Annotated in this window: 58 protein-coding genes, 2 tRNA genes and 1 pseudogene (1 of these 61 running past the window's edge); 16 read left to right on the top strand and 45 right to left on the bottom strand. The window is 35.2% G+C overall.

The annotated features are described in order from the left end of the window. Positions 1 to 484: pseudogene (locus tag A2290_04245) on the bottom strand (type I glyceraldehyde-3-phosphate dehydrogenase). Positions 485 to 625: 141 nt separating this feature from the next. On the opposite strand from A2290_04245, the gene A2290_04250 reads away from it, so the two are divergent. Beyond that, positions 626 to 1,834, top strand: coding sequence for a hypothetical protein (locus tag A2290_04250; GenBank protein ID OGC16295.1), 1,209 nt, complete (start codon positions 626 to 628; stop codon positions 1,832 to 1,834). 21 nt (positions 1,835 to 1,855) lie between these two features. Here A2290_04250 and A2290_04255 read toward each other — a convergent pair whose 3' ends face one another. Together A2290_04255 and A2290_04260 are read right to left on the bottom strand one after the other, a co-directional pair. Further along, positions 1,856 to 3,118 (bottom strand): phosphomethylpyrimidine synthase, encoded by a 1,263-nt coding sequence (locus A2290_04255; protein ID OGC16296.1) that lies wholly within the window; start codon positions 3,116 to 3,118, stop codon positions 1,856 to 1,858. 81 nt (positions 3,119 to 3,199) lie between these two features. Further along, the gene (locus A2290_04260) at positions 3,200 to 4,273 is read right to left on the bottom strand and encodes a hypothetical protein (protein ID OGC16297.1); all 1,074 of its coding nucleotides are present in this window, start codon (positions 4,271 to 4,273) and stop codon (positions 3,200 to 3,202) included. Between the two features lie 173 nt (positions 4,274 to 4,446). Between A2290_04260 and A2290_04265 the strand changes: the two genes are divergently transcribed. Further along, a complete protein-coding gene (locus tag A2290_04265) occupies positions 4,447 to 5,013 on the top strand; it encodes an anthranilate/aminodeoxychorismate synthase component II (protein ID OGC16360.1) in 567 nt (188 codons plus the stop codon). Here the strand turns inward: A2290_04265 and A2290_04270 are convergent, their stop codons facing one another. The 3 genes from A2290_04270 to A2290_04280 all read right to left on the bottom strand — a co-directional run bounded on the left by A2290_04270 (position 5,014) and on the right by A2290_04280 (position 7,224). Continuing rightward, on the bottom strand, positions 5,014 to 5,784 hold the full coding sequence (locus A2290_04270; protein OGC16298.1) for a hypothetical protein: 771 nt from the start codon (positions 5,782 to 5,784) through the stop codon (positions 5,014 to 5,016). A 322-nt stretch (positions 5,785 to 6,106) separates the two neighbouring features. Next, positions 6,107 to 6,985: a 4-(cytidine 5'-diphospho)-2-C-methyl-D-erythritol kinase gene (locus tag A2290_04275; GenBank protein ID OGC16361.1), complete on the bottom strand. Its 879-nt coding sequence runs from the start codon at positions 6,983 to 6,985 to the stop codon at positions 6,107 to 6,109. Further along, positions 6,985 to 7,224 (bottom strand): hypothetical protein, encoded by a 240-nt coding sequence (locus A2290_04280; protein ID OGC16299.1) that lies wholly within the window; start codon positions 7,222 to 7,224, stop codon positions 6,985 to 6,987. Before A2290_04280 ends, A2290_04275 begins: the two co-directional genes overlap by 1 nt. A 153-nt stretch (positions 7,225 to 7,377) precedes the next feature. On the opposite strand from A2290_04280, the gene A2290_04285 reads away from it, so the two are divergent. From A2290_04285 to A2290_04305, 5 genes are all read left to right on the top strand, one after another. After that, positions 7,378 to 8,238, top strand: coding sequence for an acetyl-CoA carboxylase subunit beta (locus tag A2290_04285; GenBank protein OGC16300.1), 861 nt, complete (start codon positions 7,378 to 7,380; stop codon positions 8,236 to 8,238). A 16-nt stretch (positions 8,239 to 8,254) separates the two neighbouring features. After that, positions 8,255 to 9,229: an acetyl-CoA carboxylase carboxyltransferase subunit alpha gene (locus A2290_04290; GenBank protein OGC16301.1), complete on the top strand. Its 975-nt coding sequence runs from the start codon at positions 8,255 to 8,257 to the stop codon at positions 9,227 to 9,229. Between the two features lie 26 nt (positions 9,230 to 9,255). Continuing rightward, positions 9,256 to 9,340, top strand: a tRNA-Leu gene (locus tag A2290_04295). A gap of 20 nt (positions 9,341 to 9,360) precedes the next feature. Next, positions 9,361 to 9,447 (top strand) — tRNA-Leu (locus A2290_04300). A 27-nt stretch (positions 9,448 to 9,474) separates the two neighbouring features. Then, entirely contained in the window at positions 9,475 to 10,722 is a 1,248-nt protein-coding gene (locus tag A2290_04305; GenBank protein OGC16302.1) for a transcription termination factor Rho, read from the top strand. Positions 10,723 to 10,752: 30 nt separating this feature from the next. Here A2290_04305 and A2290_04310 read toward each other — a convergent pair whose 3' ends face one another. After that, the gene (locus A2290_04310) at positions 10,753 to 10,989 is read right to left on the bottom strand and encodes a hypothetical protein (GenBank protein ID OGC16303.1); all 237 of its coding nucleotides are present in this window, start codon (positions 10,987 to 10,989) and stop codon (positions 10,753 to 10,755) included. Positions 10,990 to 11,086: 97 nt separating this feature from the next. On the opposite strand from A2290_04310, the gene A2290_04315 reads away from it, so the two are divergent. The 5 genes from A2290_04315 (at position 11,087) to A2290_04335 (ending at position 14,328) form a co-directional block, all read left to right on the top strand. After that, positions 11,087 to 11,455 (top strand): hypothetical protein, encoded by a 369-nt coding sequence (locus tag A2290_04315; protein OGC16304.1) that lies wholly within the window; start codon positions 11,087 to 11,089, stop codon positions 11,453 to 11,455. Between the two features lie 73 nt (positions 11,456 to 11,528). Then, positions 11,529 to 11,822, top strand: a complete 294-nt coding sequence (locus A2290_04320) for a 50S ribosomal protein L31 (GenBank protein OGC16305.1) — start codon at positions 11,529 to 11,531, stop codon at positions 11,820 to 11,822. Positions 11,823 to 11,843: 21 nt separating this feature from the next. After that, positions 11,844 to 12,902: a peptide chain release factor 1 gene (locus tag A2290_04325; protein OGC16362.1), complete on the top strand. Its 1,059-nt coding sequence runs from the start codon at positions 11,844 to 11,846 to the stop codon at positions 12,900 to 12,902. A 44-nt stretch (positions 12,903 to 12,946) separates the two neighbouring features. Next, positions 12,947 to 13,732, top strand: coding sequence for a protein-(glutamine-N5) methyltransferase, release factor-specific (locus A2290_04330; GenBank protein OGC16306.1), 786 nt, complete (start codon positions 12,947 to 12,949; stop codon positions 13,730 to 13,732). Positions 13,733 to 13,755: 23 nt separating this feature from the next. Beyond that, a complete protein-coding gene (locus A2290_04335; GenBank protein ID OGC16307.1) occupies positions 13,756 to 14,328 on the top strand; it encodes a threonylcarbamoyl-AMP synthase in 573 nt (190 codons plus the stop codon). Positions 14,329 to 14,362: 34 nt separating this feature from the next. On the opposite strand, the gene A2290_04340 is transcribed toward A2290_04335, so the two are convergent. The 21 genes from A2290_04340 to A2290_04440 form a co-directional block, all read right to left on the bottom strand. Further along, positions 14,363 to 15,763: a hypothetical protein gene (locus tag A2290_04340; GenBank protein OGC16308.1), complete on the bottom strand. Its 1,401-nt coding sequence runs from the start codon at positions 15,761 to 15,763 to the stop codon at positions 14,363 to 14,365. 5 nt (positions 15,764 to 15,768) lie between these two features. Then, positions 15,769 to 16,659 carry a hypothetical protein gene (locus tag A2290_04345; protein OGC16309.1) on the bottom strand — a complete coding sequence of 297 codons (891 nt, stop codon included), beginning with the start codon at positions 16,657 to 16,659 and terminating at the stop codon, positions 15,769 to 15,771. Beyond that, on the bottom strand, positions 16,659 to 17,339 hold the full coding sequence (locus A2290_04350; GenBank protein OGC16310.1) for a cell division ATP-binding protein FtsE: 681 nt from the start codon (positions 17,337 to 17,339) through the stop codon (positions 16,659 to 16,661). The genes A2290_04345 and A2290_04350 overlap by 1 nt, the downstream gene beginning before the upstream one ends. Positions 17,340 to 17,396: 57 nt before the next feature. Continuing rightward, complete coding sequence (locus tag A2290_04355; protein ID OGC16311.1) at positions 17,397 to 18,644, bottom strand: serine hydroxymethyltransferase; 1,248 nt, start codon at positions 18,642 to 18,644, stop codon at positions 17,397 to 17,399. Between the two features lie 192 nt (positions 18,645 to 18,836). Beyond that, complete coding sequence (locus A2290_04360; GenBank protein OGC16312.1) at positions 18,837 to 19,508, bottom strand: hypothetical protein; 672 nt, start codon at positions 19,506 to 19,508, stop codon at positions 18,837 to 18,839. Positions 19,509 to 19,591: 83 nt separating this feature from the next. Beyond that, positions 19,592 to 20,170, bottom strand: coding sequence for a hypothetical protein (locus tag A2290_04365; protein ID OGC16313.1), 579 nt, complete (start codon positions 20,168 to 20,170; stop codon positions 19,592 to 19,594). Positions 20,171 to 20,343: 173 nt separating this feature from the next. Next, complete coding sequence (locus A2290_04370) at positions 20,344 to 20,823, bottom strand: hypothetical protein (protein OGC16314.1); 480 nt, start codon at positions 20,821 to 20,823, stop codon at positions 20,344 to 20,346. 16 nt (positions 20,824 to 20,839) lie between these two features. Then, positions 20,840 to 22,150, bottom strand: a complete 1,311-nt coding sequence (locus A2290_04375) for an EscN/YscN/HrcN family type III secretion system ATPase (protein OGC16315.1) — start codon at positions 22,148 to 22,150, stop codon at positions 20,840 to 20,842. Then, positions 22,151 to 22,903, bottom strand: a complete 753-nt coding sequence (locus A2290_04380; GenBank protein ID OGC16316.1) for a hypothetical protein — start codon at positions 22,901 to 22,903, stop codon at positions 22,151 to 22,153. Beyond that, the gene (locus A2290_04385) at positions 22,903 to 23,487 is read right to left on the bottom strand and encodes a hypothetical protein (protein OGC16317.1); all 585 of its coding nucleotides are present in this window, start codon (positions 23,485 to 23,487) and stop codon (positions 22,903 to 22,905) included. The genes A2290_04380 and A2290_04385 overlap by 1 nt, the downstream gene beginning before the upstream one ends. Further along, positions 23,484 to 25,115: a flagellar M-ring protein FliF gene (locus tag A2290_04390; protein ID OGC16318.1), complete on the bottom strand. Its 1,632-nt coding sequence runs from the start codon at positions 25,113 to 25,115 to the stop codon at positions 23,484 to 23,486. The genes A2290_04385 and A2290_04390 overlap by 4 nt, the downstream gene beginning before the upstream one ends. Before the next feature lie 68 nt (positions 25,116 to 25,183). Continuing rightward, on the bottom strand, positions 25,184 to 25,537 hold the full coding sequence (locus A2290_04395) for a hypothetical protein (GenBank protein ID OGC16319.1): 354 nt from the start codon (positions 25,535 to 25,537) through the stop codon (positions 25,184 to 25,186). A gap of 35 nt (positions 25,538 to 25,572) precedes the next feature. Continuing rightward, complete coding sequence (locus A2290_04400) at positions 25,573 to 25,977, bottom strand: flagellar basal body rod protein FlgC (protein ID OGC16320.1); 405 nt, start codon at positions 25,975 to 25,977, stop codon at positions 25,573 to 25,575. Positions 25,978 to 25,998: 21 nt separating this feature from the next. Then, positions 25,999 to 26,283, bottom strand: a complete 285-nt coding sequence (locus tag A2290_04405) for a hypothetical protein (protein ID OGC16321.1) — start codon at positions 26,281 to 26,283, stop codon at positions 25,999 to 26,001. Then, the gene (locus A2290_04410; GenBank protein OGC16322.1) at positions 26,276 to 27,004 is read right to left on the bottom strand and encodes a hypothetical protein; all 729 of its coding nucleotides are present in this window, start codon (positions 27,002 to 27,004) and stop codon (positions 26,276 to 26,278) included. The genes A2290_04405 and A2290_04410 overlap by 8 nt, the downstream gene beginning before the upstream one ends. 21 nt (positions 27,005 to 27,025) lie before the next feature. Further along, positions 27,026 to 27,298 (bottom strand): hypothetical protein, encoded by a 273-nt coding sequence (locus A2290_04415; GenBank protein ID OGC16323.1) that lies wholly within the window; start codon positions 27,296 to 27,298, stop codon positions 27,026 to 27,028. A 4-nt stretch (positions 27,299 to 27,302) separates the two neighbouring features. Continuing rightward, complete coding sequence (locus A2290_04420) at positions 27,303 to 28,427, bottom strand: hypothetical protein (GenBank protein OGC16363.1); 1,125 nt, start codon at positions 28,425 to 28,427, stop codon at positions 27,303 to 27,305. A gap of 31 nt (positions 28,428 to 28,458) precedes the next feature. After that, positions 28,459 to 29,076 carry a hypothetical protein gene (locus tag A2290_04425; GenBank protein OGC16324.1) on the bottom strand — a complete coding sequence of 206 codons (618 nt, stop codon included), beginning with the start codon at positions 29,074 to 29,076 and terminating at the stop codon, positions 28,459 to 28,461. 16 nt (positions 29,077 to 29,092) lie between these two features. Then, a complete protein-coding gene (locus A2290_04430) occupies positions 29,093 to 29,815 on the bottom strand; it encodes a flagella basal body P-ring formation protein FlgA (protein OGC16325.1) in 723 nt (240 codons plus the stop codon). Positions 29,816 to 29,838: 23 nt separating this feature from the next. After that, a complete protein-coding gene (locus tag A2290_04435; GenBank protein ID OGC16326.1) occupies positions 29,839 to 30,639 on the bottom strand; it encodes a flagellar basal-body rod protein FlgG in 801 nt (266 codons plus the stop codon). An 18-nt stretch (positions 30,640 to 30,657) separates the two neighbouring features. Beyond that, entirely contained in the window at positions 30,658 to 31,395 is a 738-nt protein-coding gene (locus A2290_04440) for a hypothetical protein (protein OGC16327.1), read from the bottom strand. Positions 31,396 to 31,670: 275 nt separating this feature from the next. Between A2290_04440 and A2290_04445 the strand changes: the two genes are divergently transcribed. Further along, a complete protein-coding gene (locus tag A2290_04445; protein OGC16328.1) occupies positions 31,671 to 33,434 on the top strand; it encodes a hypothetical protein in 1,764 nt (587 codons plus the stop codon). 42 nt (positions 33,435 to 33,476) lie between these two features. Here the strand turns inward: A2290_04445 and A2290_04450 are convergent, their stop codons facing one another. From A2290_04450 to A2290_04470, 5 genes are read right to left on the bottom strand one after another with little or no spacing between them, the layout of a single operon-like run. After that, on the bottom strand, positions 33,477 to 33,812 hold the full coding sequence (locus tag A2290_04450) for a hypothetical protein (protein OGC16329.1): 336 nt from the start codon (positions 33,810 to 33,812) through the stop codon (positions 33,477 to 33,479). Beyond that, positions 33,812 to 35,083: a hypothetical protein gene (locus A2290_04455; protein OGC16330.1), complete on the bottom strand. Its 1,272-nt coding sequence runs from the start codon at positions 35,081 to 35,083 to the stop codon at positions 33,812 to 33,814. Before A2290_04455 ends, A2290_04450 begins: the two co-directional genes overlap by 1 nt. Positions 35,084 to 35,140: 57 nt before the next feature. Beyond that, on the bottom strand, positions 35,141 to 35,842 hold the full coding sequence (locus A2290_04460; GenBank protein OGC16331.1) for a hypothetical protein: 702 nt from the start codon (positions 35,840 to 35,842) through the stop codon (positions 35,141 to 35,143). Between the two features lie 48 nt (positions 35,843 to 35,890). Next, a complete protein-coding gene (locus tag A2290_04465; GenBank protein OGC16332.1) occupies positions 35,891 to 37,846 on the bottom strand; it encodes a phenylalanine--tRNA ligase subunit beta in 1,956 nt (651 codons plus the stop codon). Positions 37,847 to 37,885: 39 nt separating this feature from the next. After that, positions 37,886 to 38,905, bottom strand: coding sequence for a phenylalanine--tRNA ligase subunit alpha (locus A2290_04470; GenBank protein OGC16333.1), 1,020 nt, complete (start codon positions 38,903 to 38,905; stop codon positions 37,886 to 37,888). A gap of 143 nt (positions 38,906 to 39,048) precedes the next feature. Here A2290_04470 and A2290_04475 point away from each other — a divergent pair, with 143 nt between their 5' ends. After that, complete coding sequence (locus tag A2290_04475; protein ID OGC16334.1) at positions 39,049 to 42,201, top strand: hypothetical protein; 3,153 nt, start codon at positions 39,049 to 39,051, stop codon at positions 42,199 to 42,201. Here A2290_04475 and A2290_04480 read toward each other — a convergent pair. After that, a complete protein-coding gene (locus tag A2290_04480) occupies positions 42,198 to 42,977 on the bottom strand; it encodes a hypothetical protein (GenBank protein ID OGC16335.1) in 780 nt (259 codons plus the stop codon). The genes A2290_04475 and A2290_04480 overlap by 4 nt on opposite strands. Further along, positions 42,971 to 43,852, bottom strand: coding sequence for a hypothetical protein (locus A2290_04485; protein OGC16336.1), 882 nt, complete (start codon positions 43,850 to 43,852; stop codon positions 42,971 to 42,973). The genes A2290_04480 and A2290_04485 overlap by 7 nt, the downstream gene beginning before the upstream one ends. A gap of 131 nt (positions 43,853 to 43,983) precedes the next feature. Between A2290_04485 and A2290_04490 the strand changes: the two genes are divergently transcribed. Both A2290_04490 and A2290_04495 read left to right on the top strand, forming a co-directional pair. Continuing rightward, positions 43,984 to 46,452, top strand: coding sequence for a hypothetical protein (locus A2290_04490; GenBank protein ID OGC16337.1), 2,469 nt, complete (start codon positions 43,984 to 43,986; stop codon positions 46,450 to 46,452). Between the two features lie 267 nt (positions 46,453 to 46,719). Continuing rightward, positions 46,720 to 47,343, top strand: coding sequence for a hypothetical protein (locus tag A2290_04495; GenBank protein ID OGC16338.1), 624 nt, complete (start codon positions 46,720 to 46,722; stop codon positions 47,341 to 47,343). Between the two features lie 175 nt (positions 47,344 to 47,518). On the opposite strand, the gene A2290_04500 is transcribed toward A2290_04495, so the two are convergent. The 10 genes from A2290_04500 to A2290_04545 all read right to left on the bottom strand — a co-directional run. Next, the gene (locus A2290_04500) at positions 47,519 to 48,904 is read right to left on the bottom strand and encodes a hypothetical protein (protein OGC16339.1); all 1,386 of its coding nucleotides are present in this window, start codon (positions 48,902 to 48,904) and stop codon (positions 47,519 to 47,521) included. Continuing rightward, on the bottom strand, positions 48,904 to 51,261 hold the full coding sequence (locus A2290_04505) for a hypothetical protein (GenBank protein OGC16340.1): 2,358 nt from the start codon (positions 51,259 to 51,261) through the stop codon (positions 48,904 to 48,906). Before A2290_04505 ends, A2290_04500 begins: the two co-directional genes overlap by 1 nt. Then, a complete protein-coding gene (locus A2290_04510) occupies positions 51,242 to 52,327 on the bottom strand; it encodes a glycosyl transferase (GenBank protein OGC16341.1) in 1,086 nt (361 codons plus the stop codon). Before A2290_04510 ends, A2290_04505 begins: the two co-directional genes overlap by 20 nt. Then, positions 52,327 to 53,199, bottom strand: coding sequence for a dTDP-4-dehydrorhamnose reductase (locus A2290_04515; GenBank protein ID OGC16364.1), 873 nt, complete (start codon positions 53,197 to 53,199; stop codon positions 52,327 to 52,329). The genes A2290_04510 and A2290_04515 overlap by 1 nt, the downstream gene beginning before the upstream one ends. A 55-nt stretch (positions 53,200 to 53,254) precedes the next feature. Beyond that, positions 53,255 to 54,280, bottom strand: a complete 1,026-nt coding sequence (locus A2290_04520; GenBank protein OGC16342.1) for a hypothetical protein — start codon at positions 54,278 to 54,280, stop codon at positions 53,255 to 53,257. 57 nt (positions 54,281 to 54,337) lie between these two features. Beyond that, entirely contained in the window at positions 54,338 to 54,934 is a 597-nt protein-coding gene (locus A2290_04525) for a hypothetical protein (protein OGC16343.1), read from the bottom strand. Beyond that, on the bottom strand, positions 54,927 to 55,220 hold the full coding sequence (locus tag A2290_04530) for a hypothetical protein (protein OGC16365.1): 294 nt from the start codon (positions 55,218 to 55,220) through the stop codon (positions 54,927 to 54,929). Before A2290_04530 ends, A2290_04525 begins: the two co-directional genes overlap by 8 nt. Positions 55,221 to 55,339: 119 nt before the next feature. After that, the gene (locus A2290_04535) at positions 55,340 to 56,269 is read right to left on the bottom strand and encodes a dolichol monophosphate mannose synthase (protein OGC16344.1); all 930 of its coding nucleotides are present in this window, start codon (positions 56,267 to 56,269) and stop codon (positions 55,340 to 55,342) included. 17 nt (positions 56,270 to 56,286) lie between these two features. Next, positions 56,287 to 57,336, bottom strand: a complete 1,050-nt coding sequence (locus tag A2290_04540; protein ID OGC16345.1) for a CDP-glucose 4,6-dehydratase — start codon at positions 57,334 to 57,336, stop codon at positions 56,287 to 56,289. After that, positions 57,326 to 57,671 carry the 3' end of a 1-deoxy-D-xylulose-5-phosphate synthase gene (locus A2290_04545; protein OGC16346.1) on the bottom strand. The gene runs 1,544 nt beyond the window's last position, so only the last 346 of its 1,890 coding nucleotides appear in the window; its start codon lies beyond the right edge, outside the window; it ends in the stop codon at positions 57,326 to 57,328. The genes A2290_04540 and A2290_04545 overlap by 11 nt, the downstream gene beginning before the upstream one ends.

The following is a 57,671-nucleotide window of genomic DNA, read 5'->3' on the forward strand; positions in this document are numbered from 1 at the left end:
CTATATTATGCTTTGCAGGATCATATTCGTTATCGTTAACACCCATAACGATAGTCTTTACATCCCCTTTCCCCGGCGCTGAAATAATAACTTTTTTTGCTCCCGCGGCTAAATGACCTTTTGCTTTTTCAGAATCTGTAAAAAGACCGGTAGATTCGATAACATATTCAACACCAAGATCCTTCCATGGAAGAGCGCTTGGCTCTTTTGTCGCCATAATGCATTTTATTTTGTTACCATTAACAACAAGGACATCATCTTCTGCTGCTGATGGACTACTCTTTTCTGTTGAAAGCGTTCCGTCAAACCTGCCATGGACGGAATCGTATTTCATCTGATAAGCAAAATATTTTGCATCAGTACTTACATCAACCACCGCAACGACTTCTATTTCGCTCCCCAACGCCCCCTTGTCAACCATTGCACTCAAAACCTGCCTACCAATCCGCCCAAACCCATTTATACCAACTTTTACTTTTGCCATTTTTTACCCCTCTCTCTCCTAAGAAGTGTACAGTTTACTGTTAACAGTGTACAGTATGAAAAAGAAGCTTATTTCTGTTAACTGTACACTCGTATTGTACCTTGTTTGCCAAAAAGCGTCAACTCACCTATAATTTGCAATATGGAAAATTCTCCATGGCGAATCATTTTTATATGTGCCGGGGCATCCCTGTTTTTACTTTTGATCGCTTATTTTTTTATACTGCCTAAAAAAATTATAAGCATAGATAAAATCGACAAAATAACCAGTTTAAAAAACGCCTATATGTCCGGCTATAATGAAGGGAAAAAATCCTGGGAATTTTACGCAACTGAAGGATGGTCAGATAAATATCAACAAATTACTTATTTAAAAGATGTCAGCAAAGGCAATCTATATGAAGACGGAGAATTAATAACAAGTAACCTTTCAGCTTCAACAGTTAAAGTGTTCAAAAGATCTAAAATAGTAGAAGCAGCAGGACTAGAAAAAAAACAACTGTCCGCGAACATCGCTTTTACATCTAAAAAGAACAAAGAGAAAAGAAAATTTGCCGGCATAAAGTCCAACTTTTTAAAATATATCCCTAACGATAAAAGGACAGAACTCGCAGGAAATATAAATATTAAAGAAAAAAATATAAAAATTTCCGGAGAGAAAATGGCAATAGATCACAACGAAGAAACAGCAAAAATTGAAAACAATGTTAAGGTCATTCGTTCCGATATTTCTATTAACTGCAATATTTTAGCGTACGATTCAAAACAAGAAAAATTAAACCTTTTTGAAAACATAACAGCAAAAATAAAGGGGAAGCAAAAAACCAAAGTTAAGGCCGACAACATATCATTTTTTTTAGATGATGAAAAAGATATCAATATAAATGGAAATATAGAGTTAACACAAGAGAAAAAAAACATAGTTGGGAACAAAGCCTTTTACAATAAAAAAGAAAACAATATCTTTTTTCAGGACGGAACCAAAGCAGTAATAGAAAAAGGGGGCGCGCTTTTAAAAGAAGAAACAACTAAAAAACTCAAAAGTCCGGATGCAAAGAATCTTCTTAAAGAAAAAACAATTATCGAAGCTAACGCACTGAATCTTTCCACAAAAAACGGAGACGTGCGGGCGGAAGGGAATGTTTTTGTTTCACAAAAAGGGAAAGAAGCAAAATCAGATTACGCGGATTATTCTGATTTATTAGAAATAATCACCCTTACAAAAAATGTTTATTTAAAAAAAGATACCGATTGGATAAAATGCGAAAAAATCACAGTCTTTGTAAAAGATGAAATATTTGAAGCTACAGGATCTATTGAGGCTGAATTTAAATTAAAAATAAAAGATTAACCCCGATAAAGATAATCGGGATTAAGTTTCTAATGCCTCTTTTGATATTTTCATGGCGCAAAATTGCCCGCACATTGAACAAACATCTTCCGATTTAGATTTACGCCGCTCATGGATTAATCTTGCTTTATCAGGATCAATAGACAAACTGATCTGTTTTCCCCAATTTAAATCTTTCCGAGCTTTCGACATTTCAATATCCCACTCCCGCGCTCCTTTAATTCCTTTTGCAATATCAGCGCAATGAGCAGCTATACGAGAGACTATTATCCCCTCTTTAACATCTTGAGGCTCTGGAAGTCCCAAATGTTCGGTCGGCGTTACATAACATAAGAAATCAGCCCCTGCAACCGCAGCCAAAGTTCCACCTATAGCAGAAACAACATGATCATAACCTGGGGCAACATCTGTAGGCAACGGACCTAAAACATAAAAGGGGGCCCCACTGCAAAGTTCTTTTTCCATCTTCATTTGTGAAACTATCTGATCAAAAGGAACATGCCCCGGTCCTTCTATAATTACCTGAACACCCTCAGCCCATGCTCGTTTTGTCAATTCACCTAAAATTCTCAATTCTGTAAACTGAGCTTCATCTCCGGCATCAACAATTGAACCGGGCCGCATCCCATCGCCTAAAGAAAGCGTTACATCATATTTTGAGGCAATTTCAACAAGCCTGTCAAAATACCGGTAAAAAGGATTCTCTTTCTCATTTTTAATAATCCATTTTACAAGCATGGCTCCACCCCTGCTTACAACCCCCATAAGCCTCGGATTTTTTTTCAGCTGATGAACAGATTCTATTGTTACCCCGCAATGAACAGTCATAAAATCAACACCTTGTTTAGCCTGATCCTCAACAATATCAAACATTGCATCAACATCATCTAATTTATTTTCCACCGCCATTTGATATATAGGAACAGTGCCGAGAGAGAGAGGAGAAGCGACCAAGATGGTTTTTCTTATTTTGTTTAAGTCTCCGCCGGTTGAAAGATCCATGACAGCATCTGCTTTGGCGTCTATGCAAACCTGAAGTTTTTTAAGCTCATCCTCAATATTAGGATAATCAACAGAAGTTCCTATATTAGCATTAACTTTTGTTTTTAATCCCTTGCCAATACCGATCGGTTTACAGTTTTTGTGAAGAGGATTAAAAGGGATGGCAATTGTTCCATTAGCAAGACCACTTAAAATATCTTCCGGAGATAAAGTTTCCTCCTCCGCTACAAACTTCATAGCAGAAGTAATATTCCCTTTCAAAGCTTCTTTTCTTTGTGTCACTTTCGATTGATATTCCTTTTGTTAATATTATAAGTCAGAAAGAGAGATAAATCAAAAAAGCCTTCTAACAACAAAAAAATATTATTCTGACAAAGAATCAGAAATTTTCCCTTTACGAATTAAGCTTACAAGAGATTTATAAAAAGTAATACCTATATTTATCACTTTATACAAAAGAGGATTATAAACCAGATCGTAAACACCAATATATTTTACAAGCTCCCCGTTAAATCCTTTTTTAAATCGATATACTCCCCATAATGGATGATCTTTTGTGGGATTTGATGGTATACCAAACAAATCGTAACTTTTAAAATCTCTCTTTTTTGCCCACTGAATAATATGCCAGTGCAGAGCATGGTTTGGCATAACATTTCGATGTTTTGAAAGTGATGCGCCATACATATACCAAAGTCGCGACCCAAAATTAAAAGTATATACGGCAGCAATCGGTGCTTCGTTTAAATAAGCTATAAAGATATTTGCAAGCGCGTGATCGACAAGAAGTTTTTTTATGTTTTGATAATATTTTAACGGGTGGATCAAAAAATTATCTCGTTTGCAGGTCTCCTGATATATTTTATAGAAAACTTCAACCCCATCATCGGTGGAAAGCTCTTTTACGACAACCCCTTTTTTGGCAGCCAGTCGGATATTATAGCGGGTCTTCTCCTCAAAACTTTTCAACAAATCTTCGGATGATAAAGTCAAATCCACAATAAAAGTTGAACGCGGCTGGATCTGCTTCTTACAAACCACAAATCCCTTTTCCTTTAAAACATTCTGTACACTGTTCACTGTACACTTTTCACTTTCTTTAACCTGCGGATCGATTTTCAACAAGATAGCATTATGCTTTTTTGCAACTTTTTTCATTTCTGCCAATATAAAATCTAAAGCTTGAGTATTTTGAAAGTCAACGATAGGCCCTCTGGGAGCATAAAATAAATTCAGTTTTATATAAGGGAGTTTGCGTTTTAAAATTGAAATTGCGGCAACAATTTTATCCCCATCTAAAACAGCCAATCTAATTGGAGTCCAACCATGAAGAGCTTTTAGTTCTCCCCATTCCCATGATTGTAAAATTGCCGGTTCGTCTTGTTTTGCAACAAAATCATTCCAAGATTCTTTTGATATGTTAGTTAGAAGTTGCATAATAAACTTATTTTATAACAAAATAGACTTTTTGGGCAGTATAATTATGTTATAATATTTTTTATATTCCCTACTCAGAAGAAGAAAAGGAAAAAAGATAAATAAACCTTAGGATTTTTGCCTAGCACTCTTCAGACCTCGAAACCTTATTGTCCATATGCTATACTTTTGAAATGATCCTGATGATCGACAACTACGATTCTTTTACTTACAACCTGGTCCAATATCTTATGGAGCTTGGGGCAGATATACAAACTTTTCGCAATGATAAGATTACAATAGAAGAAATAGAAAAATTAAATCCAGAAAAGATTGTAATATCTCCCGGCCCTAAAACTCCAAAAGAAGCAGGAGTTTCTGTTGATGCAATAAAATATTTTGCAGGTAAAATCCCTATTTTAGGAGTTTGTTTAGGGCTTCAATCCATAGGATATGCTTTTGGGGGAAATATTGTGCAAGCAAAAAATCTTATGCACGGTAAAACCTCACAAATTTATCATGACGGCAAAACAATTTTCAAAGGGCTTAAAAATCCTTTCACTGCTACAAGATATCATTCTTTAGTTGTTGAAAAAGCAAGTCTCCCTGACATATTAGAAATATCAGCTTACACAAAAGAAGATGATGAAATTATGGGGTTGCGTCATAAAGAGCTAAAAATTGAAGGGGTACAATTCCATCCTGAATCTATTTTAACAAATTACGGTAAAGACCTGCTTAAAAACTTTATAAATCTTTAATTATGAGGTAAATGTACGAAGACTGTTCCACTTCGATTCATCACAATCAAAAGGAGAAAATTTCATAACATTTATTGTATTTTCTCTAAGAATATTATATGCTTCGCGATCTGTCTCTTTCAATAAATCTGCTAGTATTCTAAACGCTGACCATGCCATTTCAAACGAAGAGTTATAAGGGATAGATAAAACAGCGCAGGCTTTCGCTTTTACCAGCATAAGATAAACTTTTTCCTTCTCACTTTCTGTTAAAAAATACAATTTTCTTTCGCTGATAAACTCAGCATGTGAAAAAAAAACTTTAAACTTAGGAAGTATACGTCCATTAACGCCAACATTTTCTCCCCTGCCAAGACGAATCCCCTCTATCCACTCTCCCGCAATTAAAGCATTCCATATCCCAAAGGGAAATAGATCAGAAGATATAGTCCCCAAAGGAGTTTCATTGTTTGCAAACTGTCTTTTTATTAAAATTGCAATAGATTCAACACCGAATCCTTCATAAGGCATTTGGAGTTTACCACTTTCAAGCAATTTTGCTTCCTCCAATAAACGCCTTAGAACAAATTCAACTCCTCCGGTTTTAATAGCTTGAAGAAGTCGACTATTTACCACGGGCAAACCTATCCCTTTAAGCGTAGCTTTAAGCTCATCTGTAAAAAGCTCAATATTCCCTTCTCTGACATATCGTAGAGTACCCATAAGTTCTATAGAAACTTTGCGTTCTACTGTGTTTAAAAATTCAAATGAAATGGTTTTTCTATTTAACATTATATCTTCACCCTGATTATGATAACCGGGGGATTCATCCCTTCACTTTTATTTTTTCTCGGGATTCCAATAAAATTTCAGGCCAAAAAGGATCGTGTCAATTCTATTTAGACTCTCGAGATTTATTTCATCTTCATTTATCTTAAGCATTGATTTTTCTATAGTTTATTATCGATTCTCAAAAAAATAAATTTCACCCCGATTAGGAAATCGGGGTTCAGGGGAAAAAAGAGAGTGTTGCAAAATGCTTATTTTTGAAAAAGATAAATTTACCAACAGTCCCAAGAAGGGAAAAAGAAAGAAAGTAAAAAAAACATTGAGCTTATTCTTTTATTCCAACATTCATGCCCTCTACAACAAAACTTTGAGAATATTTCTTTTTTATCTCCTCACAAATTTCATAAGCTTTTTTCTTATCACAAACAAGTCCGAAAACCGAAGAACCAGAGCCAGACATAAGAGATTGCAAACAACCTAAACTTAAAAGCCTGTTTTTGATCTCTCCTATCTCATGGTGTTTTGGTAAAACAACTTTTTCAAGATCATTTTTTAATACTAATTCCCCATGCTGTAAAAATCCATCAATATAGTTTTCTTTTTCGATAAAAGACTTCTCAAAACTATCATAAACTGATTTTGTTAAGATCGATAGCTTGGGTTTAACTAAAACGTAATATTTTGTTTCTCCATCATAAGATTCTGTCTCATCAGCACAAAATTTTGTGCCACTATTATCTATTTTTTCTACAAGCTCACCCCTCCCTCTGCACCGGCAAAAACCTCCCGTCAAACAAAAAGAGACATCCGACCCTATTTGGGCTCCTAGCTCTAAAAGTTCTTTTTCTGACAAATTGGCGTCAAACAACCTATTTAACCCGATTAAAACAGCCGCAGCATCGGAAGAGGCGCCTCCAAGTCCGGCTTCAGTCGGAATATTTTTTCTGATATCAATCTTAACGCTAGGCTCTAATTTAGTTTTATAAAAAAACAGCTCTGCAGCTTTGTAAGCAGTATTTCTCTTGTCATTAGGAATGTTTGGATCATTTAAAAAAAGTTCAATGCCGGATTTTTTTTTATCAACTAAAATTTCATCATATAATGAAACGGACTGCATTAAAGAATCTATTTCATGATAACCATCCGCCCGTTTACCTAAAATTTGAAGTATGAAATTTATCTTTGCAAAAGCTTTTAATTTTATCACTTAGAAGAAGTCAGTTTCATTAACTTAGATTTTTTACGGGATGCCAGATTTTTAGAAATGACTTTTTTACTTGCGGCTTTATCAAGAGCTTTTATGGCTTTGCGAATATCTTCGGTTGATTTTGTCTTTAACGCAGCCTTTAATCCCTTTCTTATCGCATCCTTGTAAACCAAATTTCTTTTTCTGTTTCTTGCCGTAATTTTTATTCTTTTAATCGCAGACTTAATATTAGCCATCTATTCCTCCTATTTAACCTCTTTCAAAAACCTTCTTGACAAATTAAACATCAAAACTGTATAATTTTAACATATGTAAAAAAATCTCGCAACCAATTTGGCTTTCAGATCCACGCTTTTCGTTATTTCCAAAGAAAAAAATAAAGAGGTAAAATGTCAATCCACGAATGGTTTCTAAGAAAAAAAACAGAAAAACAACAAAAAAATGGCGCATCAGAAAGACTAAATATTCCCGAAAATCTATGGCTTAAATGCCCTTCCTGCAAATCAACAATATACATAAAAGAGTTAAATGAAAACTTAAAAGTTTGCCCGAAATGCGATTTTCATTTTAGGCTTTCAGCATCAGAAAGAATAAACCTGATTATAGACTCCGGAACATTTAAAGAGATGTCTATAACTCTCAAGTCTACTGATTTTTTAGGCTTTGTAGACTCCAAAGCCTATAACAAAAGAATAGATGAAGCCATACTAAAGTCAGGCTTAAACGAAGCGATTGTTATCGGAGAAGGCTTAATAGAAAATATTAAAACTGTTTTTGGAGTGATGGATTTTTCTTTTATGGGTGGAAGTATGGGTTCTGGAGTCGGAGAAAAATTCACAAGAATGATAGAGCATTCAATAGAAAATAAAATCCCGGCAATAATTGCAACCTCTTCCGGAGGAGCTAGAATGCAAGAAGGTATTTTGTCTTTAATGCAAATGGCAAAAGTATCCGCAGCCCTTGGTCGTTTGAGAGAAAATGGGCTTCCTTATATAGTGTTATTAACCGATCCGACAACAGGAGGAACAACAGCAAGCTTTGCAATGCTCGGAGATATTCAAATAGCCGAACCTAAAGCATTAATCGGGTTCGCGGGGCCTAGAGTCATAGAACAAACGATTCGGCAAAAACTGCCAAAAGGATTTCAACGTTCCGAATTTTTACTGGAACATGGAATGATCGATTTAATCTGTGAAAGAAAAGACATAAAAAGCACATTAGCAAAAATTCTCAGGTTTTTTGAAGAGTAGGCGAAAAGAATTAATTATGAAAGAAATAAATAACGAAACAAAAAACTTACTCTACTTTGAAAAAGATTTAAAAGACCTTTATCAAAAGATTACTGAACTACAAAAACTTTCAGAAAAAGAAGATTTAAATCTGGAAGAAGAAATACGCATGGTAAAAAAACGTATAGACACCATGCGTCAGGAAATTTTCAATAAATTGGAGCCGCAGCAAATTGTTCAAGTGGCACGTCATATAATGAGACCTTCCACCCTAGATTACATAAATTTTATTTTTGAAGATTTTATAGAACTTCACGGCGACAGAAATTTCGGGGACGACAAAGCCATTGTCTGCGGAATAGCCAAGCTAAACGGACAATCAATTGTAATTATAGGACATCAAAAAGGCCATACAACAAAAGAACTTATAAACAGGAATTTCGGAATGGCTCATCCGGAAGGATATCGTAAAGCTTTGAGAATTATGAGAATGGCCGTACGCGCAAACAAGCCCATCATAAGTTTTATAGATACCCCAGGCGCTTATCCGGGAATCGGAGCGGAAGAAAGAGGTCAATCAGAAGCTATCGCAAAAAATTTAAGAGAAATGTCTATTTTTACTGTTCCTTTTATAAGTATAATCACCGGCGAAGGCGGAAGTGGCGGAGCTTTGGGTATATCTATGGGGAACAGAGTTTTAATGATGGAATATTCAATATATGCTGTAATATCACCGGAAGGATGCGCGTCAATTCTTTTTAGAGATTCGAGCAGGGCAAATGAAGCGGCAAAAGTTTCAAAAATAACAGCAAAAGATCTGCTTGGATTTGGTATAATAGATGAAATAATCAAAGAACCGATTGGCGGCGCCCATAATGACTATGAGGCAACTGCTAAAAACATTAAAACAGCTATACTAAAAAACCTTAATGAACTTTCAAAATTTTCTCCCAGAGAATTGGTTGCGGACCGTTATAATAAATACAGAAAAATGGGAATTTTTACAGAATAAGTTTTTGATTTATGTTTATTAAAATTGCCGAAGTGGCGGAACTGGCAGACGCGCACGACTCAAAATCGTGAGCTCCTTGCGGGCGTGAGGGTTCGACTCCCTCCTTCGGCATTTCATTTGTGCCAAAAATTGCCGAGATGGCGGAACTGGCAGACGCGCTACATTCAGGATGTAGTAGGAGCAATCCTGTCGGAGTTCAAATCTCCGTCTCGGCACTATTTAAAAATCTTAGTAGGAGGTAAAAAATGGATATTGTAGAACTGGAAAGACAAACACTGCAGGAATTATACGGGGTGGCAAAACAACTAAATATTCAAGGTTTCAGGGTATTAAAAAAACATGATTTAATTTTTAAAATATTGGAAACGCAAACCCAAAAAAACGGCAATCAATTTATCCCAAAAGGAATTCTAGAAATACTGCCTGAAGGATACGGGTTTTTAAGAACCGGAGGGTATCTTCCTTCAAGAGAAGATATCTACGTATCACAAACACAAATCAGAAGATTTGATATGCAAAATGGAGATCTTGTGTCAGGACAAGTCAGACCCCCAAAGGATGGAGAAAAATATTATTCATTGCTTAAAATTGAAGCTATAAACGGGATGAATCCGGATGAAGCCAGGGAAAGGACCCCATTTGAAAATTTAACTCCGATTTTTCCTTTAGAGCGCTTTACACTAGAACATGCCAAATGTTCTATGGCGTCAAGACTGATAGATCTTTTATCTCCTGTAGGAAAAGGACAAAGAGCGATGATTGTATCTCCACCAAAAGCAGGGAAAACCACCATTCTCAAAAATATTGCAAATAGTATTGCTGTTAATTTCCCTGAAACGGTCATTAAAGTTCTACTAATTGATGAACGACCGGAAGAAGTAACTGACATGGAAAGAAGTGTAAAAGGAGAAGTAATAGGATCTACATTTGATGAACCTCCGGAAGAACACATCAAAATTGCCGAACTGGTTTTAGAATCAGCAAAAAGACAAGTTGAATGTAAAAAAGACGTTATCATATTACTTGATTCAATTACCCGATTGGCACGTGCCTACAATTTGGTCACACCCCCTTCAGGAAGAACGCTTTCTGGAGGTTTAGACCCAACATGTTTGCACCGGCCAAAAAGATTTTTTGGCGCAGCACGCAACATTGAAGAAGGAGGAAGTTTAACTATCGTAGCAACCGCTCTTGTGGAAACAGGAAGCCGTATGGATGATGTTATATATGAAGAATTTAAAGGAACAGGAAATATGGAACTCCATTTGGCAAGAAAACTCGCAGATAGAAGGATTTACCCGGCAATAGACATAAAAATGTCAGGAACAAGAAGAGAAGAACTTCTATTATCAGAAAAAGAGATACAAAAAATGTGGTTGCTTAGAAAAATTATGGGGGATTATGATGAAATAGAAGCCACAGGACAACTTATAGACAGATTAAAAGAATTTAAAACAAATAAAGCATTTCTTGAATCTGCAGATGTAAAATGAAATGCCCAAAATTATAAAGGAATTATGCCCTCAAAACCATGTATGCCCATGCATTAACATCTGTCCTGTTAACGCAATAAAACAAAAAGGTTTTGAGCTTCCAGAAATAAACAAAGAAATATGTATTAATTGCAATAAATGTATAATCTTTTGTCCTAGAAACGCTATACAAAAAGATTCATAGGGAGATATAAAAATGCAAAAAAAACTTAAAATAATATTACTAATAATGCTTCTCATGATAGGATTCTTTGTCATAAAAAGCATTTCACCCCGATTATTCACCTCGATTAGAAAATCGGGTCTCATAGTAGAAAGAATTTCAAGCCCCGATTATCAATCGAGGTTAGTTTCTGATTCTATCGTGAACAATCGGGGTTCATACACCCCTCAAGTAAAAGAAAATATAGCACAGCAATTGTCTGTCGCGCTCAAAAAAAACCTTCCTGTAATTGCAAAATTGGGCGCTGATTGGTGCCCCCCATGTCGTGAAATGAAACCCATTTTACAAGAACTGAAAATAGAACTTAATGGAAAGGCTATTGTTTTAGATTTAGATATTGACCAAAACAAAGATTTGGCAAAAAAGCATAAAATCAACGCAATCCCAACAACTTTATTTTATAATTCCAAAGGGGAATTCAAGAAAAAAATTATCGGATTTATTGATAAAAAACAGATCTTACGGGAACTGGATAACTTACAATCAAAAGATCCTTTATTGAACAACTGACAAGTTACCACCAACACAACTACTTATTTCTTGTAAAAAATCCCATCTTTTGATATAATTATTTATACAACAAATGAAAAAAGATATTCATCCTAAATATTATAAGACAATCGCAAAGTGCGCTTGCGGCGCAGAATATGAAATCGGTTCAACAAAAGAAAAAGTTCATGTTGATATATGTTCCGCCTGTCACCCATTGTTTACAGGCAAACAAAAAATATTAGATACAGAAGGAAGAGTCCAAAAATTTAAAAAGAAATATGCAGGAGTGGAAACAGAAGAGCGTAAACCGCAAAAAAAACGTATTATAAAATCTAAAAGCAAAAAAGCTGTTATCAAAAAAACATCCTCAAAAGTTAAAAAGTAGCTTATTTAAAAATTCTCTATGCTGTTAGACAAATTATCTTCCATAGAATCCAGATATGAGGAACTTTTAAACCTTCTTTCACAAAAAGAGATTATCGATAATCGTGAAAAATTTCAACAATTCAGCAAAGAATTATCAGAACTTGAAGAACTGGTTCAAACCTTTAGAAAATTCAAAGAGGCCGAAAAACATATTTTAGAAATTGAACCTATGTTATCTGATATTGAGATGAAAGAACTAGCAATTAAAGAAATCGAAGAGTTAAAAGAAACTCAGGAAAAACTCAAAAATCACCTCGAAGTCCTTCTTTTGCCAAAAGATCCATCCGATGAAAAAAGCATAATAATGGAAATTCGGGCGGGAACAGGAGGAGAAGAAGCAGCACTTTTTGCAGGGGAACTGCTAAGAATGTATCTCCGCTATGCGGAAAGAAGAGGATGGAAGGTTGAATGGATAGAATCAAACGACACAGGGCTTGGCGGTTATAAAGAGGCAATAATATCCATTCAGGGAAAAGGTGTTTATAGCAAACTCAAGTTTGAAGGCGGAACACACAGAGTTCAACGTGTACCGAAAACAGAATCAGGAGGAAGAATACATACATCAGCCGCAACCGTTGCCGTACTTCCCGAAGTTGAAGATGTAGACATTAATATCGACGAAAAAGATTTAAGAATTGACACCTATAGAGCAGGCGGTGCGGGAGGACAAAATGTAAACAAAGTTTCATCCGCAATCAGAATAACCCACATCCCCTCCGGTATAGTCGTTGCCTGCCAACAAGAGAGATCACAACACCAAAACAGAGATAAAGCTATGAAACTGCTTCGCGCAAAATTATATGAAATGGAAACTGAAAAAAACCGTAAAGGCCGTGAAGAGGCTCGCAAAATTATGGTAGGGACCGGCGACAGATCTGAAAAAATAAGAACATATAATTATCCTCAAGGGAGAATAACTGATCATAGAATAGGGTTTACAATATACAGATTGCAAGAAGTATTAGATGGAGATATTGATGAAATAATAGAAGCGCTGCAAACCGCAGATAGGGTCGCAAAACTGGAGAAAATGAAATAAGCTCTTATATCACACCCACCGCCAAAACAATCCCCAAATAAAAAATGGATAAACTTGAAGAAAAAATATTAATATGTGAAGCCTTGGGAATAGATAAGATAAAATTAGCCGCACACCCCGAACTTGAAAATTCAAACAACCCAAAACTTGCCGAGTTTAAAAAGAGATGCTCAGAGAATGAACCTCTGGCCTATATCGTCGGACATCAACCTTTTATGGATTTAGATTTTTTAGTAGACAGATCCGTTCTTATTCCAAGACCAGAGACAGAGGAAATGGTTAATTACATACTAAAATCCCAAATTTCAGATACCACATCCCAATACGGCATAAAAATATTAGATATCGGAACAGGGTCTGGATGTATTGCAATCACACTTGCAAAATATTTACCCCAAGCAAAAGTCTGGGCAACTGACACGTCAAATGAGGCATTGAATATCGCAAAGAAGAATGCAAAAAAGCATGAGGTTGTAGATAAAATAAAGTTTATCGAAGGGGATTTATTTGCTGATATTAAAGAAAAATTTGACATTATTATTTCCAACCCGCCCTACATTCCAACAAGTGACATCAAAACGCTTGATGCAAATGTAAAAGATTTTGAGCCAAGAGACGCACTGGACGGCGGCAAGGATGGTTTGGATATTATTAGAAAAATAATTGAAAATGCTTATTCTTATTTAAAAAAAGACGGCATTATCATGCTGGAGCTGGAATTTAGACAATCAGAAAAAGTTAAAAATTTACTTAAAAACAAAGGTTATAAAAACATAGAAATAATTAAAGATTCCGCGGAGATAAACAGAATGGCAAAAGCATATTTCTAAATTTCTGCTAAAATAATAGAAAAATGAAAACAATAACCTTTAATCAAAAAAACTTCAAAGAAATCATTCAAACCTTAAAGCTTGGAGGCGTAATAATTTTCCCCACAGATACGGTATATGGCATTGGCACACTCATATCTAATGAGAAAGGGATTAAAAAACTTTTTGAAATTAAAAATCGACCAGTCGATAAGCCCTTTCAAGTTTTAATATCTGATCTAAAACAGATTCAACTTTTCGCAAAAGAGACAAATCAAACAGCAAAAGAGCTTATTAAAAACCATTGGCCTGGGCCATTAACTCTTATTTTTAAAAAGAAGGCTGAAGTTTTAAATGTGATCACAGCAAATAAAGATACCATAGGATTAAGAATGCCCGACCATCCCCTACTCCTTAAATTAATGAAAAAGACAGGTCCATTAGTTGTCTCTTCCGCAAATTTGTCAGGAAATAAACCTCCAACAAATCCTGAAGAGGTAAAAATAGAAGCAGACCTGTTATTAAACGGTGGAAAATGCAAAATCGGACAATCATCAACAATAATAGATGTTTCAAACAACAAGCCAATCATTTTAAGAAATCAACCCCGATTATGATACTCGGGGTTGATTTCACTGCGAATAATCGGGGTTAATCTGTTACAATTTTATCAGAAACTTTCCCTGAGTTCTTTCTTAATGAGTCCTCAAAAAGCTCTCTTTTTTCAATACGAACAATTTCCTGTTTTTCCGCCAAAGCAAGTGGTTTTAAGCCTAAATCTAAAAATTCTTTTTCCAAATCTTTGTGCATCAGCTTATCATCACCTGCAATAAGAGAAGCCCTTTTAAATTGACTTACAGCCAAATCTTTCTGGCTGTTTTTTAAATACGCTTTACCCAAAACAAGGTATATAGTAGGATCGGCTGTTTCCAGTCGAATGGCTTCTTTATATTGAGATATCGCCTGTTTTAAATTTTTTGTATCTTCATATAAAAGCCCCAAAAAAAGCCTGTAATAAGCATTATTTGGGTTATCCGCAATAGCTTTGTTGTATTCGGCAATCGCATCAGCAATTTGGCCTTTAAACCGTAAATCCAACGCTTTTAGACTAGGATCTAAAATTTCGACTTTAGCATTCTTTTTTATTTCATAAAACCAATCCTGAAAAGCTTTATTCTGCTTCTCTTTTAAAACTGCCGCCTCTATGTTTTTTTCTCCAGGAATTTTCTTCAATCTGGCATCCACAACTTTTATGATATGATAACCATATTCAGTCTTTACAGGCCCGCCTATCTCGGATACTTTAAGAGAAAAGGCCAAATCTTCAAAGGGCTTAACCATTGTCCCGGTTGAAAAAAAGCCTAAATCTCCTCCTTTATCCTTAGATCCAGGATCCTCAGAATATTTTTTGGCTAACACAGAAAAGTTTTCTCCTTTTTGAATTGCTGTTTTAATTTTTTCTATAAGTTCTTTTGCTTTTTGATCCCCGTCTTTCTCGTTTTTTACTTTCACCAGAATATGACTTACCTTAATCTCCCTTAAATCATTCGGATTAATTTCAACAGATCCATAAATTTTTTCATTTATTTTTTTTACTAGTAAATCATCTTTAATCATTTCTTTAAATCTATCCCAAGAAATATGGGAAGACTCTATCGCCTTTTTTAATTCCGATATATTTTTTAACTTTTCCTGTTCAGCTATTTGTTTTAGAGCTTCATTAAGTTCGTCCCTGGAAACTCGCACTTTTTTTTGCGCCTCATCCAACATAATGGAAAAATCAATTGTCTGGGAAAGCGCCATATTTTGAAGAAATAAAATATCAGAAGGTTTAATTCTCTCAGGAAAGTTTTGCCTTAACCTTGAAAAAATATTGTTAAAAGTTATAATGTCAACTCTCTTTCCATTTACCTTCAAAAGCGCTTTGTCTTTTTCAGTAGTAGAAAACTTACTAAAACCTGAATATCCCAAACCATAAAAAATAGAAAAACTAAAAACAAAGGCAACAACAATCATTATTATTTTCATTTTTTTTCTAAAAAAACTAAGCATATAATCTACTCCTTATCTTTTAAAATTCTGGAAATTGAAATATATCCGCCAAACATACCCAAAAGAATACCCGCAACAACAACAGTTGAATATATCAAAGTAAGCATTGGGCCAGAACTAATCACAGGTAAAAAAGGCAATGCTGTCTGTACCCGTTCAAGTATAACTTCATATAAAGTTTTAAGAGCAACAAGTCCTATACTCCCACCTAAAACACCAATAATAATACCTTCTATAACAAAAGGCCATCTAAGAAAAGAACTTGTAGCCCCAACCAATTTCATTATATATATATCTGTAGATCTCGCCAAAACAGTAAGCCTAATAGTATTAACAACTATCAATAAAGTAGCTGTAAATAATAATATAACAAGACCGGCGCCGCCAATACGAACTGCCTCAATAAAACTTTCCATCTGTTTTATCAGTTTACCGCTATAGCGAACTTCATCAATTGCAGAAAACCCTGCAACTTGTTTAGCAATGTCAGGCAACAATTCAGGAGACCGCACACGTATGGCAAAAAAGTTAGGAAGAGGATTTGCGTCTACAACATCATCTAAATTGAGCCTTCCCCCAAAATCTTCTTTAAAATTTCTCCACGCTTCTTGTTTAGAAACATACCTAACCTCATCAACGCCATTAATTCGAGCAATAGATAGTTGAAGACGCGAAGATGAATCAGAGGACAAATCCCTGTCAACATAAGCAACCATATCCAATCTTGTGCCAATGTTTGATGCTATATGGCCCAGATTAGAGATAAATATAAGAAAGAACCCAAAAATAAAAAGAGAAACAGTAACAATGGCAATTGCGACTAAGCTCATAAGACCAGAACGCTTAATCCCACGAAAAGCCTCCACTATAAAAAACTCAATATCTCCTAAAGTCATCAGTGACTATACACTCCTAACTGTTGATCTCTTATTGCTCTTCCAGCATCTAACGCTATAACTCTGCGTTTCATGTTGTCAACAATATTTTTGTTATGAGTTGACACAAGAACTGTTGTATTTCTACAATTAATTTTATCTAAAAGCTCCATAATTTCCCATGATGTAGAAGGATCAAGATTTCCCGTAGGTTCATCTGCTATTAAAATTGTAGGATTATTAACAATTGCACGAGCTATGCAAACTCGCTGTTTTTCCCCTCCGGATAGTTGTTCCGGAAAAGAACTCACTCTTTTAAACATACCTACAAGTTCAAGGGCCTGCATGGTGCGACGCCTAATTTGAGAACGCTTTGCAGATGTCACCTGAAGAGCAAATGCCACATTTTCATAAACGGTACGCTTAGGCAAAAGTTTAAAATCCTGAAAAACAATTCCTATATTTCTTCGCAAAAAAGGGACTTGCTCAGGATTTAAAGTAGTAACATTCACCTTATCTACAATAACTCTGCCTGAAGACGGCAATTCTTCCCTGTAGATCATCTTCATCAACGTAGTCTTGCCGGCGCCGGATGGACCAACAATAAAAACAAATTCTTCCTTGCCTATGTGAAGATTTATATCAAAAAGAGCTTCCACACCGTTTGAATATATTTTTGATACATTTTTAAATTCAATCATTGTTTATTTTTCGTTTGGACTGTTATGTCGGTCTGCCACTTAATCCCATTTTTTATTCTAAATGTACAAAGGGAACCTAAGACAAAGGCTCTTAACTTCTTCACGAATCTCTTTTTTCTTTAAATCACTATCTTTATTTTCTATTGTCCTTGATATAAAGTCCGCAATATATTTCATTTCCGCCTCTTTCATTCCACGGGTTGTCATGGCGGGAGTCCCTATTCTGACGCCGGAAGTAACAAACGGAGATTCCGGATCAAAAGGGATTGTATTTTTATTTAACGTAATCCCAACTTCATCTAAAACCCTCTCCGCTTCCTTCCCAGTTATTTTTTTAGGTCGTAAATCAACAAGCATCAAATGGTTATCCGTGCCTCCTGAAACAAGCCTAAAGCCATTATCTATCAAAGCTTGCGAAAGAGCTTGCGCATTTTTAATAATCTGCTCCTGATATTTTTTAAAATCAGAGGTTCCCGCTTCTTTAAAAGCAACCGCCTTTGCTGCAATTATATGCATTAAAGGCCCTCCCTGATTCCCAGGAAAAACAGCTTTATCAATTTTTTTCGCATAATCTTCGCGGCATAAAATCATTCCCCCTCGCGGCCCTCTTAATGTTTTATGGGTAGTTGTTGTAACAACTTCCGAATAAGGAACAGGAGAAGGATGGAGGCCGGCAACAACAAGTCCTGCAATATGGGCAATATCAACCAATAAAATAGCCCCTACTTCATCGGCAACTTTTCTAAACTTTTCAAAATCTATTATTCTGGGATAAGCCGTCGCCCCTGTCACGATCATCTTTGGCTTATATTCTTTCGCAAGTTTTAAGAGTTCATCATAATCAATCAATTCTGTCTCCTTATTTACACCATAAGGGATAAACTTAAAATATGTTCCAGAAATATTAACGGGGCTACCATGAGTCAAATGCCCTCCATGAGAAAGGTTCAAACCTAAAACGGTATCACCGTGATTTAAACATGCAAAATAAGAGGCCATGTTGGCCTGGGAACCTGAATGAGGCTGTACATTCGCATGATCTGCGCCAAATAATTTTTTTGCGCGATCACGAGCCAAATCTTCCGCTATATCAACACAACCGCATCCTCCGTAATAACGCTTTCCGGGATAACCTTCCGCGTATTTATTTGTCATGACAGCGCCGCAAGCTTCCATAACCGCACGCGATGTAAAATTTTCGGATGCTATAAGTTCAATATGTGTTTGCTGGCGTTCAAATTCAAGGTCAAGCGATTTTGCTGTTTCAGGATCCACTTTACGAAGATGTTCCAAATCAAAATGCATTTTAAAACCCATCTCCTTTAAGAAAATATAAACCTTTTTGAAATTTTAACATAAATATAAAGAGGCAGCAAGGAAATAGAAAAGAATTCATCACGTCTCGGCTTCCATTTTATGGACCCCGATTAGGATAATCGGGGTCCATTTATTAACAAATCTTAGAAAACCACGACAAATTTTATGCTATTCGTGTAATCATTCTAAAGACCGCGAATCCATAGTACTCACAGACATAGCTACTTGATCAATAAAGGCTTCAAAGCTTAAAACGGTTCCAACTTGTGGTTGAGCCTTAAGCACATCCCCTAATTTCCCCCAAGAAAGGCGAGGAAATTCTCTAACTAATCTTCCACTATCTACTATCTTTTCAGATTTATCAGGAAACAGAAAAAAAGGAATAGCAGATACTGAGAAAGCAAAATCACCAGGTCTTAACTTTAAAAAAAGATTATCCGCCGCCACCTCAAAATTGGGAGTACTTCGAATTTCTTGTAAAAGATCAAAATACTTTCCACTAGTCGGATATTTTTCTAAAACTTGAGAAAGAGCTGTAGTTACCGTACTCCTTTCTTCTCTTGAAAAGACGGAAAGGAGGTCGCCTCTAAAATCGCTAGGAAGATCATATATTCTGTTTAACAAATCTATTCTTCCAAGGAAATCCATACTTAACCCGGCTCTTTGAATCGCCTCACACACATTGTCCAATCGAGCATTTTCGGCTATTTTTACTGGATCACAAAACTCACCTTCAGAAGTAAACTCATTCCTACCAGTATTTCGAACAATAATACTTTCAGCCCTGTAAACCATTTTTTGTCCCATTCTAATATAACTCTGACCTCTTATAACTCCAGCAGCTCCAATCATAAATATGCCTCCTTATTATTTATAACAAATTATCTTCGTATCTTTGATAAAGAAAATTTCAGTAAAAAACATGGCGCGATATTTTATCTTACAACCTTGGATTCTCCAGATATACGCATACCTAATAATTTAACCCGCTTAAGGCCAAAACCATTAGCTTCAATATCTTTTGTTATAAACTCTACAGAAATAAAAGAAAGGTTTGCCTTTTCCAGAAATTCCTCAAGAAGAGTTAAAACATTATCTTTCTCAAGAAACCTAATTAAAGATGAAGTCTCCTTAAAATCTATGCTAATAATAGGAGAAGTTGAACTTCGTTCAACCCTAGCAACGGCTTTTGCAATTCTTAGTTTTGTTGCAGAAGTAAAAGGATGAAATTCCCCCCTATAGTAAATTTTAACAAGCGCGGGAAAAGTCCCTTCTTCAAACGACCTCCTGACCAGAACTTCTTCACAAAAAGAATTACTTCTAGAAAGTTGACTGACAGAAGAGTAAACAAAAATATCCTCTTTTATTTCCACAGAAAGATTAGATTTTTTTTCCCATGGTGGAACAGCAAGAGGCCCCTGAAATTTCAATGATTCGTGGGGGAGAGCAGAGAATCTTCTTAATCCTTTAAATGATGCCGTGCCTATATCTATAGTAGGAATAAACAGTGTCATATAAAACAATTCGAATAAAAAATAAAAAAATTTCAGTTTATTTGCAAAAAATCCGGATATAATTTAACCCTGATTATTAGGAGGAATTTCAAACAGTCTTAACCCCGATTATTCATACCGTAAGTAATGTTTGACAATTTGTTAGTTATTGATTCTGGGGTGAATAATCGGGGTTAAGATTTTTCTCTCTGATCCCGTTGAAATCTTTGTGTGGCAATTTCATCTAAAAATTTAAGTTCTAAATCTTGCATTAATTTTGTATGTTTTTTCTTTGTATTATCTTTATCTTTCTCCATAATTTTTTTATCTTTCATCGACTTAACGAGCTGTTCCCTCTGTTTTTCCAGTTTTTTGCTTGCATCTATAACTTTTTCAACCTGTTTTTCTATATCTTCTTTTAATATGCCCAAATGAGAATGGCGGCGCATCACTTCCCCAAAATCAGAGATCGGCCCTGACTTAAAAACTTTTCTTAAGGTGTTTTCCTGGTCTTTCTTTTCATCCCTTAATTCATCTTCTTTTTTCTTTTCTTTTATATATTCCCTGTTTTTTTCAGCAAATTTTTCCTGTTCTTTTTTTTCTCTAATTCCTCTCACCTTTAAAACAGTTTCTAAAGTGTATTTGAATTTGCCCGCTTTTATTTTTCTTGCCATTTATTTTCTAACCCGATTATTTAAAGATTTTTACCAGCCTTTTAGCCGTTTCATTAAAATCAATCTGTTCAAAAGTCCCTTGTTGCAAAAACTTATTCACCTCGTCTATTTTAGATAAAGCATAATCAATTTTTGGATTACTCCCCTTCACATAAGCTCCGATATTAATAAGATCTTCCGCCTCATTATATCGAGCTAGAACTTCCCTTAATTTTGCGGCTGCCCCCTTATGGTCATCTTTCACAAGATTTGTCATAAGACGAGAAACACTGTGGGAAACATCAATCGCAGGATAATGGTTTCTGGCTGCAAGATCACGGGATAACATAATATGACCATCTAAAATAGAACGACACTGATCAGCAATAGGTTCATTAAAATCATCACCTTCAACTAAAATAGTGTAGAAAGCAGTAATAGAGCCTACAACAGATGTGCCTGATCGTTCCATCAGTTTTGGCAATAATGCAAAGACAGAGGGTGTATAACCTCGGGTTGTCGGAGGTTCGCCGGCCGCAAGCCCCACTTCACGCTGAGCCATTGCAAACCTTGTAACAGAATCCATCATTAAAATAACCTTATTACCCAAATCTCTAAAATACTCGGCAATCGCAGTCGCGACAAAAGCCGCTTTCAACCTAATAAGTGGAGGCTGATCGGAGGTTGCAACAACTACCACAGATTTTTTCAACCCTTCTTCGCCTAAAGATTCTTCTATAAAATCTCTTACTTCTCTTCCACGCTCTCCAACTAAAGCAATAACGTTTACTTCTGCTTCCGCATTACGTGCAATCATACCCATAAGTGTAGATTTGCCAACGCCAGACCCTGCGAAGATACCCATGCGTTGGCCTCGCCCAATAGTCAATAACCCATCTATAGCGCGAACCCCTACTTTTAATATTTCTGTTACTCTGGGACGTTTTACAGGGTCCGGAGGTTCTGCAAAAAGGGATCTGTCTTTTTCTCCGACAATTTGCCCTTTTCCATCAATGGGTTCCCCCAGTCCGCTTAAAACTCTACCTAATACATGTTTACCGACTTGAACCATAAGAGGCCTTCCTGCAGCCAGGACCTGAGAACCTGGAGATATACCGTAAGTTGAACCAAGGGGCATTAATAAAACTCTCTTTTCCCTAAAACCGACAACCTCAGCATAAGATTCACGATCCTCTTTTTCTACCCGTATAACACATAAGTCTCCAACAGAAACACCCTGAACCTGAGCCTCTATTATAAGCCCCACAACCTGAACTACTTTGCCTATAACTTTTATAAGATCTGTCTTTTCGATAGCACGGTAATACTTTTCAATATCAATTACCATTTAAACAGCTTCAACCTCTTCTGATGCCCTTTTTAAAGCTTCCCCCAAAACCTCTATCTTCGTAGAAATTCTAGCATCAACATACCCAAGATTAGTCTCAATAATACAACCACCAGGTTCTATCTGGCTATCTTCCAGAATCGACAAACTTTTTACTCCATCAACAAGTCCAGATAATCTATCCTTATAACGCTTTATATAGTCAGCATCTTCCCTGTTTACTTTTATAATTATCTGTTCCCTGTCCGACACCCGGTTTATAGCATCAGAAACCACATTTAAACAAACATCACGATGCAAAGAGACTTCAGAATGTATAATTTGCTCGGCCGCTTTCAACGCAAGCCTCAATATTTCAGATTCAGCATCTTTAATTATCTCTTTGCGCTCTTTTACCGCTTGGTTAAGGGTTGAAAGCGCATCTTTTATTTTTTCAGTAGCCTCTTTTTTTCCCTCCTCCCTCCCTCTCTTTTGTGAATCTTCTCTTATCTTTTTGGCTTCCAGCTTAGCCTCCTCTATAATCCCCCTGGCCTGTTTATCAGCTTCTGATAGTTTCTCTTCATCCGAAATCACATCAGGAAAAGATTGTTCTTCAGATATTTCTTCCTCTTCCTTAAAAGTTGTATTTTCTTCTTGTCGCAAATCCTGTCCCCAGCCAAAATCGAGGGGTAAATCTTTGGATATTCTTATAGGTTTCTTCTCAAGTAAAATCTCCCCTGTTTGCGTAATATTTAACCGCTTTATAAGCCCCACTAAACCCTCTCCGCAAAATAAGAAGTGAGTTTCTCTTGAAGATCTAAAGTAAACGGCGTTTGTTTTAAATTAGGAATTAATTCATCAACCTGATCCCTATTTACAGTCATCTCCATAAGTATCTCCTCTTTTTTCATAAAAGGAAACATCCCTAAAACAAAAGCAGCAACCTGAGGTTTTTCTTCCGAAAGAATGTTTGCAATTTTTTTGGCATCCGCAGATAGAAGTTTCTCTTTCGGGGGTAAATTGTCCAAAGGGACAGTTTCAGTCTCTTTTAAATCTTTACCGTAAATAAACTCTTCATCAAAGTTAGAAACAAGATTATTTGAAGGCTGAGCCATCTTAGATAGTTCAGGTATTTTTACATCTTTATACTTTTTATTAGAAGAAGGAAGCGCAAAATAACTCTGGAAATCCTCAAAAATCTCACCTAAAGCCTCAGGTGTAGGTGTAGGTAAATGACTTATGGATGAAGCAATAAGATCAGCTAAATCAGGCGGCAAATAACGCAATATTGCCGAAGATGTATCTGATCCTAAAATCGAAAGAAATATAGTTGCTTTTTCTTTTCCTGTTAATTTCACCCTTCCGCCTCCGTAAGCCATTTTTTCAAAAGACTGGCTATTTTTTCCGGATCATTTTTTGCCAAATCTTTAATTTTTCTTACAGTAGCTGTAGCTTCCCCTTCAGTAGGAGCCTCTTTTTCAAACACTACATCTTCTTTCTCTCTTCTCCCCGAAAGTCTTCTACGCCTTACAACAAGAATAATAAATACAAAAACAAGAATAAAAATCCCACTCAATAAAACGTAAGAAAGATTAAGTTTTATTCCAGGAATAACAAAACCAAATAATTTAGATTCCTCTTTTTGTTCCGGAAACTCAGCATAATGAAAAGGGACTCTCTTTAAAATTATTTTATCGCCTCTGGCCCTATCGTAATCTACGGCTCTTGCTATGGTTTGATATGTAGATTTTCTAACTCTCAGAGTAAGATCCAAATTTTCATCAACCAAGGTCATTACTACTATATCTTTAATTGGAACATAAATAAATCCTGATCCCGCATTTATTTTAAGCTTGGACTCCTTCTTTCCTTTTGGAGGCTGACCAAAATTAACATTTACTCTAACAATTATAGTATCTTCGGGATAAAACTGATTTAAAAGATCTTGAGCTTTAGCCGTCAGTTGTCTTTCATATTCTTCTTTTGCCTTCATTTTCAAAACATTCTTATCAGAATCCGTTAAATCCGCAATCTTTTTTTCAACTTTAGGAAATTGTTCTATAACTTCTATATTTTTTTCTTCGTTTTTTACGATCTCATTTTTAACTTCACTTGTATTTATACTGCTTTCAGGCTTCTCTTCTTCCCCTTTTACTATAATGTTTTCACTCCCTGCCGCTTTTTCTGATTTTTGAACTTCGTTATTAGGTATTGTCTCTTCCAATCCCTCTTTTTTAATAATTTCTTGTTCTATAGGAGCTTGAACCGTCTTTTTTATAAGTTCGCTTGCCGTCGGAATTTTTTCCATATAAGTTGAATCAGAAGTCAAAATATTTCCTGCATTGTCAACGATTGTCACATTTTCAGATAAAAGCCCTTCAACGCTGTGAGAAACAAGCTTAACTATCCCCCCAACCTGTTCAGGAGTTAAACGTTCTCCAGGGGTAATCTTTAACAACACAGCGGCTGTCACGGGAGATTTTGTAACCTCAAACAATTTAGTTTCAGGAAGAACTATTTGAACGTGTGCGTCTTCCACCCCTCTTATTCTTTTAATTGTTCTTGAAAGCTCACCTGAAATTGCGCGTATTAGTTGAATTCTTCTGTCAAAATCGGTAGCTCCCATACGCGTTTCATTAAAAAGTTCCCATCCAACAGAACCACCAATAGGAAGATTCTTTTCGGCCAAACCCAATTTAGCTTCATCAGATTTATCTTTAGGAACAGCTATCGCAGATCCCTCTTCTTTTACTTCATAAGGTATTTTTAATTCTTTCAGGCGTGAAACAACATTAGCAGTATCTTTTAAATCCAAACCGGTATAAATAGTTAAATATCCGCTGTTTTGATTTTTTATTCCGGAAACACAACCACGCAATGACCACAAAAACACAATCAAAACAACAGCAATAACAACGCCAATTATTACAAGTAATCTTCTATTACTTATTAAAGTCAGTCCCCTAGTACTTCCCGTCTCTGCCATTTAATCCCCCTTTTCGATTAAAGAGATAAACTATTTGCTGTTTTCTGTCTTCTATTTCCTATCTCCCTTTATACCTGCATCTGAGTAATTTCTTTAAACGTTCCTACCACTGAAGTTATTATCGTTGTAGCCAATTGAACCATTACTCCCATCTCAGACGCAGCAAACATCACTTCTTGCAAATTGGCTTCACCTCTAGCGTATTTTTCCATAAGTTGATTAGCATGCGCCTCTGTCTGAGAAACTCCTTGTAGTGCATCTATGGCTTTTGCCAATACATCATCAAAAATATTTTTGCTTGTGGTACTATTTAAAGCTACTCCGTCGTAAGGAGCTGAATCTGGCAAAACCTGAGCGACATTAAAATCATCATCTAAAAGTTTATTTAATCTGATTTCCAAAGGATTGATCTGCTCAACCATGTTAATCCCCTCCTACACACTTTAAACTTATAAAACTAAGGCAACTGTATCAAATCCTGAATCATTTTTTTTGTTGCATTGTATGCTGTTATCTGAGCTTCATATCCTCTCGACGCTTCAGTTAAATCCACCATTTCCGACGCAAGATCAACATTAGGCGTTTCAACAAATCCATCTTTATCCGCATCAGGATGAGAAGGCTTATAAACTTTTTTAAAAGGGGTTGTATCTTCCACTATTTTAGCTCCAACACCATTTAATCTTTTTTCGGCAAGGTTTAAAGCGTCAGAGAAAGAGATGTTTTTTTCATACAAACTAACAGAAAGCCTCCTGTATGGCCCACCGTTTAAACTGCGAGTGGTATTTATATTTGCAATGTTAGAAGATATTACTTCCATCCTCAAGCGTTCGGCCTCTATAGCCGACACACTCACATCCATAGCATGCTTAAGGCTCACAGATTATCTCCTCCCTTGTGAAGCAATTGTCTTTAATGTGTTTATTTTATAACTTAACAATTTTACTAAAGAAGAATACCTTAACACATTCTGCGAGATCTCATCCATTTCTTGTTCTACAGTAATCTTTTTGTCTTCTCTTTTTATAACTTTTTGTAAAACTTCATCAAAGGTATTAGGTTCGAACCCGGGGGTATTTATATTTGCTAAGTTATGGGCAGCAACCTCCTGCTTTATGATAGTCTCTCCCAATGCCCCCTTTAAACTGATATAAGCAGGATCAAACATGCTTAAGCTCCTTTTGCAAAAATCTTATCCCTTTATCAATTAACCTGCAAACTTTTGGCCGTGATAAACCAAGTTTACTTGCAATTGTTTTTTGATTAAATCCTTTTCTGTAAAAGAGTTCCATAACTTGCTTATGTTGAATTGGCAGCTTTTCAAGACACACATTAAGTTTATCCTGAAGCTCATTAAATTCCAAATCCTCAACAGGACCCTTTTCCGAAGAAACCTGAACTTCTTTAAAACTGACAATTTCTTCCAAAGAGAGCAAATACATAAGAGCTGAAGCAGAAACAATTTTCTTAATCTTTTTAACGGCCACTTTAAAATCCTTTTCAGAAAGATTTTTCTTTTCTATGTCTTCCTCTCGCTCCTTCATTTTTTCAACAACAGCAGCTTTATATCCTTTTTTAGCCAAATCACGAATCATAACCTGTATTCTATAAGGAACCGGACTATAATTTCTCAATCCATCAAGAATCTCACCACGAATTCTGTAGGACGCATATGTTTCAAACTTAACACCCCGTGACGGATCAAAATTTTCCCACGCTTTCATTAATCCAACAGTCCCATCAGAAACTAAATCATTATAATCAACAGAAGGGGGCAATCCTTTACCTGAAACCATTGATGCTATAGAATGTACAAGCGGCATGTATGCTTCAACAGACCTAGGCATTTTTCTTCTCAATGAATTCTTATTTTTTTTATCTATAGTCAATTCTAATATCCTTTCTTTATGTTATTTTGTATCGGATATAAACTCCGAATTTTTTTCCGCTAGCTCCCGCGCCAAAGTATTTATAAAAAAATCTTTTGCCATAGAGGAATAATGTCCTTCACCAAACCCGCCAAAATCACCTTTAAAACTTTCTTTTAACATTTCTTTATAAAATATTGTAGCAAACTCCAATGATACTTCATTTGAACCAATTTGATTAGTATGCCCAAATTTTTGAGGAATCTGATTATTCTGTCCGTATATTTTATTACTAATAGATTCACCAGTTATCATTTTATTATATTATCTCCAATTCCGCTTTTAGTGAACCGACCTTCTTCATCGCCTGCAATATAGCAATAAGCTCCTGAGGCTTAGCTTTAATAGCATTTAATGCTTTAACTAAAGTAGATAAGCGCGATGAAGAAGGGACAAGAAGAATTGAACTGTCAGAACGCGAAAGATTGACATTTGTTTGTATTCTCATAGTATCGGAAGCAGAATTATACGCATCTGCATGACCTTCGGAATATAAGTTTACAGGACCCACTGTAACATTTATCCCTCCATAGCTTACCGCAACTTCTGATATTTTAACATTTTCTCCCATTACAATTGTTCCTGTCCGTTCACTTATCACAACTTTTGCAATACTATCCGGCACAACAGTAATATTTTCAATATCGGCAATAGTTCTCAACGCGTCCTCAGTTCCTAAAACCGTAACATTAATAGTCCCGGCATCAATTGCACGTGCAGCATACCCACCTTCTTCTATGGCTATTGCAACCCTATCAGCTGTCGTAAAATCAGGCTCATCTAATACAATAGAAACAAACCCTTGCTCGGCAATAGTAACAGGAACTTCTCTTTCTACCAACGCCCCACCCGGAATTCTTCCTGTCGTTGCATGGTTCTTTCTTACCGTAGACAAATTTGGCATAATTGTATCATAGTCAATGGAAATATTCCCTTGTGCAGTAGCATAAACATTACCATCAGGCCCTTGCAAGGGAGTTAAAAGCAACGTCCCCCCACCCAAACTAGTGGCATCCCCAACAGAAGATACGGTAACATCCATCTTTTGTCCTGATCTAATAAACGGGGGCAAGTTACAAGTCACCATAACGGCTGCAACATTTCTACTTTTAAAATCTATTTGGGGAGCCATCCCCATTTTTGACAAAAGATTGTTCATTGCTTGTTGAGTAAAACCTGTAGAAACAGAATCTCCCGTATTTTTCAAACCAACAATCAAACCAAATCCCATAATTTGATTCTCTCTTGCTCCAAGAACACTGGCCATATCTTTAATACGAACGGGAGGAGCAGCAATACAGGATTCAAATTCCAAATTCCAAATCCCAAATCCCAAAATAAAAACAATAAACAAAATTATACCCCTAAGACCGCTTAACTTAATATTTATATAATGTTTTTTATTGTTTTTCATGTTAAAACAACCAATTTAAAACTCTGGTCAACCATCCAGGATCTTCCGCTTCTTGCACAACTCCCACTCCCGTGACAGATACGTTAGCATTGGCAATTTGATAAGAATATACAACATTGTTAGCTGTAATATCTTTTGCGCGAACAATACCTGAAATAACAACTTCTTGCATTTCATCATTGATGCTTATTTTATGGCTTCCTTCTATGCTTATATTTCCGTTGGGTAAAACCTCCATAACAATAGCTGCAACCTTTGCCGTAACGCTAGACGCTCTTTGAGTTGACCCGCTGCCTGAATACTTGTTGCCATTATTAAATGCCGCGGAATTATTTTGATCTATAAGAGGAATTAAACTATTAATTGTATGTGTAAATTTAAAACTCATATCATCCTTAACATCAGTATCTGTTCCTGCTTTATGTTTAGCATTGGTATTTTCAACTATAAGAACGGTTATAATATCTCCAATTTTATAGGTCTTTTCAGATGAATAAGGCGAAGGAGAATTTTGATTCCATAAAGAATCCGCAAAAACAGGAAGAAACAAAATAAAATTGACAAGAAACAACGAAAATATAAACATCAAAAATATATTTAAAAGTTTTTTTATGCGCAAAATTCATCTCCTATTATCATAAGCTGACCTTTACAACCCCATTATTTAATACAACAGCATTAAATGTCTCTTTTGAATTATCACGCTTCACTTTAATAATATCCCCCGTTTGCCCATCTTCTAAAGCAATTCCAAACGCCTCCACCAAAAGAGTTTCAACCGGAACCAAGATTGTAACTTTTTCACCTTTCGCAATAACAGGTTTTAATTTTAACATCCAACTGTATAATATTGCCCCTTCACTAATATTTCCTTTTGCCACTTTAGTTAAAACATCTTTCATACTAGCATAGTAATTTTGTTGTAAAGAAGACACATTCTTGTTTTCCAGGCCTATATCTTCAGCAGATACAATAGAACCTTTCATGATTTTCTTTTTTGCCACTACAATATTTTTAAAGATTCCAATATCTACCTGTAGATATTCCTTTCCAAGATCAACCTTATTTGAAGATACAACAAAGGGAATAATCATATGAGTCATTATTTTTGACAGCTTATAATCTTCCGGGATCGTAATCTCAATATTTTCTCTTCCATCACAAATGTCCATTAATGCCTGAGTTTTGATAAAGTTTACGCTAATTTGTTCTTTTGCCCATTCAGGTTTTTTTGAAAAGACAAATTTTTTTATCGATGATTCTATTTTGCTGTCAATTAAATCTTTTGAATCACCAGAACAATAACCGGTGAAAAAAAAGAGAGACAAAAAAATTAAAATAATTATATTTTTCAACATAAAGTCAAACCTTTTACTATAAATTACGCTTTCATCCTTGTTAGATTAGTCAACATCCCTTCATACCCTGAAACAGCTTTGGTTATGGTCTCAAAAACCCTTTGAACCATAACCATCCTCATCATTTCAGAAATAACATCAACATTTGAAGCTTCTACGGAATATTGAGTTATTGTTCCAAAACCTTCATCTCCAGGATAACCGTTAATCGGATCTCCGGATGATGGGGTCTGCGCATAAAGATTTTGACCAAGGCTCCTTAATCCTCCGGGATTTGAAAATTTAACAAGAGAGAGCTGACCTATTTCTGTCTGGGAAATTGCATTATCTATAGAAACAAAGACAACTCCATCCTGCCGAATTACAATAGATGTTGTTCCCTGGGGTATAACTATAGAAGGTTCAAGAAAATGTCCATCAGCATTTACCAAATTCCCTTCATTGTCAACCCTAAGATGCCCTGCTCGTGTATAACCTATGGACCCATCCGGCATTTTAACCTGAAGAAAACCTTCTCCATAAATAGCAACATCCAAAGGATTGGTTGTATGCTCAAGAGTCCCCTGCGAAAAATCTTTCGGTGTTGCAGCCACACGAACCCCTGTGCCAAATTCAGGAATAACATTCGAAGAATTATCATATGCAGCCATTTGAACAGCTAACATATCTTTAAAAGATTTTTGCACATATGGAAGACTTTCCATTTCAGTCCGTCCTGCCTTAAACCCGGGAGTTTTAGCATTAGCTAGATTATTGGTTATCTCTAATAATTCATCTTCTGAAGCAGAAAGGCCTGTCGCAGCAACATATAAAGGTTGAAACATGTTAATACCCCTCCTTAATTATTGAACTCTTCCCATTCCGATGGCTTGAGATAAATTACCGTCACGAGTTTGAATTATTTTCGTATTTGTATCATAAATACGGTTTATATAAATCATTTCCACCATCTGATCGACAACACTTGCATTGGAAGATTCTACGTATCCCTGAAGAATTTTAGGATTATCAACCTCTTTTAATGCCAAATTCCCTGTCGGATCTTTAAAAATAACCCCATTTAAAGACTCAAGAGACTGGTTATCTTCAAAGTCAACAACTCTTATTTTATCAACAACTTCCGAATCGACCAAAAGTTCACCAGTTTCTGAAATATCTATCCTGCTTCCTGGAGAGACAAGTATAGGCCCATTTTGTCCCATGAGCTTATAACCGCCAACAACAGTTACAACTTCTCCCTCCGGATTAACCATAAACCTACCATCCCGAGAATACCCTTCTCCCCACGGACAAAACAGAACAAAAAAACCAGGCGTTCCTATGGCAAAATCAGTATTTTTACCCGTGCGAACAAATGTCCCCTGAGCATAATTATAAAAAGTCCCATCAACTTTTGGAGACTGGGTTGAAAGCTTTTTTTCCGCGGCTTCTAATTCAAGAGGAAAAGATCGTATTGTTACATCTGAACTTCTAAAACCAGGAGTCTCAGCATTAACAATGCGGTTAATAAGGCTTTGCATTTTTTCATCTGTAGACGCTAAGCCTTCCGCCCCAATTTGTAAAATTGGATCGCGCTGCATTATTCCTCCTGTTTTCTTCTATTCGGGTCAAACGATCATCATTGCATTAAGAATGAGAAAGATCAGCAGATTACTCAATAAAACTGGAATTATTATACCACTTGAAAAGACAAAATCAATTAAAATTTTGTATGTTTTTTTTGAAATTAAACTCTTCTTTTGCTGATAATAAACTATAGGGGAATCAAAGCTTAACCCCGATTATCTTTATTGGGGAAAATAATCGGGATTAATTAAGAATAACTAATGTATTGTGTTTAAGGAGATAAATCAGAATGAAAGTACTAAGAGGGAGTGGATGGGACACCAGCCGAACAATAAATTTTATTCTAGGAAGAACAACCTATATCGAAACTTTTTTGGGATCATTTAAGAGCGGAAGAGTAAAAGTACATATATCTCCATCATTGAGCAGACATGCAGTTGATGTTAAAGTTAAAAAAGAAAATGAAGTAGTTGGCAGAGTAAAAAGAGATGAAGTAGCTTTTCTTTCAATAGGGACAATTCAAATTTTCTTAACTCAATACAATGAAATAACAATTGGGAAAAAAATCCCATCAAATGAACATGGCGCCGCAGATATAATGATTGAAGATAGTTTTCTTCCTAAGCAATTTTTTTCTATATATTTTGATAGAGACAATCAATGTTTTGCTCTCAAAGTGTTTTCCAATCATAGCCGCCTCACTATATACGACAACTACAAAGGAAGACAAGAGCAGGTATTACTTGACTGCGATACGGAACCTTTTTTGCTTTCCCCTTACAATATTATTGAATTCGAACTATCCGGAATTAATAGTTTTGGGGAACAAGAAAGAGCAACAATATCATTTAGACATGTTATACGAAATGGTACGCCCCAAACAAAAAAAGAACCAGAACTAATGTTGCCCCCGCCATTTTTTAATATAACCCAAACAGAACCAAGGACAAATGGTATTCCCCCAACAAGCCTTACAGAAGATTCTCCTTGCAAAAGCATAGTCCTAAGACAACCAATGCCAATTATAACAAACGGTCATTTTCTTAAAAGATGGCAAATTAAAAATTTAATGGATATCGATACTCCCCAAGCATGGGAAATTCTTCTGACCAAAACAAAGAGAAGATTTCTACTTTCATTATTAAAAACAAAAAACCGCGATAAATTACTTAGAATATCTGATTTGGCAAAAACCGGCAATTTAGCAGCCAGCAATTTTTTATGCTCTTACCTGCCACAAATGGGAAAAAAAGATTTTACACAATTAGCATCTTCTCACGGAGACCTAAAACACATAACAAGTTCTCTTAATTTGTCGCAGCTTTATTCTCTTGTAAAAACAGAATCTTCTGTTAAAGCGGGAAAAAGTCTATGGGGACTTAAAGATGAGGTTTTTCGAAAAATTTTACAACAAGCAGAAGGGCTTGACAATGAAGCTATTCAATTATTATTTCAATTCTTAATTTCAGAAAAAGACATGTTTTATGTTATGCATCTTAATGACATTGCACTTCTTGAAAGATCGTTGCCATTGGTTGGCAGGGACAACATAGAAAAATTGCTATCAATGTTAATTGATTTTGTGAAAAAATCTTCAGGATCAACAAGGAAAAAGATGTTTTTGCCAATAAAAACAATACTAGAATTTTTAATACGTAAAGCAAAAACATCTGCAACAAAAAATTTATATATATTTATTATAACAGACTTCCTGTTCTATAAATTTCCTTCTGAATACATAGGCTATATGGAAGCTTACAAGATTTTTGAACTTTGTCTGTATGATTGTTTAAGATGGGAAGATTTATATGCTTTATTAAATAGCGACAAATTCCCTAAAACCTCCGAAGGGAAAGAAGCTTATAAAAAAGTCCTTCTTATTGTTTTGGATGCAGCAGAAAAAGGAAACGCAAAAGCCAAAAAGTGTCTTAAAGATCACTTACTAAGGATAGATACTTACTGGCTAAAATATTTAAAGGTTTTTGGAACTTCTGACGGTTGGGGGATTTTTACACAGCACTGGCCCAGAATCAGAAAAATCAATGAGGATTAAGCTGCCTAAGCCTGATTTTTTGAGGCAGAAAACATCGTCTTTTCATCTCTTTTTTTCCTTCTCTGTCTCTCTCATTTTGGATATAAGTTTCTCTCTCTTCTCCGCCATTCTATCAAGTTTATAAATAAAAAATAAAACTTCGGCAACAAGAGTGTAGAGTTCGGGAGGAACTTCTGTATCTATCTCAAGTTTTGCGAGGAGTTGCGCAAGATCAGGATCTTCATAAAGAGGAATCTTGTTTTCATCCGCAATTCTTAATATTTCGTCAGCAATAGGACCACTCCCCGCAGCTAAAACAAGGGGGGCTTTATCTTTATCAACATCATACCTTAAAGCAACTACAGCCCTTTTTTTTTCTTTATCTTCAAACTCAGCCATTATGCCTCCAAATCAATCCTCTTTAATTGAGCGCCAAGCTTAGGCAGCATAGGAATTAAATATGGCTTTACGCTGCACATGGCAGGATCAATTTTAATCTGATACCCTGAAACAATAAAATCACTCTGAACAAGCTTTTTTTGAAGCTCAGAATATTCCCTTGCTATTATCTCACTTGCATCATCACCATATTCTTTTTTATTAAAAACAAAAACAATATAAACTCTTTTTGCCTTCACATAAACGGAACAAACCATTTTACCAAGATTTGCTGTTTGCAGGGATAAAACAACCTGAGAATTTTCGTAATCAAAAGTTGAATTTTTTTCATCACCGTTCCGTTTTATCACTATTTCCAAATCTTTTGGCGGATCTGCTGACAAATTAGGAACCTGCTTATAAAGGAAATTTACGTCCTCTTTTCCTTTTTGGGACAATAAAGCTTGAGCAACCAAGTTCTCTATAACCGCATTAAGTTTGCTCATAGATTGCCCCAAACTTGATTGTAAAACTTGAGCTTCCGCAGAACCAGAATTCTCTGCTTTTCCTTGAACCTCCGTTAATAAAGCTTTTAAAGCTTTAATATCATTAAGAAGATTTTTGTTGTTTACTTTAAATTGTTTGCCTGTAAATCCAGAAACTGCTTCATCAAACTGCGCAAGAAGAGCCCCAAGCTGAGAGACAAGATTAGTATCCAATAAACCTTTACTTATGCCCAATGCGGAACCAAGATTAGTTAAGCCTTGTTGCAGTGCAACAAGTTGAGAAGCAATCTGAGGATTTTCCGCAAAAAATTTACCAAGTATCTGCAATGCTTCAGGAGAATCTATCCCTTTCATGGTAAGCATAATGGCTGCTTCCTGCATACTTAAACTTTTATTCGTCCCTTGAAGCAAAGATAATATACTTACAAAATTCACCTGTGAAAGTTCCAAACCATCTTTAAGCATTAAAGAAGCAAGCTTAACATTAAAATCTGTATCAGGTATCTGAAGCTGTAGAAGATGTTGTTTTATATCCGCAATAGTTAATGGTCTGGCAATATTTGCAGCCTGTGTTGGAGGTAAAGCTGTTGTTGTCCCCGTAGTTTGAGAAACAGTAGTGGTAGGTGCAGCGCCTGTTGTAGAACCTGTGGAAACAGATCCTTTTACATTCCCACTTATCTGAGTTTGATTAACAGTCTGAGCCTGAGGCGCACTCTTGCCAGAAGGCCAAATTATAGGTTTTCCAGGATGAACGCCTCCAGACTGGGTTGACATATCTTGAGCCATGGCATTTATTATATCGTAACGGTAAAAGGAAATCTTGTAGAACTTTTATTTGAAGTATTATTTTTTAGGTTTTTCAGAAGTGGAAGATTTATCTCCCTCTTTTGAAGTCGCACCCTCTGTTGATTTAGCTTCCGTTTGAGAGGACAATCCCTCACCCTCCGCAGGAAGCGCGCCTTCAACCACAGGAGCAGCAACAACCTCTTCTTTCGCAGGAGCAGAAATATGCACAATAGAATCTGTCTGATTAGCCAGAATCTTAACGCCTTCTTTAACTTCAATGTCAGAAACTAAAATACTATCCCCTATATTCAATAAAGAAACATCAAATTCAAACTTTTCAGGTATTCTATCCGGCAAACATTCAACTTCAAGCTCTCTAATATTATGTACCAAAATACCACCTTCGTCTTTAACCCCGATAGACTCCCCTGTAAGCTCTACATGCACTTTTGTTTTAATTTTTTCATCCATACGGATACGGAAAAAATCAATATGCAAAATGTCTTCACCTAAAACATCTCTTTGAACATCATGGACAAGAACAGGCAATGTATCGTTTTTAATTTTTAGGTCAATAATGGCATTTTTTCCAACATCTCCACCTATAATTTTGACAAAGGATTTAATAGGTACAGAAATAGGAAAAGATTCCATTCCATGACCATACACTATAGCAGGAATAACACCGTTTTTACGTAAACCACTAACCTTCTTTCCTAATAGTTCTCTCTTTTCAGCTTCTAAATAAACTTTCTTCATAATAGTTTAATTATACCAAAAAACTTAAAAAAACTCAAATCACACAGGCTACCTCCTTATCTCCACGCCCAAATGCTCTTCCAAAGCTTTTTGAATAGTATTAAATTTTTCATTCACAATGTCATCTGTCAATGTTGAGTTTTTATCTCTAAAAGATAGTCTATAGGCTCTGCTGTTTTTGTAAATATCAAACAATTCCACTTCCTCCAAAAACTCACCCCCAAATTTTTTAATGAGGTCAACTATCTTTTGATGAGAAGAATTTGATGAAACAAACATGGCCAAATCTCTCTCAACTTTAGGAAACCTAGGTAATTTGGAATACCTTTTTTCTTTTTTTGCCAAAAACAACGCCGTCAGGTCTAATTGAAAAACAAAAATATCCTGTCTAAAATTCCATTTTTTAGAAACTTCAGGATGCAACAAGCCAAACCATCCGATATCTTTAATTTCGCCGGACTCATTTGGGTGAAGGAGGTTATTGTTAACTGATGAAACATAAAAACAATCTACAAACTCATAAAGCAAGTTTTCAACAATCCCCTTAACATCAAAATAAGATGATTTAGGAAAAGTTATAGCGCCCGCTATAATATCTTTTTCTTGATGAGGAGTTCCAGGCATAAAAATTTTCCCGACTTCATAAATCCTTATATCATTAATCTGATGCCTTATATTATGAGAAATAACTTTCAAGAGTCCGGAAATAATATCGGTTCTCATAACAGATGCTTCGGATGTCATTGGGTTTGATATCTTTAAAGCTGAACCATCAGCGTTGTTTGGATCTACTATGCTAAAAGTTTGAACCTCATATAAGCCTGATCCTGCCAAAATCTCTTTTATGTAAGATACCTTATCCAAAGTATCATCACCTAAAGATTTTTTAATAAAGGTAGGCATCGTAGTTAAAATTTTATCATACCCATTTATACGCGAGATTTCTTCTATTAGATCAATTTCTCTTTCAATATCCGAAATCCTGAAGCTTGGAACTTCCACTTTTAATTTTTTATTATCTTTTTTAATAATTTTAAATCCCAATCTCCTTAAAATCTTTACGGCAACTTCCGGGAAAATTTTAATTCCCAATAATTGTTCTAGTCTAGAAAATCTAAGATCCAATATTTTGGGAGCGCTTCTTTTTTCTGCTATATCAATTATTCCAGACAAAACATCTCCATTCCCCAACTCCGCAATTAATTGAGCTCCAAGATCCAAAGCCCGTCCAACCATGTTCCAATCAACTGCTTTTTCAAAGCGGGCCGAAGATTCGGTTCTTAATTTGGTCTCTTTTGAAGTTTTGCTTATCGAAAGAGGGTTAAAATAAGCTGATTCCAAGACAATCGTCGTTGTAGAATCAGAAACTTCTGTATTTTTCCCACCCATAACGCCAGCAATAGCAACAATTCTCTCTAAATCTGCAATGACAAGCATATCTCTTGTAAGTTTATGTTCTCCTCCATCTAAAGTCTTAAATGGTTCGCAATCAGAAGCCCTTCGAACAATTATCTGTTTAAAGCTTCCACTCAAACTTTGCAGTTTGTCTGCGTCAAAAGCATGCATAGGTTGACCATACCCTAAAAGAATATAATTTGTAACATCGACAACATTGTTAATCGATCTTATTCCACAAGATTCAAGCCTCTCTTTAAGCCATTGAGGAGACTCTTTTATTTTTACATTTTTGATGACCCTGGCCATGTAGCGCGGACAAAGTTTTTTATCTCTTACATCAACTCTAAGATATGATGAAATTTTCTCTTTTATCTCTTTAATCTTTGTTTTTGAGGTTTTTGATTTTGCTCCTGTTACAGCACAAACTTCACGGCTAACACCTAAAACAGATTGGCAATCTCCCCTATTCGGCAAAATATCAACCTCAAGAAAATTGCCGGCAGAAACAGAGGTCTCAAGTCCCGCCATAGTAAGTAAAGAAGCAAGCTCATCTGCTTTTATGTTTATATTGACAAAATCTTTTAACCACTCTATAGGAACTTTCATGTTTTTTTAATCCTTATTCTCAAATCTCATCCCCCACTCTCAAAACTGTTTTAAAAACCTCAAATCATTTTCATAAAAAAGCCGAATATCATCAATCCCATGTTTAAGCATAGCGATACGCTCAATCCCCAAACCAAAAGCAAACCCTGAATATTTTTCGGGATCGATATCGACGTAACCAAATACATTTGGATCAACCATCCCTGATCCCAAGATTTCAATCCAGCCGGTCTCTTTGCAAATTCTACATCCTTTACCGCCACAGGAAGTACATTCAACATCAACTTCCGCCGATGGTTCTGTAAAAGGAAAATAACTTGGCCTGAATCTTACCTTTTTGTTTTTGCCAAAAACAGCATGCAAAAACGCGGTTAAAACACCTTTTAAATCGCCAAAAGTGATATTAGTATCAACCATAAGCCCTTCCAACTGATGAAAAACTGATGAATGAGTAATATCATCATCTCTTCTGTAAACTCGACCCGGAACAACAAAAGCAAAAGGAGGTTTTTGTTTCTCCATTATACGAATCTGAACAGGAGAGGTATGAGTCCTAAGCAAAAGTCCATTTTCAAGCCAAAACGTAGCCCACATATCACGTGAAGGGTGATATTTTGGGATGTTTAACGCTTCAAAATTATAATATTCCGTTTCAATATCCGGACCTAAAGCAATATCAAATCCTAATCGCCTAAAAATTTTTACAAGCTCATCTACTACAACAGTGATAGGATGTCTCTTTCCGCGAGGAATTCTCTTCCCGGGAAGAGTTATATCCATTGTCTTTTCAGACAGGTTGTGAGCCAAGATCTGTCCTTCAAATTGAACCTTTTTTTCCTCTATTTTTGTTTCAATCTCTCTTTTGGTAAGATTCAAAGATTGACCAAAAGCAGGCCGATCCGAAGGATCTACAGTCTTTAAAGATTTTAATATCTCTGTTAAAAGCCCTTTTTTCCCAAGGTATTTAATGCGAATTGACTCAAGATCTTGTAACGATTTTACACTATCAAGATCACTATCAGCTTGTAATTTAATCTCTTCTATTTTACCAGATAGCAAACGCTTACCTCCCGATCCTGGGACTGTTGCGAAATGTCACCCTGAGCTCAGCCTAAGGGTGCGAAAACCTTAATCCTCTTATTAAAAGATAATTATAACAAAAAAGTTGAAACTTTGTACTGTTTTAAACGAAAAAAAATTATATGACAATTCAAATATCTACAAAAAGCATCTATGCCGCAAAAAAAATAAAAGCAGGGCTAGGTGCTGTTATTGAGTCTGAAGGGAAATGTCTTGCCATCACAAGGCTTTCTACTCAAAGAACAGATTTACAGCCTCTTTACACTGAAACAACCTCTTTAAAAATAGTCAGAGGGATTACCGGAAGGATTGCGATAAGAAGCAATCCGAACTTTGAATTTGTAGATCCCGCAAAAAGGGCAAAAAGGATAAAAGAACTTGTCTCTTTAGGCAACGCAAATGATTTAGAATCAGCAGCGATGCTCCTTTTTTCCTGTGGTGATTCTTTTGAAACAATTCAAAAAATTATTGAAGAACAAAAACTGGAGCATCAGCTTGTCTTACTATGCGAGGCTGGTAATCCCAATTCTGTGGCTGATTACTTTTATCAACTCGCGATAAATGACAAAAAAGAAGGAATAAATAAAATCATAGAAATTTCTCGGGGCAAAACGGCAGCAAAATATGTTTACGGATTTACAAGTTACAGGCGATTGGCCGTGGTCTTGTTCAAACTTTCTATGAAGAATAACGGCTCAGGAAGGAAAGTTGTTGATAACATATTTTGCGCTGCCAGAGAACTTTTAGAACCTGGAATATTAGAGTCTGCCTTAAATGAATTAAACAGACAAATGCCTCATATTTTTAAAAATTACGCTGAATTCTCAATACCACAAATAAGAACTCCTCTATTTTTTGGAAGTCCACAAACAGGATTCAAAGAAACATCTACGTTTAAAACAGAAGGGAGCTCTCTCTTAAAAGAAAGAATGGAGGCAAGAAGAGATCTGACAATTGAAGAAGAAATAATCGCGCCTGAAATATCAAAAACAAGAAGACCGGTCTATTCAAGTTGTAAAGCATTAGTCTTAAGAAATGACCCTGTGAGTAATTTATCAAAGTACTGGGATTTTGGATACGCAGATGCAAGGGAAACACTAATAGCCTCAGTCCAGGATCTGACAAGAAAAGGAGATTATAAATCAGCCTGTTTTTTATTGTTTGGTATACCAAGAAGAATAGATGAAATATCATCCGTCTTAAGGATCGAATATTTAACATCAGAGGAGATAAGGGGTATTTTAGAAGTATTAGACAATGAAGGATTAAGAAGTTTTTTAGTTGAAGTCGCAAAATATGGCAGAGAGAAAGAAATTGGGGAATCTGTCGAACGTCTTACAAACTATATCGATCCATTTTTTTATGGGATATTACTGACATTATCAAAAATGCCAATACAAACTTTGACGGATGTTTTAGACATGATGATAAACCATAAAGAGGAAGAACAAAAAGAGGCCGCATATTATCTATTAAGAGAAGGATTAAATCCGTTTAAAACTTATCATTTAAAATATACAGAGGCTTTGGAAACAATGTGCGCAAGAGATGGATATTTACAACCTATAGATTTTATTTTGCATGGGAAATTGCTCGTAACCGATGAAGCGGTTGCAATTCCAAATACAAGAGGCAAAATAAAATTTTACGACAATTTAATGCGTGAAAACAATCCAAGTATTGTAAGGCTTAAAGCTATGGTATGTTTAGCTCAATTGGGAAAAGGGGACATCGCGAAAAAATATCTTTCCGATAAATTCACAAAAATCCTACTACTAGAATGTATATTAGAACTTGCGGCTGAACATAGCCGATTTCTAACATTATATAATCTAGATATTTTACTCGGTCTGGTTGACTATGATTGTGAAGCGGTAGCTTATTATGACGATAAAATTCAGATTCTTGGCATTAATAACGAAAAAATATCAAGAGAAGATTTTATTTCACGATTAAGAGATGCCTTTTTGGACACCCTTATTCCGGATAGTGCGATAATTGATTTCATAGATTACCTTGATAAAGCAACTGCAGCAATAAATCAGATAAAAAGAAAAGAACAGGAAAAAGAATGGTGTCCTGAATTAACAGAAGGGTATCTTAGATTAATGGAATTCCAAGATGCAAGGTTTATCCCGTGGATTAAAAAGGGTTTATCACATTTAGACGTTGAAATCAGGACTGCCGCACTCAAAAACATCCATCTTTTAGAAAAAAGGGCCGCCGTAAAAATAGCAAGAGAAGTTGTACATTTACGGAAAAGGAGAAGGCCTACTTACAGCGATACACGCCTAAATTGGAATTATAATGAGGGAGTTCAAGGATGCCTTGCTTTGATCAAGCTAGGAGAAGTTTCAGAGGGACTCACAGCATTATTAGATTTTGCCCTTGATTATTACGATTCACCAAAGAGAACAACAAAAGAGACCAAACCAAAACTTGAAGGTCACTCCAAGCAACTTTATCTTATTACTCAAAAAATATTCGAGGCTCTTCTTGATAAAAAAACACAGGAAGAGAAAGAAAAACCTTGTACTACAGCAGCTCTTGAGTATTTAAAACATCCCGAAGCCGCGAACCATTTGATATTAAGAATATCTAAAGACAAACTCTCAAAAATATTAGAACAACTTTCAGAACTCGAGTCAAAGGGGACTGCAAACATTACCTCCCAAGGGTTATTTAGTTTAACCAGTTATGAAATAGTTTTAAGAAAGTTACTAGAAGATGAAAAATACACAACTGCGTATGAGGTTATAGATAGCTTGAGCAACTTTTTGTTTCAAACAAGCAAAAAACCAAGAACTTTCTATAGGACAAGAAGAAAAAAATATCTGCCATTGTTAAGACTAGTATGTTCAAAGCTCACAGAAACAAAATTATATATTGATATACCTGTTATGCTAAGGCTCGAACCAGATGATGTAAGCGCCATGTCTCTTGGAGGAGCGTTAAGACTACATTTTTTTTCAATAAGCATTTTAAATCTTGGGAAGGCGCATTCCAATAGAACATTAGATAATTTAGAAAAAGGGTCTACATTATTCAAAGATGAACTTGATCTTTTTAGAATTGACACATTTATAGAAGAATATGAAGAAAAACAAATAACAAGAGAAATGTTTCTAGGCAACCTAATAGATTTTCTCCACGAACCAAACTGGCAGAATACTCTTGCAGGGCAATATGCTTATCACGCCTTACAAGAATATGATCCTGATCCCCCTGAGCTTACTCCCATCAACTTTAATCCGCCGATTTTTAAACGTTTTTAAAAAATTTTATGCCGGAGCGCCTCATATAATATAATAGAAGCCGCCATTGCCGCATTTAGCGATTCGGCTTTCCCGGGTATTGGAATCTTTACAGTATCATCGCATATTTTTAAAATATCAGAAGGGAGTCCCACAGATTCATTCCCTATTAACAAAACAGTCGGTTGCTTATAATCAATATCCCAGTGCGTTTTTTTAGCTACCAAATCTGTCCCCAGTATCCTGTATCCTTTATCCTGTATCCCGATCAAAACAGAAAGGAGATTATCAATCTCAACAATAGGAACTCTGAAAATCGATCCCATCGTCGAGCGTACAACTTTTGGATTATAAGGATCAACCGTCCCTTTTGAAACAATAATTCCAGATGCGCCCACAGCATCGACAACTCTTATCATGGTACCAAGGTTCCCCGGATCTTGTATCTCTATGGGTAACAGGATTAAAGAATTAAGAGGATTAGAAGGCTTACGAAGATTAAGTAAATTGCTGATCTTATAATTTGTTTTTCTGCAAACGGCTAAAACCCCCTGAGGAGTTTCAACTAAAGACAGTTTTTTCATTTCTGAAGAAGATATTTTATAAACTTTTATGTTTTTCTTTTGGGCATCAATAATCGCAGAAACATCTTCAGAATAAACTATAAATTCAACCTCGCCAAATTTGATTGCCTCTTCTACAAGTTTTTCACCTTCAGCAACAAACAAAGATTCTTCATCGCGAATTTTCTTTTTATTAATAAGAGCCAAAGCCAGTTTGGCTTGTGATATCAACATTGGCCCAAAGCCGCACGGAAAGCAGTGTTATCGCAAATAAATTCATTTTCTATTAATAATTTTCTGAAGTTTAATAAATAAGTAAAATGTTTTTCACAAGAAGGAAAAACAGCCACACGTCCACCTCTCGCAAATGTGGTTCTGACAAACCAAAATATAGAAAAATTTTCCATTGCTTCACATAAATCCATGCCTAAATACTGATTTAAAAATTTGAATGAGCCTATGTCATAGAACTTACAAGTCAATCTTCCCAAAATCATAGCCTTATTAAATAAAGCAAATTCTCTTTTTAAAAAAACATCGTTTTTGGGATCCCTTGAATTTAATCCGTTAAAAACAAAAGGGAAATGCGAAGACGAGTCACTATTGCAATCAGGGAAATAACACAATTCTTTTCTTCTATTATCCATGACACAAGAAAATTCAAGTGGAATTAAAGGATAAGTCCTATTCCCAGGAAAGGTAAGAGCCAAATCCAAAATCGTTCCAGAATCAACGCTAATTAATTCGCTCTGCGCTCTGGATGCCCTGTGAATTATAAGTCTTGGAGTAGGATCATAAGAAAAAGCAAAATAATTTCCGGCATCCTCATTTAAATAGGCTATAACTTCTTCTGGCACCTTATCTAACTGACTTAACAATTCTATGTCTACACTTCTTCCCTTTTCGCCACGCAAAATATCATAAACCAAACTAGAATCCAATAAGTTTAATTTGGCATTACTAAAATCGATTTTACGCATTCCAAGGATAACCGCTTTATTTTGGCCAGCATTAGCCACAACCCCAATCCCTCCCCTATCCCAAGAAAAAAAACCTCTCCCAAATTTTTTAACGAATTCCGGAAATCTTATCGTCGTTTTGTTTAACATTCGACTATTCCTCTCTTCTACAATAAAAAATTATTATAACATTTGTGTTGTTGATTTTATAGTAGAAGGGCTTATAATTTAATCACATGATGGTTTGCGATTCATAATATCAGCCGTGCAAAACAAAAAAGATGAATAACATAAAAACGACAAAACAAAAAAAGATAATAAATATATTTTCATGCGTAATCTTTATAATACTGCTTTTTTCTTTAACAAACACCTCGAATGCGTCAATATTTCAAGACACGCAAAATAATCTCCATTGTATACTGAAGAACAACTATTTCAGATCAACTAATTTTGGAGAAACATGGAAAGAATTTACCTTGCAATCAACATTTGAAACAAATGGTATTATTCAAGAAAGATCAAATGGAATATTATCTTTCTTCTGGGTGAAAAACAAAAAATTATATGAAAAAGAGAGTAAAAACAAAGGTTCGGACTTTTCCGAGCCAAGACAAATCCTGCAAGACTTCTCTCCCCTCTCTTTCTTTATAAAGATAATAAATGGAACGTCTCATATAGTATATCAAAGGGAAAACACTATTTTTCATAGGTTTTCAATAAATAATGAAAAAAAATTCTCCGAGGACCAAATATTAAGCAGTTTTCCAACCATTGAAGGCTGGAGTTTTTTTGCAGATGAAAATGTTTTAAGAATAAACATCGTATCGAATAAAAAAATCTATCAAATAGAATCAATCGACCAGGGAAATACATTTACAAGTCCGGAACAAATATATTACAGTAATAATGATATAACCGAAATAGCAAGTTCTCTTTTTGTTTTCTGGATTGAAAAAAAGGCAAATACCTGCAAAATACTTTTTCTTGAAGGGAAAAATACTGAGCCTACAAAAATATATGAGTCAACAGAAACATTATCAGATCTTCAGGTAAAAGCAACATCCCAATCCATAATTATCTCTTTTAATGAAAATAAATTCTCAAAAAAAATACCAATGATTACAAGACTTTTTACAAATGGTCAAATAATCAATCAACCCAAAGAAGCAACTAATTCTCCTTATGAAGATGGAAAATTTGTTGATTGCTTAACAAAAGAGAATAAACTTATAGTGTTTTTAACTTCAGATGATAACACATTAAAAAAAGAAGAATTTGGAAATTATCCTCCGGAGGTAAAAACAACTCTCCCTGAAGACGGATTTATTACAAATTCAAACAAAATTCTTTTTAAGTTTTTAGGATCAGATATTGATCAAGACAATCTACTATTTGAGATTAAAGCAAATAAATATAAAAATCTTAATCCCGACAAGCCCTTAACTTTCAAAGAATTGACATCAGAAGCAAAACTAGAATTTCCAGATGAAGAAGGTGACTATTATTTAGAAACATCCGTAACAGATGGAATTGCAAAAAGAGACTCAAAAGAAATCACAAAAATTATTATTGATAAGACTCCTCCTGAAATTATTATTACGAAGCCTTTACATAATCAAATTACGACAAATTCGGAAATAGAAACATCATTTCAAACGTCTGAAGAATCATACATTAAATTAAATGGGAAAGATTATTACCTAAAAAAGGGAGATAAACTATCAACTCTTATTATGTTAAAAGAAGGGGAAAACAAAATAGAGCTAACAGCTATGGATAAAGCTGGTAATGTAACAACAGAATCTTTATATGTCACTTATAATGCAAATGCCCCTGTGATTTTAATAACCAAACCAACACCTATGAGCTGGTTTAAAAGCGGTTCCACAATATTTTTAGAGATTTCTATATCAGATAACAACAATGATGTTGAAGATTTGCCAACAATATCAATTAATAGCAAAGAAGTCTCGGCCTTTCTTATAAATGACACTTCCCAAAATAAAATCAACGGTTTCATTGAACTCCCTGAAAACTTGAAAGAAGGCCAAACCCTTTTAAATTTAACTGTCAAAGATAAAAACGAAAATACAGGAACAAATCAAATCACTTTCGGCATAGATAATAAACCCCCTTCTCTTATAAAAAAATCAATCTATGCTGATTATGATAAAATAAGCATTCCAATTGATGAATCAGGATCCGGTTTAGACTCAACATCCATAAGATTAAAAGTCTACCAAGGAAGTTTAGAAGTATCAGGAAAGATAGAGATTAAAAATTCATTGATTGAATTTACCCCATCTACTAAGTTAACCAAAGAGAGCTACACTCTGCAATATTCATTTTCCGATAATGCCGGAAATCTTGCCAGTCCTGAAAGCTTTAATATAATGCTTACTCCTGACACTAAAATTTTTGCAACAACAAATACCTCCTATTCATTTCAAATTACAAATCTGCAAAATGGACCTAACCCTTTCAATCATGATAAAGATCAAGCAATCATCATAAAATATATTTTATCTTCCTATCCTGCCAACATTGAATTTTACCTGTTTTCCATAACAGGGAAGTTATTATATAAAACATCTTTTCTTGCAACAAACACAACAGAACATATAAACTTTAGGGGAGTCGACAACTACGGAAATTATCTTTCACCAGGAGTTTATCCTTATATCCTGCAAGCAAAAGATAACTACGGAACAAAAGATTTAAAACGCGGAAAAATTATAATCTTTTAGTTTTTCCTATAAGAGCAAAAAATAATGAAATCTCCTCAAATATTATTCGAAATATACTTAGATATGTATTTAACTCAATCATATAAAGCATCCTATAGCTCTGAATTATATAATCCCCATTTGCAAAGATATTTACTTAGAGCAGCACAATTACGTACTCACGGAGATTCAAGCGGTTCAAGCCTATCAACAAGAACTCTAATAGAATCAAATCTACTGTTAGTGGTAAGTATTGCACACGAACACCATTTATCAACTGGTTACCCATTGGATGACCTAATACAAGAAGGAAATATAGGCCTTTTTAATGCCGCTCAAACATTCATTCCGTCCAAAGACACAAAATTTTCTACTTATGCCGCAAACGGAATTACAAAAGCAATACGAACAAAACTAAAAGCATTAAGAAAATATCAAAGAGAAGTTTCAGAAGATGAAATACCAAGACCACCATATCATCACATAACACCTGAAAAATTAATTTCTGAAAGGCTGCATTTTTATCTTAGACTAGGAAATCTCTCTTCAGAAGAAGCAGAAATAATTAAACTGACTTTGCAAGGATATGATACCCCTGAGATAGGAGCTAAATTAGGGGTATCAAAAGCGGCTGCCGGCCAAAAAAGGACAAAAGCTTTGTTAAAATTAAAAATTATTGATGCAAAACGACTTCCGGCAAAGTTACTTTTGGATGATGTTTTTATTGAAAAATTATTTGAATATAAAGACGATCATTATCTTATCCTCAAACATGACTCTTATGAATCAATTCGTTTAGCAAAAAGCTTGATAGAAGATGAAGATTCTTTATATACAATGTTATGTATTCTGGATACAAATCACGCTCAGCAGGTAAAACGTCAAAAAATCAAATTGCGGCAGGCAGCTTAACCCCGATGGGGCTGTTACATAATGGTCATTCCCGTGAAAACGGGAATCTATTTTTCATAAAACAACCCCGATTATAATAATCGGGGTTAAGATGGATCCCCGCTTTTGCGGGGATGACAAATTGCAAAAACTATTATTACGCAACAAGCCCCCGATTAGGATAATCGGGGTTAACTTAAAATGCCCCATGAGCTGTCAATACAACAGGAATTGTTCTAAAGAGAATTTTAACATCCAACCACAATGACCAGTTTTCAATATAGTAGATATCAAGCCTTACCATATCCTCAAAAGGAAGTAGCGAACGGCCCGACACCTGCCACAACCCCGTAATTCCGGGAGCAACTCTAAGCCTTTTCTTGTGCCATGGAGAATAATTCTCCACCTCTCTTGGAAGCGGAGGTCTTGGCCCTACTAAACTCATCTGGCCCGCAAATACATTAAATAGCTGCGGAAGTTCATCAATGCTTAGCCTCCTAATCCACCTGCCGATCCTTGTCATGCGAGGATCATTTCTTATCTTAAAGATATGGCCCTCAACTTCCGATTTATCTTTTATATTTAAAAGCATATTTTCCGCTTCCTGAACCATTGAGCGGAATTTTAGCATGGAAAAATCTTTTCCATCCTTGCCTATCCTAATCTGCTTAAAAAAGATAGGCCCATTAGAATCTAATTTTATTAACAAAGCAATTAAAATAAAAAATGGAGACAAAAATAATATTAAAACAAAAGACATGACAACATCCACAAGTCGTTTAATAAAAGCATTAAACCCTGCCAATCCTATCTCAGAAATTGTAACTAAGGGGACACCTCCAACCTCATCAACACTAACCCTGGATGCTATTATTTCAAAAATTCCAGGGACTATTTTAAAGCTGATCCCCAAGGATTCACATTCCGTAATAAGATCTAATATTCTTTGATAAGGGATCCTACTTGTTGCGAATATAACCTCTTGCGCCGAAAGCTTTTTTATTAATTTCAACAAATCGGTACTATTTCCCAAAACCGGTATCTCATGAAAAACTTTTCCATTTTTTTGCGCATCATCATCAATAAAGGCGACAGGTTTTCTCTCTAGTGTTTTATCGGACATAAACCTCAACCCCAAGGTTTGCCCCATATCTCCAGCGCCAACAATTAATACACTTTTTAATCCAATCCCTTTTTGCAATAAAAGCCGCTTTACCAATCGAAGAAGGAAACGAAAAATAAAGAGAGATAAAAAAGAGATAATCCAAGCATTTAAAATAACCAGCCTGGAAAACCAGAAGCCACGATACAAAAATAAAAGCCCGAAAAGAAATAAAGAAGAAAACGTAACAGATACAAACAAAAGAGCTGCTTCATCAATAAAATCGCTTATTTTTTTATCATATAACCCGAATAACTTAAAAATAGCAAGCCATAATAAAGTTATAAAAACTAAAGTTCCAAAATAATCCTTAAAAAGAGCCGCCTTTTCAAAAACTATAAAAGTCATTACCTCAAACCTTAGGTGATATGCCAATAAAAAAGAAAGATTTATCAAAACAGCATCAATTAATATTTTCATTATTGCCCAAGCATCAATTTTGCGTATTCATTATTTGGATCTAATTGTAAAGTTTGCTCAAATTCCTCTTTTGCCCTGATGTTATTGCCCTTCTTCTTATAAATAATCCCAAGACCATTATGAACCTGAGGATTTCCAGGATCGGAAATCAGTAACTCCTGAAACATATTAAATGCTTCATCCAGCGCTCCCTGTTCAATCTTTTCAAGAGCAACTTTTATTTTTGGTTCTGAAAGACCCGGATTTATAAAATATGCCTTTTTATAATAATCTTGAGCCTCTTTAATTTTTTTCTCCTTTTCGCTTATTGCAGCCAAAACCAGGTACGCTTCCGCATAATAAGGATCCACCTTTAAGGCATTTTCCGCATACTCTTTAGATTTCTTCAAATTACCATCCATAAATAAAATTCTAGAAGCAATATAAAAGTTATCCGCATTGTAAGGATCAACTTTTATTCCATACTCAAAAGTATCCTGCGCCTCTTTATGAAGCATTGAGACTTCTTCCTTTTTTCCTGTTAAAGATGCATTTAAAGCATCTATTCCCTTATTAGTTACAGTTCCACCCTCAATTGGAAAGGTTTTCAAAGATTTTTCAAACCAAGGCAAAGCTTCCTGATATCTTTTATAATCCATATAATTTTTGCCCATTTTAAAATACTTATCTGCATTAAACTGCAACATAAACACATACCCTAAAAAACAGATGAAAACAAAAAGGATAAAAACATATAACCAAGGAACACTATCCCAGGAGATATCTCGTTCATCTTCTTTATCCGGAATTGAATCAACATTAATTAAAAGCGCCCACAAAACCCAAAAAAGAGAAGTAATAGCCAAAACCCCAAAACTAAACTGGTTTTGTATAAGATAAGAAGTAATAGCCGCAATAACTGCAACAATAAATACTTTTTTATCAGCATCAACCGTTTTAATCTTTTTAAAAGCAAATTGATAAATCAAGAATAAAATAAACAGGTAAACAAAAAATGTTATTAACCCCTTTGTTGAAGGAACGTCAAACGTTTCATTATGGCAACGATCCTGTTTTACGTGAAAAGCCTCTTTAAAACGGAAAAGATTTGTTTCGTACCGGGGGAAAATCATCTTTAAAACTTCAGGACCAGTCCCCCAAAAAGGCCTGTCCGCAATTATTCCAAAAGCGCTTTTCCATGTCTCTCCCCGAGATCCGGCCGCTCCAGAGATAACTACTTTTTTCTCTGAATCAGTCTTTTCTTGCTGTGTTTGGGTAGAAATAACATCTTTTAATTTTATCTCTTCAGAAAACCTTCCAAATGGGGAATATTTCGGATTAACCGCAGTAATAATTGTTATAAGAAATATTACCAAAAACAAGACAGAAAGAATTTTCCAGTTTTCAAAAAATCTCTTTCTTGGCACAAAGATAATCAATATAGTAGCTCCAACTATCAACGCAAGATAACCTCCGCGACTTTGAGTATAAAAAAGACAGACATAGTTTAAAACCAGACTGATTGAAACTAAAATTTTCAATACAATATCCGGCAACTTATTGTAAGTATAAGCAAATCGTAGCGCGGCAAAAGTCATTGCGGCAAAAAAGAGATACCAAATAAAAACATTACTCCCCGACTGGGAATATACCATGACGATAAAAAGCAAAGGGACAGCAATATAGTAAACAATGGGTAAAAGCTTATCTCCTATTAAGTAAATGTCATCTTTTTTTATCTCTTTTTTAGAATTGTTTTTAACTTTTGAAGAAAAATTGCCATTGGCTGGCTGATTATAAGTCAAAACAAAATAGAACATAAGGAAAAAAGACATGCATACGTAAGCCGCAAGAAAATTAGGCTGACCTATTGTTGCAATAACTCGTTGCCATGTTACAACCCCACCCCAAACATATGGATCTATGCCTTGACGCTGTATTATTGCATATATAGACATGGCAACCGACGCGGGAATTATAAGTGCAATAAAACTTTTTATCTTATCAAAACCTCTAATATAATGTACAGCAATAAAAAACATCAACCCGTATGAATACCAAGTTATTAACCCTTCATAACGCCCGTAAAACCCAAAAAGACTTATAAGAACATGTACGGATGTTATGGTAGCAGTCGTCGCACATAGCAAATAAGATAAAACGGGCCAATCAAGTATTGTCCTTTTAAAATTATGTTTTCCTCCAGCCATAAGTTTTATTCCCCAAACAGTTAAAATGATTAAAATAAACAATCTTATTGTCCATGATTTAGTTCCTGAAAAAACTATACCGATACGACGATCAAATATAACCGGAGACAAAAACATCAAAGCAAAAAACAACCATTCAATCGCTCGATCAAAGTATTTTATTTTCATATAAAAATCTCCTCATATTTTTTTTAAATATCTCTTTACTAAACTTTTCAGAATGTTCTCTTAATTGTTTTTTATCAAACTTCATCTTTTCGAAACATTTAACCGCTTCTATCAAAGCATTTATGGTTTGTTCATAAAAAAAGACACCTGTCTTATCTTTTATTATAGTCTCTAGCGCTCCGCCGGCCGCATAAGCTATTGTTGGTCGTCCTGAAGCCGCAGCCTCAAGCGGAACTATCCCAAAATCCTCTTCCCCCGGAAAAACAAGCGCCCTGCACCCTAAATAAAGTCGCTTAAGCTCTTTTTCTGATACTTTTCCAAGAAAAAAGATATTATCCCCAGCTATCTTTTTTAAATTCGCTAAAGCAGGGCCTGCTCCAACAATTTTTAAAGGTAATTTTAATTCAGAAAAAGCTTTCACGGCCAAATCTATATTTTTGTATGCTGCCAAACGTGAAACTATTAAGAAATAATCCCCATCTTCATAAGACACCCTAAATTCATCAACATTTACAGGTGGATATATTATATCAGAATCTCTTTTGTATATCGACTTTATACGTTCTTTAATTTCTTTTGATATAGCAATAAAATAATTAACTCTTTTGGAAGTAAACAAATCCCATAGCTTTAAAGGATAAAGGAAAAAAGGGAGAATAAGCTTAACTAATAAAGATAGGTCTTCTTTTTTCATATAATCTTTATATCGCCAAACAAAGCGCATAGGGTTATAACAGTAACAAACGTGTGTCGCATCTTTACGTTTTCTCACCCCTTTTGCATAAGCAGAACTTGAAGAAATAATAAGATCAAAATCACGAAGATCAAAACTTTCAAAGGCAAAAGGATAAAACATAAAATATGCTCTAAAATTCTTAAAAATAAAAGGGAGCTTTTGCATAAAAGATGTTCTGATCTCCATAGATTGAAATTCTTCAGGAAAATTTTTAGAGTTATAAATAGAAGTAAAAATTGGAGCATCAGGAAACATCTCATGCAATACAGCAACTACCCGTTCCGCCCCGCCAAATTGATGCAAATAATCATGCACTATAGCGATTTTCATTATTTAATATTTTTCACATGCCCTTTTTCAACCAGATATTCTTGTAACCCTTTTTCCCAGCTTGGCATACAATCCAAACCTATTTCTTTTAATCTCTTATTTTGCAAAACAGAATATTTAGGTCTTTGAGCTTTAGCTTCATAATTTTTAGAATTAGTTTTTTTTATATTTACCCCCACCCCCAAAATCTCAAAAATCTTATTTGCATACTCCCACCAAGTACATTCACCGTTATTGGTAACATGATACAATCCGTAATATTCCGTTCTAATTAATTTATTTATATTCTCAGCTAAATTACGGGTATAAGTAGGCGTAATTGTCTCATCGTCAACAATACTTAAACTCTCCCCATTTCTAAATCTTTTTATCATGTTTTCCACAAAATTCCCCCCCCCCTTTCCCAAACATCCCGCAGCGCCATACAAACCAGAAGTCCTTACAATAAAATATTTATCACACAAATATCTTATAAATTGTTCTCCTGCTAACTTAGAAATGCCATAAGCTGTTTTTGGGTTTGGAATATCATCCTCAATATAAGGGGAACCTTTGTCACCATCAAAAACATAATCCGTAGAAATATGAACAAGAAGAGCTTTTATGCCTTTACACGCCAAGGCTAAATTTTTAACTCCGTGGGAATTAACTTTATATGCCTCAAGATCATTATCTTCGCAATCATCCACACGATGATAGGCCGCGGTATTAATAATAATATCAGGCCGTATTTTTTTTACTACTGTATCACAAACAAATATGTTTGTGATGTCAATGTCAGAAATAGTAAGCGGAATTTGTTCCCTCTTATCTATAATTTTGCATAAATCTGAACCTAATTGCCCGTCCGCGCCAATAATTGCTATCTTCAAAATCTTTAACTCCTCTTTTTCAGATTCCAAGTACAGGCAACCGACTACCACACAACTAAAAAACTTTTCCTATAACTTTAAGTTTTTGTTCCATAGATACAAGTAATTTCATCCAATCAATATTATAATAAATAGGATTTCGAAAGTCTGTATATTTTCCGGAATGCAATATATTATAAATCTCAAGAACCGCCTCTTTTACATCATGAATCGCTTCAAACCCCAATTTTTTATTTATCTTTTCTCCGGAAATTCTATAACTTCTCGACTCCTTATTTCCGAACAAAACCTCAACATTAACAGGAATAAAATCCTTTAAGATCTCTTTTACCCAGTGGCCCAATTCTAAAATTCTATAATTCTTATGCACCAGATTAAATATCTCCCCGCAAACTTTATCTTCGGAAGCATTTATTCCTTCTATATGAGCCAATGCTACATCTTTTACATGTACCAAAGGCCGAAAATTATCTCCTGCACAATAGACAAAAATGTTTCCTTTGGAAAAAGCATCCTTAATCATGGTATTTACCACAAGATCCCATCTCATACGCGAAGAAAACCCAAAAACAGTAGCTTGCCTAAATATAACAGGACAAAATTTCGAAGACACCATAGATAGCAATCCATTTTCCGCATTTAACTTTGACTCGGCATATTCCGATTGAGGGTTCGGCTTATAATTTTCATCGGCAATCGTATCAACATGAAATCCTATTATTGCCGCCGAACTTGCAAAAGTAAAACGAGATACCCCTTTTTTCTTACATGCTTCCGCAACACGCATAGTACCATCAAAATTTATCTCTTTATTAGCTCTCGGATCAAATTCCGCGGTAGGATCATTGCTTAGAGACCCCAAATGGATAACAGCCTTTACGCCATCTAAAACATCTTCCGAAAATTGCCTGACATCCCCCTGTATTAAATCTATCTTATGCTTAACCCCTTCTAAGGCAGAATCTCCAAAATAAAGTTTATCAAAAACACGAACCTTCTCCTCACGGGCAAGCAACTCTTTAACCAAAACAGCTCCAATATACCCCGCACCGCCTGTAACCAAAACAATTTCTTTTGTCATAACAAAACCCCTTTAAGAAAATGAAAAATGAAAAACAATATGGTTATTAATTTTATCCTAAAAAAGCTCTCCATTCAATAAATAGTGAATTAGCTTAATGTACTCAAAAGCTATCGGCTCCGTATCTTCTCGCCTTGTCCACCAGGAATCTGGGTTTAACGCAGAAGCTTGAACAGGATAGCTCAAAACCCTTATGTTTTCCTTTAAACAGTATTTACGAGCAACAGCTCGAGCCCGTCTTGCGTGAAAGGGAGATGTAACTAAAATAATTGTCTTGGCGTTAAGCCTTTTTAAAATTGGAATTGAATATTTAATATTTCCAAGGGTTGATAATGATTTTTCTTCCATAAAAATATTTTTAGGCGGAACACCTAACGCAATTGCCTGGCTTTTCATATTTTGAGCGCTGGTTAATTTCCATATAATCGGGCCTCCGCTCATTAATATCTTGGGAGCATAGCCTTCTTTGTAAAGTTTTACGGCTTGATCAACCCTCTCCCCATTGCTATCTCCCGCAAGCACCAAAATAACATCGGATTTTTCAGGCTTATCCTGAACCACCAGAAAATCATACATTTTATCAAAAATAAAAGGATGAAATAAAACAACAAAAAGAACAAGAGCAAAAATTACGATAAAAATTTTCTTAAACATCTTTACCCCCGAAAGAATAATGCTTATGTCCAAAATAACTAGTAATAATAACAAGCCCTATGACAAAAATTTGCGCAATAACAGGACTTATTTTAAAAAACTCGACAATAACCGGCAACAAAACTAAATTCAAAATAAAAGCCACTCCGTAAACAAGATAAAACCTAATATATTCCTTCAAATAATCTCCTTTTGTCTTAAAAACAAAAAATTTATATCCGACATATGCGTTAGTTATGCTCAAAATGTTGCTGATCACCAGCAAAAAAAGATAATGAACATACAAAGAAAACAAGTAATACAATAAAACAAAAGAACCATAACCAAAAATTGTATTCCAAACACCTACAAGTAAATACGCGATTTTTTCTTTATGATTTATTAAAATTTTCTTCACATTAATTTTTAAAAATTGATACGCTCTTCTTCAATAACAAGAGGCCTTTTTAAAACCTGGGTATGAATAGAACCTATATATTCACCTATTATACCTATAAAAAACAGTTGGACAGACGAAAAGAAAAACAGGCCTATTACCAAAGGAGCAATACCAACATCAAAATTATTCCAGAAGATAAGTTTATAGATCAAGTAACCAAAAGCCACAAAAATACTCATAGTTGAAACAAAAAAACCAAGCATCGTAGCTAATCTTAACGGAACTTTTGAGTAACTGGTAATGCCAAGCATTGCAACATCATACAGATTATAAAAATTATTTTTTGCCCTCCCCTTTTCTCTTTTAGGCTGAGCATATTCTATTTTTGCAACCTCAAACCCAATTTCACAAATAAGGCCTCTAAAATACGGATAAGGATCTTTTATCGTTCTTAGCACATCCACGATTTTTTTATCGTATAATCCAAAGCCAAAAAAGTTTTTAATTTGTTTAATCTCTGAAAGTTTTTCTATGATGTCATAAAAAAGATTTCTAATGCCAAACATCAAAAAAGATTCCTTACTCTCCTTTTTCACCCCCACAACAATTTTATACCCCTCTTCCCATTTTTTTAAAAAATCCGCTATCATCTCAGGAGGATCCTGCAAATCCGAAGCTATATTGGTAACAGCATCCCCTTTTGCCTGCAAAATAGCATGATAAGGAGACCGAATCCATCCAAAGTTCCTGCTGTTAACTATAATCTTAACTCTTTTATCTTCCTGCGCTATTTTTTTTAAGATACTAACCGTTTTATCTTTTGAATCGTTATCGATAAAAATATGTTCATAGGAATATTGTGTAAGGCCCTCAAAAACTTTTTTAACCCGCTTATACACCTCTTCAATATTTTCCTCTTCATTATAAGAATGAGTAACAACACTAATTAATTTCATATTAAAAAATCTCCATTTTATTTTCCAAGATATTCTTCTATCTGATTAAAACAGATTGCTTTTACATCCTGTTTTTGCAGATAACAGTTTAGCCAATCAATGATTTTATCAAGAGCAGTTTTCAATGTCCATTTCGGATCCCAGTTTAATCTTGTTCTTGCTTTTGTTGAATCCAAGATCAAACAAGTCGTTTCATGGGGATGATCATTTGAATCAATTTCAAATCCATCTCCTTCTCCCAATCGCGTATACAAGTAATCTAAAATCCACTTAACAGATTTGATGTCTTTCTTGTCCGGCCCGAAATTCCATGCTTCTGAATATTTTTTGCTGTTTTCAACAAGTTTTTGAGCCAATATAAGATAACCGCTCAATGGCTCTAAAACGTGTTGCCAAGGTCTTATCGAATTCGGATTTCTAATAAGAAGCTTTCTCTTAAACAGAATAGCCCTGAAAAAATCGGGAATCAACCTATCTTTCGCCCAGTCCCCACCCCCTATAACATTCCCGGCTCTTGCAGTTGCGATTCCAATAGACCCAAAAAAAGAATCTCTGTAAGCAGATGTTACAATCTCCGAACAGGCTTTGCTGCTGGAGTAAGGATCATGCCCACCCAAAACCTCATCTTCTTTATATCCTGTTTTCTTCTCCCTATTTTGATAACACTTATCTGTCGTAACATTTATAACAGCCTTTATGCTTTTACAACTTCTTGCAGCTTCCAAAAGGTTAACTGTTCCTATAACATTGGTAGTATAAGTTTCAACAGGATCTTTATATGATGCTCGCACTAAAGGCTGCGCTGCCATATGGATTACCACATCAGGAGCAGCTTTTAACATCGACTTTTTAAGTTCCCTACCATTCCTAACATCATCAATTACAGAAGTTATTAAATTATCAATACTACAAAGCTCAAACAAATTAGGTTTTGTCGGAGGTTTAAGCGCATACCCCGTAACCTTAGCGCCTAAATAAGAAAGCATTAAACATAGCCATGAACCTTTAAATCCGGTATGACCAGTAACAAAAACTCTCTTATTTTTCCAGAATATTTTATTGACCAATGTTTACTATTATCTTTCCTTTTTGTAAAACGTTATAAATACCTTCCGCATCCAATTTCAACATTTTTAAAATTTCCGATCTCGTGCCATGTTCTATGTATTGGTCAGGAAGGCCAAGCTTCAAAACAGGTTTATTGATCTTGTTTTCACTTAAAAGATCGATAACAGCGGAACCAAACCCGCCATTAACAGAACCTTCTTCAAGTGTCACAATAGTTTCAAAACTGGTAACCATTTCTAAAATAAGATCTTTATCAATAGGTTTTGCAAAACGCGCGTTTACAACAGTTGTATCACCCATTCTCTTGGCTACTTCCATTGCAGTATAAACCATA

Source organism: candidate division WOR-1 bacterium RIFOXYB2_FULL_36_35 (assembly GCA_001771505.1).
Lineage (GTDB): Bacteria > Margulisbacteria > WOR-1 > XYC2-FULL-46-14 > XYC2-FULL-37-10 > XYB2-FULL-36-35.

Excerpts from the sequence above, each read along its gene's own strand:
- A2290_04250 (OGC16295.1), top strand. The coding sequence starts at position 626 with ATGGAAAATTCTCCATGGCGAATCATTTTTATATGTGCCGGGGCATCC.
- A2290_04260 (OGC16297.1), bottom strand. The coding sequence starts at position 4,273 with ATGCAACTTCTAACTAACATATCAAAAGAATCTTGGAATGATTTTGTT.
- A2290_04265 (OGC16360.1), top strand. The coding sequence starts at position 4,447 with ATGATCCTGATGATCGACAACTACGATTCTTTTACTTACAACCTGGTC.
- A2290_04270 (OGC16298.1), bottom strand. The coding sequence starts at position 5,784 with ATGTTAAATAGAAAAACCATTTCATTTGAATTTTTAAACACAGTAGAA.
- A2290_04280 (OGC16299.1), bottom strand. The coding sequence starts at position 7,224 with ATGGCTAATATTAAGTCTGCGATTAAAAGAATAAAAATTACGGCAAGA.
- A2290_04285 (OGC16300.1), top strand. The coding sequence starts at position 7,378 with ATGTCAATCCACGAATGGTTTCTAAGAAAAAAAACAGAAAAACAACAA.
- A2290_04290 (OGC16301.1), top strand. The coding sequence starts at position 8,255 with ATGAAAGAAATAAATAACGAAACAAAAAACTTACTCTACTTTGAAAAA.
- A2290_04305 (OGC16302.1), top strand. The coding sequence starts at position 9,475 with ATGGATATTGTAGAACTGGAAAGACAAACACTGCAGGAATTATACGGG.
- A2290_04310 (OGC16303.1), bottom strand. The coding sequence starts at position 10,989 with ATGCTTTTTATGACAAAGAATCCTATCATGAGAAGCATTATTAGTAAT.
- A2290_04320 (OGC16305.1), top strand. The coding sequence starts at position 11,529 with ATGAAAAAAGATATTCATCCTAAATATTATAAGACAATCGCAAAGTGC.
- A2290_04330 (OGC16306.1), top strand. The coding sequence starts at position 12,947 with ATGGATAAACTTGAAGAAAAAATATTAATATGTGAAGCCTTGGGAATA.
- A2290_04335 (OGC16307.1), top strand. The coding sequence starts at position 13,756 with ATGAAAACAATAACCTTTAATCAAAAAAACTTCAAAGAAATCATTCAA.
- A2290_04340 (OGC16308.1), bottom strand. The coding sequence starts at position 15,763 with ATGCTTAGTTTTTTTAGAAAAAAAATGAAAATAATAATGATTGTTGTT.
- A2290_04345 (OGC16309.1), bottom strand. The coding sequence starts at position 16,659 with ATGACTTTAGGAGATATTGAGTTTTTTATAGTGGAGGCTTTTCGTGGG.
- A2290_04350 (OGC16310.1), bottom strand. The coding sequence starts at position 17,339 with ATGATTGAATTTAAAAATGTATCAAAAATATATTCAAACGGTGTGGAA.
- A2290_04355 (OGC16311.1), bottom strand. The coding sequence starts at position 18,644 with ATGCATTTTGATTTGGAACATCTTCGTAAAGTGGATCCTGAAACAGCA.
- A2290_04360 (OGC16312.1), bottom strand. The coding sequence starts at position 19,508 with ATGATTGGAGCTGCTGGAGTTATAAGAGGTCAGAGTTATATTAGAATG.
- A2290_04365 (OGC16313.1), bottom strand. The coding sequence starts at position 20,170 with ATGACACTGTTTATTCCTACTATAGATATAGGCACGGCATCATTTAAA.
- A2290_04370 (OGC16314.1), bottom strand. The coding sequence starts at position 20,823 with ATGGCAAGAAAAATAAAAGCGGGCAAATTCAAATACACTTTAGAAACT.
- A2290_04375 (OGC16315.1), bottom strand. The coding sequence starts at position 22,150 with ATGGTAATTGATATTGAAAAGTATTACCGTGCTATCGAAAAGACAGAT.
- A2290_04390 (OGC16318.1), bottom strand. The coding sequence starts at position 25,115 with ATGGCAGAGACGGGAAGTACTAGGGGACTGACTTTAATAAGTAATAGA.
- A2290_04395 (OGC16319.1), bottom strand. The coding sequence starts at position 25,537 with ATGGTTGAGCAGATCAATCCTTTGGAAATCAGATTAAATAAACTTTTA.
- A2290_04400 (OGC16320.1), bottom strand. The coding sequence starts at position 25,977 with ATGGATGTGAGTGTGTCGGCTATAGAGGCCGAACGCTTGAGGATGGAA.
- A2290_04405 (OGC16321.1), bottom strand. The coding sequence starts at position 26,283 with ATGTTTGATCCTGCTTATATCAGTTTAAAGGGGGCATTGGGAGAGACT.
- A2290_04415 (OGC16323.1), bottom strand. The coding sequence starts at position 27,298 with ATGATAACTGGTGAATCTATTAGTAATAAAATATACGGACAGAATAAT.
- A2290_04430 (OGC16325.1), bottom strand. The coding sequence starts at position 29,815 with ATGTTGAAAAATATAATTATTTTAATTTTTTTGTCTCTCTTTTTTTTC.
- A2290_04435 (OGC16326.1), bottom strand. The coding sequence starts at position 30,639 with ATGTTTCAACCTTTATATGTTGCTGCGACAGGCCTTTCTGCTTCAGAA.
- A2290_04440 (OGC16327.1), bottom strand. The coding sequence starts at position 31,395 with ATGCAGCGCGATCCAATTTTACAAATTGGGGCGGAAGGCTTAGCGTCT.
- A2290_04445 (OGC16328.1), top strand. The coding sequence starts at position 31,671 with ATGAAAGTACTAAGAGGGAGTGGATGGGACACCAGCCGAACAATAAAT.
- A2290_04450 (OGC16329.1), bottom strand. The coding sequence starts at position 33,812 with ATGGCTGAGTTTGAAGATAAAGAAAAAAAAAGGGCTGTAGTTGCTTTA.
- A2290_04455 (OGC16330.1), bottom strand. The coding sequence starts at position 35,083 with ATGGCTCAAGATATGTCAACCCAGTCTGGAGGCGTTCATCCTGGAAAA.
- A2290_04460 (OGC16331.1), bottom strand. The coding sequence starts at position 35,842 with ATGAAGAAAGTTTATTTAGAAGCTGAAAAGAGAGAACTATTAGGAAAG.
- A2290_04465 (OGC16332.1), bottom strand. The coding sequence starts at position 37,846 with ATGAAAGTTCCTATAGAGTGGTTAAAAGATTTTGTCAATATAAACATA.
- A2290_04475 (OGC16334.1), top strand. The coding sequence starts at position 39,049 with ATGACAATTCAAATATCTACAAAAAGCATCTATGCCGCAAAAAAAATA.
- A2290_04480 (OGC16335.1), bottom strand. The coding sequence starts at position 42,977 with ATGTTGATATCACAAGCCAAACTGGCTTTGGCTCTTATTAATAAAAAG.
- A2290_04485 (OGC16336.1), bottom strand. The coding sequence starts at position 43,852 with ATGTTAAACAAAACGACGATAAGATTTCCGGAATTCGTTAAAAAATTT.
- A2290_04490 (OGC16337.1), top strand. The coding sequence starts at position 43,984 with ATGAATAACATAAAAACGACAAAACAAAAAAAGATAATAAATATATTT.
- A2290_04500 (OGC16339.1), bottom strand. The coding sequence starts at position 48,904 with ATGAAAATATTAATTGATGCTGTTTTGATAAATCTTTCTTTTTTATTG.
- A2290_04505 (OGC16340.1), bottom strand. The coding sequence starts at position 51,261 with ATGAAAATAAAATACTTTGATCGAGCGATTGAATGGTTGTTTTTTGCT.
- A2290_04510 (OGC16341.1), bottom strand. The coding sequence starts at position 52,327 with ATGAAAATCGCTATAGTGCATGATTATTTGCATCAATTTGGCGGGGCG.
- A2290_04520 (OGC16342.1), bottom strand. The coding sequence starts at position 54,280 with ATGACAAAAGAAATTGTTTTGGTTACAGGCGGTGCGGGGTATATTGGA.
- A2290_04525 (OGC16343.1), bottom strand. The coding sequence starts at position 54,934 with ATGTTTAAGAAAATTTTTATCGTAATTTTTGCTCTTGTTCTTTTTGTT.
- A2290_04535 (OGC16344.1), bottom strand. The coding sequence starts at position 56,269 with ATGAAATTAATTAGTGTTGTTACTCATTCTTATAATGAAGAGGAAAAT.